The sequence below is a fragment of the Mesorhizobium sp. G2-6-1 genome, from assembly GCF_055809095.1.
Map to the genome: position 1 here is coordinate 173015 of NZ_CM147896.1, position 57671 is coordinate 230685.

Annotated in this window: 49 protein-coding genes, 1 tRNA gene, 10 pseudogenes and 1 riboswitch (2 of these 61 running past the window's edge); of the genes and pseudogenes, 28 read left to right on the forward strand and 32 right to left on the reverse strand. The window is 56.1% G+C overall.

Annotated features, from left to right (window positions below):
• Positions 1-1764 carry the 3' portion of a DNA topoisomerase IV subunit B gene (gene parE, locus AC0L7S_RS00750; RefSeq protein WP_473472645.1) on the forward strand. 291 nt of this gene lie to the left of the window's left edge, so the window shows 1764 of its 2055 coding nt (coding positions 292-2055); the start codon falls outside the window, past its left edge; its stop codon occupies positions 1762-1764.
• A gap of 48 nt (positions 1765-1812) precedes the next feature.
• On the opposite strand, the pseudogene AC0L7S_RS00755 reads toward parE, so the two are convergent.
• Positions 1813-2933, reverse strand: a pseudogene (locus AC0L7S_RS00755) (DUF2336 domain-containing protein).
• 196 nt (positions 2934-3129) lie between these two features.
• On the opposite strand from AC0L7S_RS00755, the gene AC0L7S_RS00760 reads away from it, so the two are divergent.
• Together AC0L7S_RS00760 and AC0L7S_RS00765 are read left to right on the forward strand one after the other, a co-directional pair.
• The gene (locus AC0L7S_RS00760) at positions 3130-3582 is read left to right on the forward strand and encodes a MaoC family dehydratase (RefSeq protein WP_473472646.1); all 453 of its coding nucleotides are present in this window, start codon (positions 3130-3132) and stop codon (positions 3580-3582) included.
• Positions 3583-3586: 4 nt separating this feature from the next.
• A complete protein-coding gene (locus AC0L7S_RS00765) occupies positions 3587-4474 on the forward strand; it encodes an HpcH/HpaI aldolase/citrate lyase family protein (RefSeq protein ID WP_473472647.1) in 888 nt (295 codons plus the stop codon).
• A gap of 29 nt (positions 4475-4503) precedes the next feature.
• Here AC0L7S_RS00765 and AC0L7S_RS00770 read toward each other — a convergent pair whose 3' ends face one another.
• Positions 4504-5088, reverse strand: a complete 585-nt coding sequence (locus tag AC0L7S_RS00770) for a nitroreductase family protein (protein ID WP_473472648.1) — start codon at positions 5086-5088, stop codon at positions 4504-4506.
• A gap of 170 nt (positions 5089-5258) precedes the next feature.
• Between AC0L7S_RS00770 and AC0L7S_RS00775 the strand changes: the two are divergent.
• Positions 5259-6224: pseudogene (locus AC0L7S_RS00775) on the forward strand (hypothetical protein).
• A 197-nt stretch (positions 6225-6421) separates the two neighbouring features.
• A riboswitch (FMN riboswitch) is annotated at positions 6422-6565 on the forward strand.
• Between the two features lie 83 nt (positions 6566-6648).
• Positions 6649-7083, forward strand: coding sequence for a 6,7-dimethyl-8-ribityllumazine synthase (locus AC0L7S_RS00780; protein ID WP_473472649.1), 435 nt, complete (start codon positions 6649-6651; stop codon positions 7081-7083).
• Between the two features lie 147 nt (positions 7084-7230).
• Here the strand turns inward: AC0L7S_RS00780 and thrS are convergent.
• The 3 genes and pseudogenes from thrS to AC0L7S_RS00795 all read right to left on the reverse strand — a co-directional run.
• A pseudogene (thrS, locus tag AC0L7S_RS00785) lies at positions 7231-9192 on the reverse strand (threonine--tRNA ligase); the annotation flags it as partial.
• Positions 9193-9372: 180 nt separating this feature from the next.
• Entirely contained in the window at positions 9373-9741 is a 369-nt protein-coding gene (yidD, locus tag AC0L7S_RS00790; RefSeq protein ID WP_473472650.1) for a membrane protein insertion efficiency factor YidD, read from the reverse strand.
• 9 nt (positions 9742-9750) lie between these two features.
• Complete coding sequence (locus AC0L7S_RS00795; RefSeq protein WP_473472651.1) at positions 9751-10197, reverse strand: iron-sulfur cluster assembly scaffold protein; 447 nt, start codon at positions 10195-10197, stop codon at positions 9751-9753.
• Positions 10198-10433: 236 nt separating this feature from the next.
• Between AC0L7S_RS00795 and folE the strand changes: the two genes are divergently transcribed.
• The 3 genes and pseudogenes from folE to AC0L7S_RS00810 all read left to right on the forward strand — a co-directional run bounded on the left by folE (position 10434) and on the right by AC0L7S_RS00810 (position 12637).
• Positions 10434-11072: a GTP cyclohydrolase I FolE gene (folE, locus tag AC0L7S_RS00800; protein ID WP_473472652.1), complete on the forward strand. Its 639-nt coding sequence runs from the start codon at positions 10434-10436 to the stop codon at positions 11070-11072.
• A 51-nt stretch (positions 11073-11123) separates the two neighbouring features.
• A pseudogene (hisI, locus tag AC0L7S_RS00805) lies at positions 11124-11581 on the forward strand (phosphoribosyl-AMP cyclohydrolase).
• An 84-nt stretch (positions 11582-11665) separates the two neighbouring features.
• Positions 11666-12637 (forward strand): patatin family protein, encoded by a 972-nt coding sequence (locus AC0L7S_RS00810; RefSeq protein ID WP_473472653.1) that lies wholly within the window; start codon positions 11666-11668, stop codon positions 12635-12637.
• 9 nt (positions 12638-12646) lie between these two features.
• Here AC0L7S_RS00810 and recJ read toward each other — a convergent pair.
• The 5 genes and pseudogenes from recJ to AC0L7S_RS00835 form a co-directional block, all read right to left on the reverse strand.
• Positions 12647-14430 (reverse strand): annotated as a pseudogene (gene recJ, locus AC0L7S_RS00815) (single-stranded-DNA-specific exonuclease RecJ).
• A 55-nt stretch (positions 14431-14485) separates the two neighbouring features.
• Positions 14486-15469 (reverse strand): class II fructose-bisphosphatase, encoded by a 984-nt coding sequence (glpX, locus tag AC0L7S_RS00820; RefSeq protein WP_473472654.1) that lies wholly within the window; start codon positions 15467-15469, stop codon positions 14486-14488.
• A 138-nt stretch (positions 15470-15607) separates the two neighbouring features.
• Positions 15608-16921, reverse strand: coding sequence for a homoserine dehydrogenase (locus AC0L7S_RS00825; RefSeq protein WP_473472655.1), 1314 nt, complete (start codon positions 16919-16921; stop codon positions 15608-15610).
• Between the two features lie 47 nt (positions 16922-16968).
• Complete coding sequence (locus AC0L7S_RS00830; RefSeq protein WP_473472656.1) at positions 16969-18186, reverse strand: LL-diaminopimelate aminotransferase; 1218 nt, start codon at positions 18184-18186, stop codon at positions 16969-16971.
• Between the two features lie 60 nt (positions 18187-18246).
• Complete coding sequence (locus tag AC0L7S_RS00835; RefSeq protein WP_473472657.1) at positions 18247-18663, reverse strand: hypothetical protein; 417 nt, start codon at positions 18661-18663, stop codon at positions 18247-18249.
• Between the two features lie 96 nt (positions 18664-18759).
• Here AC0L7S_RS00835 and AC0L7S_RS00840 point away from each other — a divergent pair, with 96 nt between their 5' ends.
• The 3 genes from AC0L7S_RS00840 (at position 18760) to AC0L7S_RS00850 (ending at position 22199) form a co-directional block, all read left to right on the forward strand.
• Positions 18760-20601, forward strand: coding sequence for a PHA/PHB synthase family protein (locus tag AC0L7S_RS00840; protein ID WP_473472658.1), 1842 nt, complete (start codon positions 18760-18762; stop codon positions 20599-20601).
• 220 nt (positions 20602-20821) lie between these two features.
• A complete protein-coding gene (locus AC0L7S_RS00845) occupies positions 20822-21979 on the forward strand; it encodes a YcbK family protein (RefSeq protein ID WP_473472659.1) in 1158 nt (385 codons plus the stop codon).
• A gap of 145 nt (positions 21980-22124) precedes the next feature.
• Positions 22125-22199, forward strand: a tRNA-Glu gene (locus AC0L7S_RS00850).
• Positions 22200-22311: 112 nt separating this feature from the next.
• Here the strand turns inward: AC0L7S_RS00850 and AC0L7S_RS00855 are convergent.
• Together AC0L7S_RS00855 and AC0L7S_RS00860 are read right to left on the reverse strand one after the other, a co-directional pair.
• Positions 22312-22803, reverse strand: a complete 492-nt coding sequence (locus AC0L7S_RS00855) for a universal stress protein (protein ID WP_473472660.1) — start codon at positions 22801-22803, stop codon at positions 22312-22314.
• Positions 22800-23354: a DUF6428 family protein gene (locus tag AC0L7S_RS00860; protein ID WP_473472661.1), complete on the reverse strand. Its 555-nt coding sequence runs from the start codon at positions 23352-23354 to the stop codon at positions 22800-22802. The genes AC0L7S_RS00855 and AC0L7S_RS00860 overlap by 4 nt, the downstream gene beginning before the upstream one ends.
• 42 nt (positions 23355-23396) lie before the next feature.
• Between AC0L7S_RS00860 and AC0L7S_RS00865 the strand changes: the two genes are divergently transcribed.
• From AC0L7S_RS00865 to AC0L7S_RS00875, 3 genes are all read left to right on the forward strand, one after another.
• Complete coding sequence (locus AC0L7S_RS00865; RefSeq protein WP_473472662.1) at positions 23397-23741, forward strand: ArsR/SmtB family transcription factor; 345 nt, start codon at positions 23397-23399, stop codon at positions 23739-23741.
• Positions 23731-25032 carry an MFS transporter gene (locus tag AC0L7S_RS00870; RefSeq protein WP_473472663.1) on the forward strand — a complete coding sequence of 434 codons (1302 nt, stop codon included), beginning with the start codon at positions 23731-23733 and terminating at the stop codon, positions 25030-25032. The genes AC0L7S_RS00865 and AC0L7S_RS00870 overlap by 11 nt, the downstream gene beginning before the upstream one ends.
• A gap of 443 nt (positions 25033-25475) precedes the next feature.
• Complete coding sequence (locus AC0L7S_RS00875) at positions 25476-25661, forward strand: hypothetical protein (RefSeq protein WP_473472664.1); 186 nt, start codon at positions 25476-25478, stop codon at positions 25659-25661.
• A 41-nt stretch (positions 25662-25702) separates the two neighbouring features.
• Here AC0L7S_RS00875 and AC0L7S_RS00880 read toward each other — a convergent pair whose 3' ends face one another.
• Positions 25703-25963 carry a DUF982 domain-containing protein gene (locus AC0L7S_RS00880; RefSeq protein ID WP_473474119.1) on the reverse strand — a complete coding sequence of 87 codons (261 nt, stop codon included), beginning with the start codon at positions 25961-25963 and terminating at the stop codon, positions 25703-25705.
• A gap of 312 nt (positions 25964-26275) precedes the next feature.
• On the opposite strand from AC0L7S_RS00880, the gene map reads away from it, so the two are divergent.
• Both map and radC read left to right on the forward strand, forming a co-directional pair.
• Positions 26276-27103 (forward strand): type I methionyl aminopeptidase, encoded by an 828-nt coding sequence (map, locus tag AC0L7S_RS00885; RefSeq protein WP_473474120.1) that lies wholly within the window; start codon positions 26276-26278, stop codon positions 27101-27103.
• Between the two features lie 169 nt (positions 27104-27272).
• Positions 27273-28025, forward strand: a complete 753-nt coding sequence (gene radC / locus AC0L7S_RS00890; protein WP_473472665.1) for a RadC family protein — start codon at positions 27273-27275, stop codon at positions 28023-28025.
• A 10-nt stretch (positions 28026-28035) separates the two neighbouring features.
• On the opposite strand, the gene AC0L7S_RS00895 is transcribed toward radC, so the two are convergent.
• The 3 genes from AC0L7S_RS00895 to AC0L7S_RS00905 all read right to left on the reverse strand — a co-directional run bounded on the left by AC0L7S_RS00895 (position 28036) and on the right by AC0L7S_RS00905 (position 30626).
• On the reverse strand, positions 28036-29592 hold the full coding sequence (locus tag AC0L7S_RS00895) for an ISL3 family transposase (protein ID WP_473472025.1): 1557 nt from the start codon (positions 29590-29592) through the stop codon (positions 28036-28038).
• 149 nt (positions 29593-29741) lie between these two features.
• Positions 29742-30185 (reverse strand): DUF2155 domain-containing protein, encoded by a 444-nt coding sequence (locus AC0L7S_RS00900; RefSeq protein WP_473472666.1) that lies wholly within the window; start codon positions 30183-30185, stop codon positions 29742-29744.
• Between the two features lie 111 nt (positions 30186-30296).
• Positions 30297-30626 (reverse strand): NADH:ubiquinone oxidoreductase subunit NDUFA12, encoded by a 330-nt coding sequence (locus tag AC0L7S_RS00905; protein ID WP_473472667.1) that lies wholly within the window; start codon positions 30624-30626, stop codon positions 30297-30299.
• 247 nt (positions 30627-30873) lie between these two features.
• On the opposite strand from AC0L7S_RS00905, the gene panB reads away from it, so the two are divergent.
• Both panB and panC read left to right on the forward strand, forming a co-directional pair.
• Positions 30874-31707, forward strand: coding sequence for a 3-methyl-2-oxobutanoate hydroxymethyltransferase (gene panB / locus AC0L7S_RS00910; protein WP_473472668.1), 834 nt, complete (start codon positions 30874-30876; stop codon positions 31705-31707).
• A 2-nt stretch (positions 31708-31709) separates the two neighbouring features.
• Complete coding sequence (gene panC / locus AC0L7S_RS00915) at positions 31710-32561, forward strand: pantoate--beta-alanine ligase (protein ID WP_473474121.1); 852 nt, start codon at positions 31710-31712, stop codon at positions 32559-32561.
• Between the two features lie 14 nt (positions 32562-32575).
• Here the strand turns inward: panC and AC0L7S_RS00920 are convergent, their stop codons facing one another.
• Positions 32576-33067: a GNAT family N-acetyltransferase gene (locus AC0L7S_RS00920; RefSeq protein ID WP_473472669.1), complete on the reverse strand. Its 492-nt coding sequence runs from the start codon at positions 33065-33067 to the stop codon at positions 32576-32578.
• A 4-nt stretch (positions 33068-33071) separates the two neighbouring features.
• Positions 33072-34570 (reverse strand): annotated as a pseudogene (gatB, locus tag AC0L7S_RS00925) (Asp-tRNA(Asn)/Glu-tRNA(Gln) amidotransferase subunit GatB).
• A gap of 317 nt (positions 34571-34887) precedes the next feature.
• On the opposite strand from gatB, the gene AC0L7S_RS00930 reads away from it, so the two are divergent.
• The gene (locus AC0L7S_RS00930; protein WP_473472670.1) at positions 34888-35307 is read left to right on the forward strand and encodes an ACT domain-containing protein; all 420 of its coding nucleotides are present in this window, start codon (positions 34888-34890) and stop codon (positions 35305-35307) included.
• Positions 35308-35339: 32 nt separating this feature from the next.
• Here the strand turns inward: AC0L7S_RS00930 and AC0L7S_RS00935 are convergent, their stop codons facing one another.
• Together AC0L7S_RS00935 and AC0L7S_RS00940 are read right to left on the reverse strand one after the other, a co-directional pair.
• Positions 35340-35771, reverse strand: a complete 432-nt coding sequence (locus AC0L7S_RS00935; protein ID WP_473472671.1) for a CBS domain-containing protein — start codon at positions 35769-35771, stop codon at positions 35340-35342.
• Between the two features lie 166 nt (positions 35772-35937).
• Positions 35938-36654, reverse strand: a complete 717-nt coding sequence (locus AC0L7S_RS00940) for a rhomboid family intramembrane serine protease (protein ID WP_473472672.1) — start codon at positions 36652-36654, stop codon at positions 35938-35940.
• 412 nt (positions 36655-37066) lie between these two features.
• On the opposite strand from AC0L7S_RS00940, the gene AC0L7S_RS00945 reads away from it, so the two are divergent.
• From AC0L7S_RS00945 to AC0L7S_RS00955, 3 genes are all read left to right on the forward strand, one after another.
• Positions 37067-37705 carry a PAS domain-containing protein gene (locus AC0L7S_RS00945; protein WP_473472673.1) on the forward strand — a complete coding sequence of 213 codons (639 nt, stop codon included), beginning with the start codon at positions 37067-37069 and terminating at the stop codon, positions 37703-37705.
• Positions 37706-37818: 113 nt separating this feature from the next.
• Positions 37819-38436, forward strand: a complete 618-nt coding sequence (locus AC0L7S_RS00950; RefSeq protein WP_473474122.1) for a PilZ domain-containing protein — start codon at positions 37819-37821, stop codon at positions 38434-38436.
• A 384-nt stretch (positions 38437-38820) separates the two neighbouring features.
• Positions 38821-39426, forward strand: coding sequence for a transglutaminase-like cysteine peptidase (locus AC0L7S_RS00955; RefSeq protein ID WP_473472674.1), 606 nt, complete (start codon positions 38821-38823; stop codon positions 39424-39426).
• 282 nt (positions 39427-39708) lie between these two features.
• On the opposite strand, the gene AC0L7S_RS00960 is transcribed toward AC0L7S_RS00955, so the two are convergent.
• Positions 39709-40236 carry a gamma carbonic anhydrase family protein gene (locus AC0L7S_RS00960; protein ID WP_473472675.1) on the reverse strand — a complete coding sequence of 176 codons (528 nt, stop codon included), beginning with the start codon at positions 40234-40236 and terminating at the stop codon, positions 39709-39711.
• 19 nt (positions 40237-40255) lie between these two features.
• Positions 40256-40603, reverse strand: coding sequence for a DUF6949 family protein (locus AC0L7S_RS00965; RefSeq protein ID WP_473472676.1), 348 nt, complete (start codon positions 40601-40603; stop codon positions 40256-40258).
• A gap of 113 nt (positions 40604-40716) precedes the next feature.
• Here AC0L7S_RS00965 and AC0L7S_RS00970 point away from each other — a divergent pair, with 113 nt between their 5' ends.
• Positions 40717-41508, forward strand: a complete 792-nt coding sequence (locus AC0L7S_RS00970) for a hypothetical protein (RefSeq protein WP_473472677.1) — start codon at positions 40717-40719, stop codon at positions 41506-41508.
• Between the two features lie 25 nt (positions 41509-41533).
• On the opposite strand, the gene AC0L7S_RS00975 is transcribed toward AC0L7S_RS00970, so the two are convergent.
• A complete protein-coding gene (locus tag AC0L7S_RS00975) occupies positions 41534-41737 on the reverse strand; it encodes a DUF3126 family protein (RefSeq protein WP_473472678.1) in 204 nt (67 codons plus the stop codon).
• A gap of 149 nt (positions 41738-41886) precedes the next feature.
• Complete coding sequence (cysE, locus tag AC0L7S_RS00980; RefSeq protein WP_473472679.1) at positions 41887-42729, reverse strand: serine O-acetyltransferase; 843 nt, start codon at positions 42727-42729, stop codon at positions 41887-41889.
• Between the two features lie 895 nt (positions 42730-43624).
• On the opposite strand from cysE, the pseudogene AC0L7S_RS00985 reads away from it, so the two are divergent.
• Both AC0L7S_RS00985 and AC0L7S_RS00990 read left to right on the forward strand, forming a co-directional pair.
• Positions 43625-47423: pseudogene (locus tag AC0L7S_RS00985) on the forward strand (vitamin B12-dependent ribonucleotide reductase).
• Between the two features lie 25 nt (positions 47424-47448).
• A complete protein-coding gene (locus AC0L7S_RS00990) occupies positions 47449-47826 on the forward strand; it encodes a hypothetical protein (RefSeq protein WP_473472680.1) in 378 nt (125 codons plus the stop codon).
• A gap of 698 nt (positions 47827-48524) precedes the next feature.
• Here the strand turns inward: AC0L7S_RS00990 and AC0L7S_RS00995 are convergent.
• From AC0L7S_RS00995 to AC0L7S_RS01010, 4 genes and pseudogenes are all read right to left on the reverse strand, one after another.
• Positions 48525-48897 (reverse strand): annotated as a pseudogene (locus tag AC0L7S_RS00995) (endonuclease domain-containing protein).
• An 8-nt stretch (positions 48898-48905) separates the two neighbouring features.
• A pseudogene (locus AC0L7S_RS01000) lies at positions 48906-49586 on the reverse strand (glycoside hydrolase family 25 protein); the annotation flags it as partial.
• 523 nt (positions 49587-50109) lie between these two features.
• Complete coding sequence (locus tag AC0L7S_RS01005) at positions 50110-50607, reverse strand: SRPBCC family protein (RefSeq protein WP_473472681.1); 498 nt, start codon at positions 50605-50607, stop codon at positions 50110-50112.
• A 99-nt stretch (positions 50608-50706) separates the two neighbouring features.
• Positions 50707-50955 carry a ParB N-terminal domain-containing protein gene (locus AC0L7S_RS01010; RefSeq protein ID WP_473472682.1) on the reverse strand — a complete coding sequence of 83 codons (249 nt, stop codon included), beginning with the start codon at positions 50953-50955 and terminating at the stop codon, positions 50707-50709.
• A 261-nt stretch (positions 50956-51216) separates the two neighbouring features.
• Here AC0L7S_RS01010 and AC0L7S_RS01015 point away from each other — a divergent pair, with 261 nt between their 5' ends.
• Together AC0L7S_RS01015 and AC0L7S_RS01020 are read left to right on the forward strand one after the other, a co-directional pair.
• On the forward strand, positions 51217-51729 hold the full coding sequence (locus AC0L7S_RS01015; protein ID WP_473472683.1) for a GNAT family N-acetyltransferase: 513 nt from the start codon (positions 51217-51219) through the stop codon (positions 51727-51729).
• A gap of 14 nt (positions 51730-51743) precedes the next feature.
• Positions 51744-51872, forward strand: a pseudogene (locus tag AC0L7S_RS01020) (histone deacetylase family protein); the annotation flags it as partial.
• Between the two features lie 3 nt (positions 51873-51875).
• Here AC0L7S_RS01020 and AC0L7S_RS01025 read toward each other — a convergent pair.
• Both AC0L7S_RS01025 and AC0L7S_RS01030 read right to left on the reverse strand, forming a co-directional pair.
• A complete protein-coding gene (locus AC0L7S_RS01025; protein WP_473472684.1) occupies positions 51876-53138 on the reverse strand; it encodes a cysteine desulfurase-like protein in 1263 nt (420 codons plus the stop codon).
• A gap of 210 nt (positions 53139-53348) precedes the next feature.
• A complete protein-coding gene (locus AC0L7S_RS01030; protein WP_473472685.1) occupies positions 53349-53810 on the reverse strand; it encodes a hypothetical protein in 462 nt (153 codons plus the stop codon).
• 512 nt (positions 53811-54322) lie between these two features.
• Here AC0L7S_RS01030 and AC0L7S_RS01035 point away from each other — a divergent pair.
• Positions 54323-55375, forward strand: coding sequence for a DUF1176 domain-containing protein (locus AC0L7S_RS01035; protein WP_473472686.1), 1053 nt, complete (start codon positions 54323-54325; stop codon positions 55373-55375).
• Positions 55376-55400: 25 nt separating this feature from the next.
• On the opposite strand, the gene AC0L7S_RS01040 is transcribed toward AC0L7S_RS01035, so the two are convergent.
• Both AC0L7S_RS01040 and AC0L7S_RS01045 read right to left on the reverse strand, forming a co-directional pair.
• Positions 55401-56291, reverse strand: a complete 891-nt coding sequence (locus tag AC0L7S_RS01040) for an alpha/beta hydrolase (protein ID WP_473474123.1) — start codon at positions 56289-56291, stop codon at positions 55401-55403.
• A gap of 357 nt (positions 56292-56648) precedes the next feature.
• On the reverse strand, positions 56649-57671 hold the 3' portion of the coding sequence (locus tag AC0L7S_RS01045) for an NTP transferase domain-containing protein (RefSeq protein WP_473472687.1). It continues 591 nt past the right edge of the window; 1023 of the gene's 1614 nt are visible here — the last part of the coding sequence; its start codon lies beyond the right edge, outside the window; the stop codon is at positions 56649-56651.

The following is a 57671-nucleotide window of genomic DNA, read 5'->3' on the forward strand; positions in this document are numbered from 1 at the left end:
ATCGAAGTCGAGTTGTCAGCCGACGGATTTTTATCGGTAACTGACAACGGACGCGGCATCCCTGTCGATCCGCATCCGAAATTCAAGAAGCCGGCTGTCGAAGTCATCATGACGACGCTGCATTCAGGCGGAAAATTCGACAGCAAGGTCTATGAAACGTCCGGCGGTTTGCATGGCGTCGGCGTTTCAGTCGTCAACGCCTTGTCCGACCATCTGGAAGTCGAGGTGGCGCGTGGCCGCCAACTCTATCGGCAACGGTTTTCGCGCGGCGTTCCCGTCGGTGAGCTCGAACGGCTTGGCGAAGTTCACAACCGGCGCGGAACAAAGATCCGTTTCCATCCCGACGAGCAAATTTTCGGCAAGGGCGCTGCCTTTGAACCGGCGCGGCTGTATAAAATGGCGCGCTCAAAAGCCTATCTGTTCGGCGGTGTGCAGATACGCTGGAGTTGCGACCCCGCGCTGATCAAGGAAAAAGACAGCACGCCCGCGAAAGCGGAATTCCACTATCCTGGTGGTCTCAAGGACTATCTGGGGGCATCGCTTGGCAGCGACTTCCAGGTAACGCGGGAAATATTCTGCGGGAAAAGCGATAAGACCGGCGGTCATGGTTCGCTCGAATGGGCCGTCACATGGTTCGGCGGCGACGGCTTCATCCATTCATACTGCAACACAATTCCCACTGGCGAAGGCGGCACGCATGAAGCGGGTTTTCGCAATGTCTTGACGCGTGGCCTGCGCGCTTATGCCGAACTGGTCGGCAACAAACGCGCCTCGATCATCAATTCGGAAGACGTAATGATCTCGGCAGCGGGCATGTTGTCGGTGTTCATCCGCGAGCCTGAGTTCGTTGGCCAGACCAAGGACCGGCTTGCGACGATGGAGGCGACACGCATTGTTGAAAGCGCCATCCGCGACCCATTCGACCATTGGTTGGCGTCCAATCCTCAGGAAGCCTCCAAACTGCTCGACTGGGTGATCGCGCGTGCCGACGAGCGTGTCCGGCGACGCCAGGAAAAGGAAGTGTCGCGTAAAAGTGCGGTACGCAAGTTGCGTCTGCCCGGAAAGTTGGCCGACTGCACGCAAAACGCTGCGGCGGGCGCTGAAATCTTCATCGTCGAAGGCGATTCGGCGGGCGGCTCGGCCAAGCAGGCACGCAACCGTGCGAGCCAGGCAGTGTTGCCGCTGCGTGGTAAAATCCTCAACGTTGCCAGTGCAGGTCACGACAAACTTAGCGCCAATCAGCAGATTTCAGACCTGATTCAAGCTTTGGGCTGCGGCACGCGCTCGAAATATCGCGATCAGGACTTGCGCTACGACCGGGTCATCATCATGACCGATGCCGATGTCGACGGCGCGCATATTGCCTCGTTGCTTATCACCTTCTTCTATCAGGAAATGCCAGAACTGGTGCGTGGCGGGCATCTTTTTCTAGCGGTTCCGCCTCTTTATTCGATCCGGCAGGGCGGCAAGATCGGCTATGCGCGCGATGATGCGCACAAGGACGAACTTTTGAAAAACGAGTTCACCGGGCGCGGCAAGATCGAAATCGGCCGCTTCAAGGGACTTGGCGAAATGATGGCCAGCCAGCTCAAGGAAACGACGATGGACCCGAAGAAGCGCACGCTGCTTCGGATCGATGTGATTGACGCTGAAGACGCGACAAAGAGTGCGATCGACGCGCTGATGGGGACAAAGCCGGAAGCGCGTTTTCGTTTCATTCAGGAACGTGCCGAGTTTGCCGAATCCGATACTCTGGATATTTGACGCCCGGAATCTGGCGCACACATTTTTCGGTCCGATGCTCAGCGGCCCTTAAGCCGCAGCAATAGCCAAAGCGTGCTCGCGCGCATTTTCTCTCAGTGTATCGAGATGGATCGACTTCACCAGGGCGGCCAGTTTCCCTTCCGCTCCTTGCCCACCCAATTCTTTCAGCATCAGCCAGGTGACTTCCTGAACACCGGCAACGCGCTTTCCGTTTGCGACATCGCGCCAGATTTTCAAGGCATGCAGGAGAACCGCATGGGTATCCAGCGCAAGTCCAGCACTGCGAAATAATGCCTGCAAAGCGACATCATGTCCGGTCGCAAGAAGCGCCCTGACGCGCTGCTCCGACTGTCTTGACAAAACGACAAGCGCGGACCCAAAAAATCTACCTTGCCATGTGCAACGGTGCGGACAAGAAAACCGGTCGTCAAATCGCCGCGCACCCGCAAATGCTCGATCAGGGCGGTGTGTTCGTCAGCCTGTGTCCCCTCTATCAAAGTCACGGATGCCTTGATGCAAGCATCGCTCATGAGACGCGCTGCCCGCGCTTCTCCCATCAGCGCCAGCACAAGCGGCGCTCCCTTGAGGGCTTCACCAAGTTTGACCAGCAGCATGTGACGGCAATCGGCAGGCAATCGTTCATTGGCAATCAGCGCCTCGCGTATGACCGCGACGTCTCCATAGCGTTCAGCCATCCGGCGGAACGAGAGAGAGGCGATATCGGCACTAGTATTTTCCAAGAGAGCAAGGCAGGCGTCTGGTTCGCCAATTTCCGCAATAACTGCGGAAAGCGCCATCGACACCGCGGGGCGCGAAGCAATCAGTATCTGTGTTGCCTTTTGGCCATTGGTAACGTGCTCGATCAAATCCGCATCAGTTATCAGTGGTGAGCGCGCCAACACCAGATTGGCGACTTCGGGCTGATCCGAGGCGAGCGCCGCAATGATCTGGAGCGGAGCGTGCCGGCTAACAGACAGAGCTTCAGCCATCGCCTGGCGAACTTTCGACGATGTGTCATCGAGAAGCAGCGTCAATGCGGCCTCAGCGGCGCAGCGGTCCTCAAAGGGAAGACTGGCATTGATATATGCCATGGCAAGTGCGCTGGCAGCCGCCGCGCGCTCTGTCACTCTTGCCGTATAAATCCATTTCAAAAAATGGGAAACCACCATGTCTGTTCGTCCACCCCGCAACAGTCGGCTTCTGCCGTATCGAGGACATTAGACGTCAACCAATTAATAAAACGTTCACCATGTTTGTTAGGGCTTCGGCGGGCATTCGTGTCGGCCGAAACGCCGAAGCACCGGCATTTGAGTGCCTTGCAGGCATGGTGCCCAGCGGCTATCACACGACAAGGGAGAATTTATCGTGGCAGGGTTTTATCTCGAAGAATTGAGCGTCGGGCAAGTATTCCGGCACCCGTTGCGCAAGACCGTGACAGAAAGTGACAATATGCTTTTTTCGGTGATGACGCTGAACCCGCAGCCGCTTCATATCGACTTCGACTTTGCCGCAAGGACCGAATGGGGCAAGCCTCTGGTCAACTCGCTGTTCACACTTGGCCTGATGATCGGAATTTCGGTCAACGACATTACCATTGGTACGACGATTGCCAATCTCGGCATGAAGGAAACTGTATTTCCTCATCCGGTATTTCATGGCGATACCATCCGGGTCGAAACAACCGTCATTTCAACACGCAGTTCGAAATCCAAGCCTGATCGCGGCATCGTCGAATTCGAGCACCGCGCCTACAATCAAGATGATGCACTTGTCGCAAAATGTACGCGCCACGCCATGATGCTCAAAAAGCCGACCTGACGCGATGCGCTCGCTACTGTTCGTACCCGCAGATTCGGAAAAGAAGCTCGAAAAAGGCTTTTCGTCGGACGCTGACGTCGTCATCGTCGATCTTGAGGATTCGGTCTCAACCGAAAACAAAGCCTCCGCTCGGTCTATCTCGGCGGAATATATCAAAGACCGGCGCGACACCATCGCATGCGCTCTTTATGTGCGCGTCAACGACCTTTCCAGTGGTCTGGTAGATGATGATCTGGCCATGCTGGTTCCGGCAAAGCCTGACGGTATCATGCTGCCAAAATCAAATAGCGGACGCGATATTCAGCAGCTTTCAGCAAAGCTCAGGGTACATGAAGCCGAGCATGGCCTCGCGGACGGCGCAATCAAAATCCTGCCCATCATCACCGAAACTGCCGCGGGCGTTCTGTCTGCATCCACCTATTCGGGGGCCAGCGCGCGCCTTTCGGGATTGACCTGGGGTGCGGAAGATTTGTCGGCGGCCATTGGCGCACGAACCACACGCACCACCAATGGCAATTACACCGACGTTTTCCGGCTGGCGCGCGCCCTGACCATACTTGCCGCCGCGAACGCCGATGTCGCAGCCATCGACACGGTCTTTCCCGATTTTCGCAATATGGACGCATTCGCGGCCGAATGCGCACAGGCCGAGCGAGACGGCTTTACCGGCAAGATGGCGATACATCCCGACCAGGTGCCCCTCATCAACGCCGCATTCACACCATCGCCAGAAGCGGTAGAGTTTTCAAAATCGGTTATTGCCGCCTTCAACCAAGCTGGCAATCCTGGTGTCGTCAGCATTGGCGGCAAAATGTATGATCGTCCGCACCTCAAGCTTGCCGAACGGCTTCTGGCGCGCGTTAAAGCCGGCGCCTCGGCCACGCACGATTGAATCGCGCCGCCTTGACAGGCTACCGGCACTTAACGCGCAAACGGCCCCGAATAATCGGCATGAAGACTGGCCGGGTCGGGACGAGGCCGATCAGGGCCTGCTTGTTCGCTGGTACCCATGTGAATGAAACCAATGACTTGTTCTTGCGGCGAAAGGCCCAGTATTGCCCTGCCCTCTGGCACGTCCGAATACCAGTTTGTAATCATGTTGGTTCCGTAGCCCAGAGCATTTGCTGCGATCATCAAATTCATCGCCGCCATTGCACCCGACAAAAACATCTCCCATTGCGGGATTTTGGGATGATCTTTCGGGGTTGAAACGACGCCAATAACCAAAGGAGCACGCGAAAACCGCGTCAATTCCTGATTGCGTCGCCCCTCAGGCAATGGCCCGTCGCGTCCCTCGGCCAATTTCGCCAATTGCTTGCCAATTTCGATACGTGATTCGCCGCGATAGACAATGAAACGCCACGGTGCCAGCCGGCCATGGTCGGGAACGCGCGATGCAACGGCGATCATCGTTGCAATTTCCTGGTCGCTTGGCGCTGGTTCGTGCATTTCGGTAATCTGGGTGGATTGCCTTGCCAGCATGAATTCAATTATCGGCGACGTCATTATTGCCCTTTCCACGAGTTATATTTGCTTGATTTTGAGCTGAAGCGCGCTCGTGAGATCGTACAGCTTTGGCAATCAGGCGTTTTCGCCATACATCCGAATGCTTGTCCAGACATGACAAACACTCTTGGGCCTTGAAATTGCCACCGCCTTGGGCTTCAAAGCAAGTCATGTCAGTTGTGGTTCGACTATTTTTTTCAGGCTTTCTCGGCGCGGCTTTTTTGGCAATGGCGGTTTCGCTGGCCGGCGCGCAGAATTCCGACGCTCTGGACGCCCTCAAACTGCCCGGCATGTCCAGCTATGCAGCGCCGCGAACAGATCAGCCACTTGCACAGGGTAGCGGTGGCAAAATCACCTTGAGCGCTCAACTGACGGACAAGGGAGCTGATATTTCGCGTGGGATCGTGTGGCGGATTTTCGGCCTGAACCGGGATCAGACGGAAAATTACAGATGGTCGCTTCGGCGCGCGGCGGCACATCGGCGTTTGAACTCGATCCCGGCAGCTATCTGGTGCACGCGTCCTATGGGCGCGCCGGTGCCACCAAGCGCATAACGGTTGGCAGAGACACCAAACGGGAGAGTTTCGTTCTCGACGCAGGTGGCCTTGAACTCGATGCAGTTTCTTCCGGCGGCGTGCGTATCACGCCCAAGAAGCTGCGGTTTTCGATCTATGAAGGTCGCACTGGAACCTGACGGAAACCGCGCCCTGATCATCCCGAATGTTCGCCCCGGCACTGTGGTGCGGCTCAAGGCGGGCATCTATCACATCGTCTCGACCTATGGCGCGGTCAACGCTGTTATCCGCTCCGACATTCGTGTCGAGGCAGGCAAACTTACTGAAGCAACCGTCGAGCATCACGCTGCCGAATTGACGCTCAAGCTCGTGCGAGATGCGGGAGGCGAAGCCATTGCCGATACTGCATGGTCGGTACTCAATGAAGCTGGCGAGCCCATCAAGGAAAGTGTCGGTGCTTTTGCGCCAATGGTGTTATCCGAAGGCGACTATACGGTGATCGCCAAGAACCGTGATCGCATCTACCAGAAGGATTTTACGGTCGAGGCCGGACACAACAAGGAAGTCGAGGTGTTGGCTACCGATGCCTCGGCAATCGACCCGAACGAAGGCGCGGACTAGATCGGTTCAGTTTTTGACAGAACCGTAAAACCGCTCCAACTATTTATTTTACGCAATCCCGGACGGAAAACCGCTACACACTTTTCCTGGAATTGCTCTAAGAAGCTCTGGCTGACCATCGCCATCGCCGTCCGCGAATGCCATCGCCTTGTCCCGCGAACCTGACTTGAAAACTCCAAAAAATCATGACACTTAGGAGCTGTTCTCAGGGCGGGGCGAAATTCCCCACCGGCGGTATGCGGCATGTGCCGCGAGCCCGCGAGCGCCTTCCCGTGGAAGGGTCAGCAGATCAGGTGCGATACCTGAGCCGACGGTCATAGTCCGGACGGAAGAGAACATGCCGACTCAACCTTGCATGGTGCAAGCGAGAAGCCGGGATGTGATCGCCTTGGGTGACGTGTCTGTTGCTGAAAGGAGATCACCGATGACACACACCCGCTATGCATTCGTGAAGGCAAACTGGCACAAGGAAATTGTCGACCGTTCTGTGGAAGGATTCACGCAGTTGATTCCCCCTGACGCCGTTGACGTTTTCGACGTTCCCGGCGCATTCGAGCTTCCGCTTGTCGCCCAAAAACTGGCCGCTACGGGCAATTATGCCGCTATTGTAGCGGCGGCGTTCGTCGTCGACGGCGGCATCTACCGGCATGATTTCGTTGCACAAGCGGTGGTCGATGGCCTGATGCGCGTTGGTCTCGACACCGGTATCCCGGTTCTTTCGGTTTCGCTTACCCCGCATCAATATCAGGAAACCGAACACCACCGGCGCATTTATCAAGATCATTTCGTTGAGAAAGGGCGCGAGGCGGCCCAGGCGGCACTGATGATTACGAAGACACGCGCGGCTTTGGCGGCCTGAAATCGTTCGATCAAAGCCGGGATTGGCTTCCATCGCGGCTCAAACATCGTCAACCGTGGACCGCTCTCCAAACAAATTGGCGATGAGTTGCACCCATCGCCATTTCGTCAGCTTTTGCCGTTCAATCCAGTTGTTCGCGCCTGAGGTCGGGGGCACCACCTCATCCTTCAACGCCACAATGGCATCGCCAAGGCTCATGGACTTCTGGTCACGGGAACCGAGGCGGCGAATATTGACAGTTTCTTCCTCCGCTTCGCGCTTGCCGCACACCAGCATGACCGGAACCTTGGCAAGGCTGTGTTCACGAACCTTGTAGTTGATTTTCTCATTGCGCAGATCGAGTTCTGCCGACAAACCTGCTGCCTTCAAACGCTTCACAACCTTCGTTGCGTAATCATCGGCGTCCGAGGTGATCGTCGCCACCACCACTTGCAGCGGCGCAAACCATAGCGGCATCTGGCCCGCATGGCTCTCGATGAGAATGCCAAGAAACCGCTCCAGCGAACCACAGATGGCCCGATGCACCATCACCGGCTGCTTTTTCTCCGAATCCGAGCCGATGTAGAAAGCGCCGAACCGCTCCGGCAGGTTGAAATCGACCTGCGTGGTGCCACATTGCCATTCCCGACCGATGGCATCCCTCAGCGTATACTCGAATTTCGGCCCGTAGAAGGTGCCCTCGCCCTCGTTGATATCGGTCTTGATGCGATTATCCTCGTGCGCAATGCGCGAAAGCGCGCGCTTGAGAATGTCTTCGGCGTGATCCCACATCGCATCGGTGCCGACGCGCTTTTCCGGGCGGGTGGCCAGTTTGACCACCACTTCGTCAAAGCCGAAATCCTTGTAAACCGACATCATCAGATCGTTGATCTTCATAATTTCGGCTTCGAGTTGATCTTCCGTGCAGAAGACGTGTGCATCATCCTGTGTGAAGGCGCGCACGCGCATCAATCCATGCAGTGCCCCAGAAGCCTCATAGCGATGCACATTGCCAAATTCGGCAAGCCGGATAGGCAGATCGCGGTAAGACTTCAACCCATGCTTGAAGATCTGCACATGGCCAGGACAGTTCATGGGCTTCAACGCGAAAATGCGTTGATCTGCTTCGGGATCGTCGGGATGAGTGAAGGCATGGGCCGACTTCACCGCAAACATATTCTCTTGATACCAGCCCCAGTGACCGGAAGTCTCCCACAAGCTTTTATCCAGCACCTGCGGGGCATTTACCTCCTGATAGTCGTCGCCGAGGCGGCGGCGCATATAGGAGATAAGATTCTGGAACATCTTCCAGCCCTTCGCATGCCAGAACACGACGCCCGGGCCCTCTTCCTGAAAGTGGAACAGGTCCATCTCGCGGCCAAGCTTGCGATGATCGCGTTTCTCCGCCTCTTCCAGCATCGTCTGATAGGCATCAAGTTCAGCCTGATTTGCCCATGCTGTGCCATAAATACGCGTCAGCATCGGATTGTTGGAATCGCCGCGCCAATAGGCACCTGCCACCTTCATCAGTTTGAAGGCGTTGCCGATCTGGCCGGTCGAGGCCATATGCGGGCCACGGCAGAGGTCGAACCAGTCGCCCTGCGCGTAAATCTTGAGTTCCTGATCCTTGGGGATCGCGTCGATCAGTTCGAGCTTGTAGGCTTCGCCCTTCTCGGCAAAAACGCCCCTGGCCTTTTCACGCGTCCACACCTGCTTGGTGAAGGGTTTGTTGCGCCCGATGATTTCGCGCATTTTCTTTTCAATTGCGGAAAAATCGTCAGGCGTGAATGGCTCATTTCGAGCGAAATCGTAGTAAAAGCCGTTCTCGATAACCGGGCCGATGGTGACTTGCGTGCCCGGCCACAGTTCCTGAACCGCTTCGGCCAACACGTGCGCTGCGTCGTGGCGGATAAGCTCCAGTGCGCGCGGGTCGTCGCGAGTAACGATTTCGACGTCCCCGGACTTGCCAATCGGGTCACACAAATCGCGTAGCGTACCGTCGATTGCGTAGGCTACGGCCTTCTTGGCCAACGATTTCGAGATCGATTCAGCCAGCGCCGTGCCGGTCATCGCCGCATCATAATCGCGGACAGAACCGTCTGGGAATTTCAGGGAAACGGAATTCAACATAGTCTTCTCCTATCCAGTCCCGCAAACGAACGCGGGTGGGTTGTCGCCAAGTGCGACGAGCGGTGTTCTAGAGCAATTTCAGGAAAAGTGGAACCCACATTTGCGTGTGGAATTGCATGGAATCAAAGACATAGAGCAGTGTGGGAATTCGAGTGACGAAACGTATAGCCTTGGTGGCGGTCAGATTTCGGCCTCACCGCGTCTTTCTCCGACTTGCCAATAGCGCCATGGCGTAAACCAGTGAAAGCGGCTCACCAAAGTTTCAGGAACGCGATCAATGCCCTTGGTGCCGCCCGGCCCGCAGCGCATGACACGAAAAAGCCCCATCCAGCCCCCTGCCCACAAGCCGTGGCGCGCAATTGCCTCATACGCATATTCAGAGCAGGTCGGCAGGTGACGGCAGCTATTGCCTACGAAACCCGACAGGGTGAGTTGATAGAAGCGGACAAGCGCCAAGCCAAAAATACGCCCCGGCGTCTTGCGCCAAGCCCCGCTCCAATTTCGGCTGTAGCGCGGGCGGTCATACTTGTGGATTTTTTCAGGCGTCACGGGCAAGCATCACGCGGCCTCATCGGCACGCTTCTTCTCGATCTGGCCTATTGCATCCACAACGGCGTCAAACGCCAGCATGGTCGAAGCATGGCGCGCCTTGTAATCGCGCACCGGTTCCAGATATTTCAGATCGGCAAACCGTCCCTCGGGCGGCGCACCATTTTCCTTCAGCATCTTGCGCATTGTTTCCTGAACGGAACGCAAATCTGCCGTTGTCGCGCCAATGATATTCTCGGCCATGATCGCGCATGATGCCTGACCAAGAGCGCAAGCCTTCACATCCTGGGCAAAGTCGGTGACAACACCATCGTCCATCTTGAGGTCGACGGTCACTGTCGAGCCGCACAATTTGGAATGTGCGGTGGCGGACGCATCCGGTTGTTCGAGCCGGCCGATATGGCCAATATTTCCAGCAAACGCCAGAATTTTCATATTATAGACGTCGTCGAGCATATTTTTCCGATCCATCGCCGCATGACAGACAGCGATTGCCGTTTGCATGTCTTTTAATTGCGATAACGATTTAATATATAATGCTGGTGTTTCGGGAACGGCAAGGCACGTCGTGCATCTAACTTCCTGGAACCACGTCACGCCGCTTTCGGGCCGTTTCGTTTGGCGAACCCGTGAAAGGCTGTGGTCCGTTCAACTCGTTCCTCCGAGTGAGAGGAACTACGGGAGACGCCTTTATGGATGCCGTTATCAAGAATCTCATGCCTCACATCGACAAAACGGAAAAATGGGTCGCAGATCGCCCCAGTGAAGCCGAAGCCGAAGCAGCGGTTCGCACCCTGCTGCGCTGGACTGGCGACAATCCTGAACGTGAGGGCCTTCTCGACACGCCAAAACGCGTGGCGAAAGCTTTCCGTGAAATGTTCGGTGGCTACGATATGGACCCGGCGGAAGAACTGGGGCGCACCTTTGAGGAAGTGGCCGGCTATGACGATCTCGTCATCGTCAAGGACATCGAGTTCCATTCGCATTGCGAACACCACATGGTGCCGATCATCGGCAAGGCGCATGTCGGCTATCTGCCCGATGGCAAGGTCGTTGGCCTTTCGGAAATCATCCGCGTCGTCGATATCTTCGCACATCGCCTGCAAACGCAGGAGGCGATGACCGCGCAGATCGCCAATGTCATCCAGGACGTACTCAATCCGCGTGGCGTCGCCGTTATGATCGAGGCGGAGCATATGTGCATCGCCATGCGCGGCATTCGCAAGCAGGGCTCGACAACGCTGACCTCGACCTTCACCGGTACGTTCCGCGACAACCCGGAAGAGCAAATCCGCTACATGACGATGATCCGCGGAAAAGCCTCCACCTGAGCGCTCATCTGTCGCGACAAGCCGCGCGTAGCATAAAGACGAGGACCAGCCATGTCGGCTCTCACCTTCCCGCCCGCATCCGCCGACAAGAAAACGCTGGAAGACGGGGCGGTCTTCACGCCACGTTTCGATGCAAACGGACTGGTCACAGCGGTGGTCACGGACGCTGAAGACGGCATGGTGCTGATGGTGGCGCACATGAATGCGAAGGCGCTGGCGCTTACGCTTGAAACCGGCATTGCGCATTATTGGTCACGTTCGCGCAACACCCTTTGGAAAAAGGGGAAACATCCGGCAATGTGCAACAGGTCACAGAAATCAGGACCGACTGCGATCAGGATGCCATCTGGCTCAAGGTAAAAGTGTTGGGCCACGATGCAACCTGCCACACCGGTCGGCGTTCCTGTTTTTATCGAATGGTGTGTCTGGTTGAAGGCAAAGGGACGCTTTCCACCGACGGAAGCGAACCATTATTCGATGCTGAAGCAGCCTATCGAGGGCGTGATTGAACTTATTGACATATTGCCAACACACGGATTCACCTCTTCGATACAAATCAGCGCTAGGCTAACCGTGGGACAAGGGAGAATGTGATGCTCGAGTGGGCGTCCTTGCGCAGCAGACCTGACGTTCGAGAAGCCAACGGCCTCTCGTCGGCGTCGGCCACAAGCGAGCCGAAAGCACCGGGCAACACGGGCATTTCGCTGGCGCTTGGCGGTGGCTGCGCACGCGGCTGGGCCCACATTGGCGTGTTGCGGGCGCTCGACGAAGCCGGCATCAAGATCTCGATGATTGCAGGAACGTCTATCGGTGCGCTTGTGGGTGGTTGCTATCTCGCCGGCAAGCTGGACGAACTGGAAGAATTCGCTTGTAGCCTGACCAGACGCCGCATCTTCGGCCTTCTCGACATTAATCTGCGCGGCAACGGTCTGTTCGGCGGCATGAAGCTCGATGCCCGGCTGCGCGAGCACTTGGCCGGTGTTCGCTTTGAGGATTTGCCAAAACCTTTCGTCAGTGTCGCTGCCGAAGTCCGCACCGGCCATGAAATCTGGCTGTCGAGCGGCTCTCTCATTTCCGCCATGCGCGCATCCTACGCGCTGCCCGGCGTGTTTGAACCTGTCAATTGCAATGGCCGCATCCTCATGGACGGCGCACTCGTCAACCCCGTTCCGGTTTCAGTGTGCCGCGCGATGGAACAGCCGCTCGTCGTCGCCGTCAATCTCAGCCATGATAATTTCGGGCGCGCGGCCGTCATCCGGCACAGTGCTGGCGAACTCTTGGTCGAACGTGACGCACCGGCGGAACCCCGGCCCGGTAATAATCTGCCATCCAAGGAGAGCCGTCTCGGCATCACCGGCGTGATGGTAGAAGCTTTCAACATCATCCAGGACCGGATTTCGCGGGCGCGCCTTGCTGGCGATCCGCCAGATTTGTCGGTGCAACCCAAGCTTGGTCACATCGGCATGGCCGAATTCCACCGCGCCGATGAGGCAATCAAACTCGGCTACGATGCGACCAAGGCACAAATCGGCGAACTCGTTCGGCTTCAGTCGGTTCTGGTCTGATGAGGAAAATCAGGTTGACGCGGCATCAATAATGCGAAATTGCGCCTTGCGGTTGCCGTTCCAGTAGTTGGAAGACAGGGAACCGGCGACGTGAATCGTCTTGCCCCGGTTTTTCATCAGAAAGTCGCCAAGCACCGTATCTACGGCGCGAAAGGCGATAGCCTGAATCCTGCCGCCGCTTTCGGATTGAAAATCGACACGAATATGATTGGTGCCAACAAGCCTTGCATCGGCCAAGCGATGGCGCGGCAAGGCGAAAACCGGCGCGACGTGGCCTGTCCCAAAGGGGCCAGCCTTCTCCAGTTTATCGAGCAGATCGAGCGTCGCACCCTCGGCTGCAAGCGCCCCGTCTATCAGCAGGCTCTCCTGATCCTGCAAGCGAAATACATCTGCGGAGGCACGCTCTTCGAAAAATGCACGTAACGGCCCCAGTTTATCGCGCTCAACCGTTATACCGGCAGCCATCGCATGGCCACCGCCCTTGACGATCAATCCGGCCTCCACGCCATCACGGACCAATCTGCCGAGATCAAAGCCGGCGACCGAGCGTCCCGATCCCGTGCCAACATCGTTTGCGTTGAAGGCAATGGCAAAAGCTGGCCGGCGTGCGTGGTCCTTGAGCCGCGAAGCGATCAGGCCAACAATGCCGGGATGCCATCTGGTGCTTGCAGTGACGAGAATTGCAGGCCCAGCGCCACCGGCAAGCTCTGCATCAGCCTCCGCGCGAGCTTCGGCGAGCATTGTCTGCTCCATCAATTGCCGCTCCTGGTTCAACTGATTGAGCTTTTCGGAAATCGTGCCGGCTTCGACCGGGTCGTCGGTTGCGAGCAAGCGACTGCCAAGGCCCGCATCACCGATGCGCCCTCCAGCATTGATGCGCGGGCCAATCAGAAACGCCAGATGGAATGTGTTGAGCGGCTCGCCCACTCGCGAAACGCGCGCCAATGCACTTAACCCGGCATTGGATTGCTGGCGCGCGATCTGAAGCCCCTTGACCACGAAAGCCCGGTTTACCCCGGTTAACGGCACGACATCGCAGACCGTTGCCAGCGCCACCAGATCAAGAAACTCCAGAAGATTTGGCTGTGGCGCGCCCGGCAAACGGCTGCGCAGAACTTTGCCGTCTGCACCAGAGCAAGGAACACCACGCCGCCAGCGCATAAATGGCCCTGCCCCGACAAATCATCTTCGCGGTTGGGATTGACGATGGCGACGGCTTCGGGCAACGCACCGCCCACCTGATGATGGTCAATCACGACGACGTCGGCGCCCGCCTGTTTGGCCGCTTCGATGGATGCTGAACTATTGGTGCCGCTGTCCACCGTCACAATCAGCGTAGCACCTCGTCCAACCAGTTCACGCATTGCGTCCGGGTTCGGTCCATAGCCCTCGAAAATGCGATCCGGGATATAGATTTCAGCGGCGATGCCGAAATAAGCCAGAAACCGCTTCATCAAAGCGGATGAGGCTGCGCCGTCGACGTCGTAATCGCCGAAAATCGCCACCTTCTCCTTGGCGACGACAGCTTCGGCAATCCGAACAGCGGCGCTGTCCATGTCGGTCAGCGACGCCGGGTCCGGCAACAAATCACGAATGGTCGGATCGAGGAAGCGTTCGGTATCTGCCGCGTTCACGCCGCGCCCGGCGAGTACGCGCGCCACAATATCGGGCACGCCATGTCCCTGCGCAATGGCAAGTGCAGCCATGTCCTGACGCTCGTTCAGCCTGTGTTCCCACGAAACACCGGTGACTGAGCGTCGAACGCCGAGAAATATCCGTTTCTCCGCCACTATGTGTGATGTCCACGCATTGTGGTGCGACTATAGGCCAACGCAGACTGCGGCAAAATCAGAATTTCTCGAGATCCTGATGGCGCGCCTTGATCTCACGCACGGTCCGCGACGACGAGCGCAACACGATCGTGTGCGTGGTGATGTAGTTACCACCGAACTTCACACCGGCCAGCATGTTGCCATCGGTCACACCGGTAGCGGCAAACAACACGTCACCGCGCGCCATTTCGTCCACGCGATAGACTTTTTTGGGATCGGAAATGCCCATTGTTGCCGCACGTTCCACCTTTTCGGCCGTATCGAGGATCAATCGGCCCTGCATCTGGCCACCAGTACAACGCAATGCCGCCGCCGCCAGAACACCTTCGGGTGCACCACCCGTGCCAAGGTAGATATCGATGCCGGTTTCTTCCGGATCGGTGGTGTGGATAACGCCCGCGACGTCGCCATCACCGATCAGGCGGATCGACGCGCCCGTGGCACGCACCGCTTCAATCAACTTGGCATGGCGTGGCCGGTCCAGAATACAGGTGGTGATTTCAGCCACCGACACCCCTTTGGCCTTGGCCAGCCGCGCGATGTTTTCGGCGGGCTCCGCGTCAATATCGATAATCCCATCGGGGTAGCCTGGACCAACCGCAATCTTGTCCATGTAAACGTCTGGCGCATAAAGCAGGCTGCCTTTTTCCGCCAGCGCGACAACGGCGAGCGCATTGGGCAGGTTCTTGGCGCAGATTGTAGTACCTTCAAGCGGGTCAAGCGCGATATCCACGGCTGGTCCCTTGCCGGTTCCAACCTCTTCGCCGATGTAAAGCATTGGCGCTTCGTCGCGCTCGCCTTCACCGATCACCACCGTGCCTGCGATGGCAAGCTGGTTGAGCTCCTTGCGCATGGCATCGACTGCGACCTGATCTGCGGCCTTTTCATCGCCACGCCCGCGCAGCCTTGCAGCGGCAACCGCCGCACGTTCGGTGACGCGAACCAGTTCCATGGTCAAAACCCGGTCGAGCCCTGCGCTGATCTTTTGTGCGGCATTCATGATGGCAATAAATCCTTTTTGGCACGCTCCATCCAGGGGAACGCAAATTTCTTTTGGCAAAGGCTCATGACAACGACAAGTCCCTCAGCGAGGCTTCTTGAAAAATCAACATTATCAATCGATTGAAACCAGAAAGCCCTATTCCGCCCGCTCGATGCGGATGACTTGCGGCTTTGTCGTCAAATGCCCGTCCCTGGTGATGCCGTCAACCGCCTTGCGCACGGCTGCCTCGGTTGTCTCATGCGTGACGAGGATGACAGTCTTTTGTGCGGCAGCTTCAAGTTTATCCGCATGCTGGACAATCGATTCCAGCGAGATGTCGTTATCGGACATGCGCCGCGCAATCGCCGCGAAAACACCAAGGCGGTCATGCACGGTGAGGCGAATGAAATATCCGCCCGCATGGGCGCGCATCCGGGCCTTCTTGTAGGGTTGCAATTCTTTCGCCGGACGCCCGAACACCGGGCCATGCTGGAAGCCGGGCCGGCTCTTGGCAATATCGGCAATGTCGCCAATGACCGCCGATGCCGTGGCATTGCCGCCGGCACCGGGACCGGACAAGAGGAGTTCGCCCAGAATATCGGTTTCAATCGCGACCGCATTGGTAACGCCGTTAACCTGGGCGATGACCGAAGCCGTCGGCACCATGGTCGGATGAACGCGCTGTTCGATGCCGCTTTCGGTGCGCTGGGCGACACCAAGCAGCTTGATGCGATAGCCGAGCGCGCCCGCGGCACGAATATCTGCCTGCGTGATATTGGAAATGCCTTCCATATAAATATCGCCAGCGGAGATGCGCGTACCAAATGCAAGGCTGGTCAAAATGGCGAGTTTGTGGGCCGTGTCGTTACCTTCAATGTCGAAGGTCGGATCGGCTTCGGCATAGCCCAGCCGCTGTGCATCCTTGAGGCAATCCTCAAATGACAAGCCTTCGGCCTCCATGCGCGTCAGGATGTAATTGCAGGTTCCATTCATGATGCCGAATACGCGCGACACCGAATTGCCGGCCATGGCTTCTCGCATGGTCTTGATGACCGGAATACCACCCGCAACCGCTGCCTCATAATTCAACAACACGCCGCGTTTTTCCGCCGCTTCGGCCAGTGCCACGCCATGTTTGGCCAGTAGTGCCTTGTTAGCTGTCACCACATGCCTGCCCGCTTCCAGTGCGGCTTTTACACAAGCTCGCGCCGGGCCTTCATCGCCTCCAATCAGTTCGACGAAAACGTCGATATCGGCTTTCCGAGCCAGTTCCACCGGGTCGTCGAACCATTTCGCGGCGCTGACATCGACACCGCGATCCTTAGCTGCATCGCGCGCAGAAACAGCCGTGACCACGATGTCGCGCCCGCATTGACGGGTCAATTCAGCCGCCTTTTCGCTCACGACACGGATGACGGACGCCCCGACAGTGCCTAGACCGGCAATTCCAACACGCAATACTTCAGCCATGTCTGGCGACGTCCCTCTTTCAATCTTTGTGGAATGTGGCGAAGCTTTCAGCGATGAGCCGTAAGTGGAACCACATTGTTGGGTTGTTTTGCACTCGATAGCAGGAAACGCTTGATATTGCGCGCCGCCTGACGAATGCGGTGCTCGTTTTCGACGAGCGCGATACGAACGAAGTCGTCACCATGCTCACCGAAGCCAATCCCCGGCGCAACGGCCACATCAGCGTGTTCGATAAGCAGTTTGGAAAATTCCAGCGAACCGAGATGCCGGAACGGTTCGGGAATGGGAGCCCAGGCAAACATAGTGGCTGCAGGTGCCGGAACCGACCAACCCGCACGGCCGAAAGCATCGACCATGACGTCGCGGCGCTTGCGATAAACGTCGCGCACTTCGGCAATATCGCCACCGTCGCCATTCAGCGCGGCGGAGGCCGCAACCTGTATCGGCGTAAAGGCACCATAATCGAGATAGGATTTCACCCGTGTCAGCGCCGAAATCAGCCGCTCGTTGCCAACCGCGAAGCCCATGCGCCAACCCGGCATGGAAAAAGTCTTCGACATGGAGGTGAATTCGACCGCAACGTCGACGGCACCGGGAACCTGCAACACCGATGGCGGCGGATTGCCGTCAAAATAAATCTCGGAATAGGCCAGATCTGAAAGAACAATGAGGTCGTGCTTTTTCGCGAAGGCAATAACGTCCTTGTAAAAATCGAGCGAGGCGACCAGTGCCGTCGGGTTCGACGGATAATTCAGGATCAGCGCCAAAGGTTTTGGGATCGAATGGCGGATGGCGCGTTCGAGCGCCGGAATGAACTCATTGTCCGGTTCGGCCTTTAGCGAACGGATAACACCGCCCGACATGATGAAACCGAAGGCATGTATCGGATAGGTCGGGTTCGGGCACAAAATTACGTCGCCGGGCGCGGTAATGGCCTGCGCCATATTGGCAAAGCCTTCCTTGGAGCCGAGCGTCGCGACAATCTGCGTCTCGGGGTCGAGTTTCACACCAAAACGGCGCGCATAATAGCCCGCCTGAGCACGGCGCAATCCGGGAATACCACGGGAAGAGGAGTAGCGATGGGTGCGTGGATCGCGCACCACTTCGCACAATTTATCAACAATCGCCTTGGGCGTGGGAAGGTCCGGATTGCCCATACCCAGATCGACAATATCGGCACCGCGCGAACGAGCACTGGCCTTGAGCCGATTGACCTGCTCGAAAACGTAGGGCGGAAGGCGGCGTACCTTGTGAAATTCTTCCATGTCAGTTCCCGCATCAATGGCGCGATTTTATCGGTGCGAATTAGGTTGGGCGATATAACCTTATTTGCAGGTCGGGTCGAGGGCGGGATCGCATTTGCCTTCGATCTGCTTGAGTGTATCCTCGGCATGATTTTTCGCCAGTGACCGCAGTTCGGCGCTGTCGTCAGGCGCTGGCGCACCGCTAGCGCCTGCAACGGCTGCGGCCTTGTCGGCATTCAGTTCCGCCAGCTTGGCATTTTTTTGCGCGTCGGTAAGTTGCGGCGCGGCCTGCCGGGGTACGATGTTGAGATTTGGAAAGCTTCCCGTATCCGTTGGCCCCTGGACATTCCCTTGAGCGGCCAAATCGACGCTGGTAGGTGCTACGTCCTCGAAATTGGCTGTGGTGCATGCGCCAAGAGCCAGAAGGGCGACCGCCGTCGCCATGCGACAAAGACGCCCAGCATCCAATAAAATGATCTGGCCAATGGGGTGTGTCATTATTCTTGCCTGATGCCGCGATAGAGCATGTTAGACCCTATCGGCTGTGTCATGGTAGTATGTCAATAAAGAGCCTTGGGAGGAACAGCGCCTAGAATGTCCGAAAAATCCGGCCAAGGCAAAGCCGACAGCGACGGTCCCTCGCCTGTCGAACAATATCTGGTGAAAGACCCAGAGCGTTTCGCGCTGAATCTGGCACGTATGGTGGAGCAGGCAGGCAAGGCTGCATCGGCCTGGGCCGAGCCACGCGAAAAGGGCGATGTGCGTGATCAGGTTTCAGAACCGATGGTCGACATGGTCAAGACCTTCTCGAAACTGACCGAATACTGGCTGTCCGACCCCAAGCGCGCGCTGGATGCGCAAACGCAGCTTTTCGCGGGCTATATGAGTGTGTGGGCAAGTGCCGTCAACCGAGCAAGCGCGCCCGAAAACGCCGACAACGATGAAGATGCCGTCAAGACCGAGCGTGGCGACAAACGTTTTCAGGATCCCGAATGGGGCAAGAATGCCTTCTTCGATTTTCTCAAGCAGGCTTATCTGATTACCTCTAATTGGGCGACAGATCTCGTGGAACGGGCAGACGGTCTCGACGAGCACACGCGCCACAAGGCCAGCTTCTACGTCAAACAGGTTTCCAACGCCATTTCGCCGTCGAATTTCATTCTTACAAATCCGGAACTGTTTCGCGAAACCATCGCCTCAAACGGCGAAAATCTTGTGCGCGGCATGAAGATGCTGGCCGAGGACATCACTGCCGGCAAAGGTGATTTGCGGGTACGCCAGGCCGATTATTCGAGTTTCGAGATTGGGCGCAATATCGCCGTCACACCGGGCAAGGTTGTGGGGCGCAGCGATATTGCCGAGATCATCCAGTATAAACCCGCCACCAAAAAGGTGCTGAAGCGGCCATTGCTGATCTGTCCGCCATGGATCAACAAATTCTACATACTCGACCTCAACCCCGAGAAATCATTCATCCGCTGGGCCGTTGAGCAAGGCCACACGGTCTTCGTCATTTCATGGGTCAACCCCGACGAGCGCCACGGCAACAAGAGTTGGGAAGCCTATATTCGCGAGGGTCTTCAATACGGCCTCGACACGATCGAAAAAGCGACAGGCGAACGCGAGGTGAATGCGATCGGCTACTGCGTCGGCGGCACGCTTTTGGCGGCGGCGCTTGCGCTTCTGGCTCAAGAAGGAGACGACCGCATCCAGTCGGTCACTTTCTTCACCACGCAGGTCGATTTCACCTATGCAGGCGACCTGAAGGTTTTTGTCGACGAAGATCAGGTTACGGCAGTCGAGCGCGCCATGAATGAGAAGGGCTATCTCGACGGCACCAAGATGGCGACCGCTTTCAACATGCTGCGTTCAGGCGACCTTATCTGGCCATATGTCGTTAACAATTACATGCGCGGCAAAGACCCTCTGCCTTTCGATCTGCTCTACTGGAATGCAGATTCGACTCGCATGGCGGCGGCCAATCATTCTTTCTATCTTCGCAACTGCTATCTTGAAAACAATCTGTCGCACGGCAAGACCGAAATCGCAGGCAAAACCCTTTCACTCTCGGACGTGACCATTCCGGTCTATAATCTCGCCGCTAAGGAGGATCATATCGCGCCGGCCCGATCGGTCTTTATGGGGTGCCAGTATTTTGGCGGCGAAGTAGAATATGTGATGGCCGGGTCAGGCCATATTGCCGGCGTCGTCAATCCGCCCCACAAGAACAAATACCAACACTGGACCGGCGGCAGACCGATTGGTGCGTTCGACGAATGGACCGAGAAGGCGAGCGAGCACCCCGGTTCATGGTGGCCACACTGGCAACGATGGATCGAATCAAAGGACGATAAACGCGTCGCCGCGCGCAAGCCGGGCAAAGGCTCGAAGAGCTTGGGCGATGCCCCCGGCTCCTATGTGAAGATACGCGTGTAACACAGTGTAATGTGCGGTGAGTTGACGGATAGCCAAAAGAAGGCGAAATGATCCCGTCAATCTTGCAACATGCGTATTCTGTAGATAGTTACCGAATCCATTAAGCAGTTGCTGATATGATACAGATCTCGTTTCCAATTCCGGGGACATGATCATTTCGACGTGAATGTCACGACACACGTCAATGACCTACCGGGTGGACACCGAGGGGGAAAGCAATTTGAATTCAAAGCGATCGCGCTTCGCTAAAAGTGAATATCGCGCAGTTGCGGCGGCGTTTTTATCCGTGCTTCTGGCGTCTTGCACTTCGACAACCGATCCAACGATGACTGGCGCAATGCCGGGATTCAATGCGACAGGTGCCGATCTGGCACTTGCATCCAGCGACCAGACTGCATTTTCAAGCGATTCGACCGGAGGAATTGGACAAGTTCCGTCAGCGGGTAATAGCGAGGCAGCGTTACCTGAACAGGTTGCATTTACACCCGTGACCAGGCCCGGTTCCGAACTCTCGATTGCGACCCCTGCGGCAGCCGAGGAAATCGCTGGCCAGACACCTCAGGAATTGGCAACCACGGGCGAACCTGAAACCCAGCAGGCTGCCGCTCAAGCTGTTCAAGCCGAAAGCGAGACCGCAGCCCTCACCCCTGCCGAGGCGGCAGAAAATGCCGAGTTTTATGTGACTGCAACCGAGCCAGCGACACAGGCACCGGCAGCACCCAAGAAGAAGGGCTTTCTCGCTGCTTTCTTCGGCTCATCTCCTGCTCAGGCTGCGCCAGCGGCCAAGCAACCGGCCAAACCGATCATCACACTTGCATCGGCCGAGACGACCAAACCGGTTATCGCCTCTGCCACTCCTGTTCATGCTTATTCAGAAGATTCACTGCCAGGCGTGCGCAAGACCGCGCTTTTCGAGATCACGCGCAAGTCTGGTATTGACGACGACAGCGACGTGGATCTCAACGAAGACGAAGGTTTCGGCAGCTATAAGGTCGCATCGGCGGCGGGCCTTGCACGGCTTGCGCCAAATGGCCTGCTCAAGCAGACCGAGCGTGTCGATGTTGCCTGTCTCAAGCCGTCTCTCGTGCGAGTACTCAAGCAGATCGAGCGACACTACGGCAAGAAGATGGTGGTAACGTCCGGCTACCGCGACCCAAACCGCAACAGGCGGGCGCGCGGTGCCAAGAATTCTTTGCATATGTATTGCGCCGCAGCCGACATTCAGGTGCCCGGCGTCGGCAAATGGGAACTGGCAAATTATGTCCGTTCCATGCCTGGGCGCGGTGGTGTCGGCACCTATTGCCATACCGCATCTATTCACGTCGACGTTGGCCCCGAGCGCGACTGGAACTGGCGGTGCCGCCGCCGGAAGAAATGAACCTTAGGCCTTACTTGAGGGTCGACAGCGGTTTCGATTGCCACGTCCAGCACTTCAGCAACACATGATGAAAAAAGTTGTCGCCGACCTCACCTGATGGGTTGCCCGTTTCGCGCAAGACAACTATAACCCGCCAAATCTGAGCGCGCCCATCGTCTAGCGGTCAGGACACCGCCCTTTCACGGCGGTAACAGGGGTTCGATTCCCCTTGGGCGTACCAGTTCTTTCAATGGCTTAGCCGTTGCGATCCTGAAATCATACTATTCATCTATTATGTGTGTTTTGGAATCGGGCAAACACACGAGTAGAAGAAGAGCTAGATCTTCCAGCATCTACTTCACGAGAAGCACGGGTAAATCTGTTTGATCGACGACTTTGCGCGTCACAGAGCCCATAAATAAATCCACGACAGGCCGATGACCATGCCTGCCCAGGATGAGGCAGTCGGCTGCAACGTTTGTCGCGGTCTTGATGATCCCCTTTTCCGGCTGATCAATAATAACCAGCCGTTCGACACGTTCCACACCGACCTCACGAGCGATACCGACCGCGATCGTTATGCAGGCTTCGGCATCGTTGGAGAGCCATGGCTGAGGCTGTCCTTTCAGACCTTCATCGGCGAGAAACGTCCTGACTTCGTCAGTGAGTGCAACCTCGCGGGCAACGGACACGAAAGTGAGGGCTGCGCCACATCTCAGGGCAAGGTTTGCAGCAACACGCGCCGCGCGACATGCGGGGTCGGAACCGTCGACTGCACAAAGCAGCTTGCGAAAACCCGGATGATTTGATGTCGCAGCGATATGACTGTCGGATAGCTCACTCATTGTGCTGCGCCCTGAACTTGCCGAGCACCGTCATTGGGATTTGAACAACACGACTCCCGCGTTCGCAACTGTTCATCCAACCATCTGTCTCGTGGTTTGCAACTCGCTGCACGTGGCGAAAGTTCAACATGAACGCTACCGTCGATCACCTCGGGCGTGGCCGCTTTGTGAAGTTGCATCGGTGCAATTCCGTCGCTGACTTCAAAAGTTAGTTTGGCCGAAGCGTCGAGTGACACATGATCGGTGACTTTGCCAATGATGGCCGTAAACCGACTGGACGGCATATGCACGCGCTCGCCCTCGTTCACATCCCACAACTGAACGAAGATTTCCAACCACGCTTCCGGGTTCGCGCCGCAATCGAGGGCCGAGAACTGTCCGGCCTTGACTTCGGTCACATGGTAGCCGGGCTTTACTGTGCGTCCGTCATAGTGAAACACCAGAGGCATATCAGGATGTTTGGCAAGAACCGCCAGAAGACCTCCGATTGTAATGTCGTTGGACGCCGTTTGCGGTGCGGGCTCGATTTCGGTGTTGTCAGGGAGGGACATCTGTTGTACTCCTTATTTTGATATTCATAGAGTTATTGAAATATGGAAGAACGTCAAGCTCTGATCGCATTCAGTGCCATATCGCAGGAAACACGCCTCAAGATCGTGCGCATGCTGGTGCGGGCTGGCCCGGACGGGATGGCAGCAGGAGCCATCGCCCAGGCGGTAGACGTTTCGGCCTCTAACGTCTCCTTCCACCTCAAGGAACTGGACCGCGCAGGATTGGTGGTGCCAAGGCGCGATTCCAGATCGGTCGTCTACAGTGCCGAATATGATGCACTAAGCGGCCTGATACGGTTTCTGATGGAAGATTGTTGCGCCGATCGATCTGAAATTTGCGCACCTGCAATTGAACGCTCCTTTGCGGGGGCAGAATTTGTGGCATGATCGTTTTCGGCTATCGCCCGATCTAGGACCCGAGACCCCGCGCAAATTCGCTCCCACCGGCAAGCGTATCCTTGGGGCGCTCGGCATCACGCAAATCTTTGCCTGGGGCACCTCCTACTATCTCCTAACGGTGCTTGCCGCGCCTATTGCAAATGATACAGGATGGCCGCTGACATTGATCGTCGGTGGCTTCTCGATCGGCCTGCTCATCTCAGGTTTGGCATCCCCTACGGTCGGTCGACGCATCTTGATGCACGGCGGCCGAAACGTCCTCGCGATGGGCGCCGTGATCATGGCGATCGGCCTCGCGCTACTGGCAATTGCGCCTAATCTTCCAGTGTTCATTGCCGGATGGGCGGTCATCGGCATCGCCATGAGTGCTTCGCTCTATGATCCCGCGTTTTCCACACTTGGCAGCATCTATGGAATGGCGGCACGTCGGCCGATCACGACACTGACATTGTTTGGCGGCTTTGCCAGCACGGTTTGCTGGCCTTTGTCCGCATGGCTTCAAGAGACAATCGGATGGCGTGGTACCTGCATGACCTACGCCGCGATTCAGATCGGCATTTCTCTACCGCTGCTGCTTACAGCACTGCCAGGAATGCGCGACGAATCACCTTCTTATGCCACTGATCCGGCTGCACCGCGCAAGCACATTTCTCTTTCGGCAGATGGTCGGCGTACGTTCCTGCTTCTCGCGTCCGCGCTCGTGCTTGCCGCTGTCATCCAGACCGTCCTTTCCGTGCATCTGATCGCGCTTTTGAAATCGCGGGGTATCGGACTTGCCGTCGCCGTGTCTTTCGGGATGTTTGTCGGGCCGGCACAGGTTGGTGGCCGCTTGTTCGAGATGGCGTTCGGTCGGCGTTATCACGCGATCTGGACATTGGCGCTGGCAAGCACACTGATCGCTGGTGGCGTAGCCCTGCTCTTCATTGGCTTCCCGATTCCGGCTTTGGCCCTGGTCGTTTACGGCGCGGGAAACGGCATCTGGACAATCGCACGCGGCGCATTGCCTCTCGCGCTTTTTGGACAACAGGACTACCCTGTGCTGATGGGGAAACTGGCCATGCCGAGCCTCATTGCCCAGGCAATCGCTCCCACGGCCGGAGCGCTTCTGTTGGATATTTGGGGCCCGGATTCGGTCTTTGCTCTCGTCGCTGTTCTGGCTGCCGTCAATGTCGGGGTTGTGATTGCGTTGCTCTGGAATAGGCCACCAGACGCTCAGTCGGCATTCGGTCTGACAGAACATGCGGCGCATGACGATGGCAATTTGCAGATTCGTCGGTGACTGCGACAGTCGTCCATTGAAAACCCGACAGCACGGGTCAATTCCTTATCCCAATCTGTCCATTCCAAGGGGGCACTCCATAATGTGGAGTATTATCACTCAGAACCACCCGATGTTTCAACCTGCCCCTTCTTGATCTCGGCGGGGAGCTATGGAGTGATCGGCATGGCATTGTCGAATGTTATTCGATGCGCGCGAGCAAGCTCAGGTTCGCCTGCAGTTTGTCGGCGTGGTTGAAGGCCGATTAGATCACCTGTTGCAAATTGTTGCTGCATGGTGCTTGAAAACGCAACCGCGACGGTTGTAAGAAATCGTGTAAACGCGCTCAACACTTTCATTAAAATGTTGATGCTATATCAACTGGTTTAGTTTATATGCTGGATATGTATTGTTTAGCTGGATTTGAGGCGTTCTGAAATTACCTATGATCGGTGAAAGATGAAATGAAGAAACTGGTACAAATTGCTGTTACACTGGTAATATCTGTTGCTGTTGATTCAGAATACAAACCTGCGGACCATGTTGCTGATATCATCGAGACGGCGGAGAAAGCATTTCCGGTCGCATCTGTAGGTGTGAAGGATGTGAATATTACTTCAGACGAATCTAATTTGTCTGAGACCGTTTAGCTGCGTCCACTCGATCAGCGTCCCAGCGGGCAGGAACTCGATCAATTCAGAGGTGGCATCGACGGTGTATCGCACTGACCGGGAGCGATATCCTTGGCCATCACACCGCTGACGCGGCAAAACGCGGCAAACGCCTTGCAAGCTTCATCAACGGGAACGACATCGACGCTGGCACCAAAGCAGGCATCGAATGCGAGCTGAAAAAGCGGCCCTTGCCGACCAGTCGGCCAGTTCTGCAAAAAATCCAATGCCTGTTCGACGCCATAGACTTCTTCAACCGGGTGGCCATGTGCGGCGGCTATGCGAACAGGCACCGCAAATTGCAGTTTGTCCATTCAATTTCTCTTCGATTCGATGACTTCGATGAACGCCAATGCTCGGCGAAGTCGAAATTGGCTGCAGCGGTCAAAACCTGCCCAAACCACATTATTGTTGCTGAATGTGGCACCAAATTGTGTCGCCAATAGGTTGCGCACTCTCCCTGGCAGCGAGGATTTGGTGCAGGCTCGCGCCGTGGCATTTTACCGGATGACCATTCGCGAGGTTGAAGATGGACGAAATCGGTGTCACATGAAGGAAATCTCGAACCGATCAACACAGCACGCTTGAAGCCAATGGTCACCTATCTCGATGCAGACACGGCACCGCTTAGAAATACGGGCCAGATTCGCCTTTACAGCGAGGAGAGCTTCGCGGGAATGCGCAAGGCATGCGACCTGACTGCACGCTGTCTCGATGAACTCGTCAACATTGTTCAGCCCGGTGTTACCACCAACGCCATCGACCGTTTCGTGTTTGAATTCGGCATGGATCACGGCGCGCTACCTGCGACGCTCAATTATCGCGGCTACACCAAGTCGTCCTGCACCTCGATCAACCATGTCGTTTGTCACGGAATTCCCGACGACAAACCACTGAAAAACGGCGATATCGTCAATATCGATGTTACCTATATTCTCGACGGCTGGCACGGCGATTCCAGCCGCATGTACCCCGTTGGCCAGATTAAGCGCGCCGCAGAGCGTTTGCTGGAAGTCACGCATGAGTGCCTCATGCGCGGCCTCGCGGCCATCAAACCCGGCGCGAAAACGGGGGCTATCGGTGCTGCAATCCAGACTTATGCAGAAGGCGAGCGCTGTTCGGTGGTACGAGACTTCTGCGGCCACGGCGTTGGCCTGCTGTTTCATGATGCGCCAAACATCCTGCACTATGGAAATTCAAATGAGGGCATCGAAATGCGCCCCGGCATGATCTTTACGGTTGAACCGATGATCAATCTCGGCCGCGCCCATGTGAAAGTTCTCTCGGACGGGTGGACCGCGGTCACTCGCGACCGCTCACTTTCCGCGCAATATGAACACAGCATCGGAGTTACCGATACTGGCTGCGAGATTTTCACGCTTTCACCCAAAGGGCTCGACCGTCCGGGTCTCTCAGCTTAGATCACGATGATTTAGAGTTGACGCGGGTGGACTTGAAACCGATTCACAAACCACGCCCATCCTTTTGTTTTTGCATTGGATTCAACCGAAAGTAGCTTCGCACACTCTAACCAGTGTTCTAATATTTGGCGATCGGGGCTTTGGTATTTGATGCTTGTTGCGGGGACGTATGGGCAAGAACAGTGATGGCGAGCACGGCTTTTTGAGCGAGCGCCCATTCCCGGCACCAACGCCGGGAAAGCGCGAAAGAGAAAAGCCGCACTATCTTGGCCATCGTGATCGATTGCGAGAGCGCTTTGTCAATTCCGGCCACGCGGCCCTGCCTGACTACGAACTGCTCGAACTCTTGCTGTTCAGGCTCATCCCGCGCGCCGATACCAAACCAATCGCCAAGGCGCTCCTTGCCCGCTTCACTACGCTTGCCGAAGTGCTCGGTGCGCCCATTTCCTTGTTGCAGGAGGTAAAGGGCATCGGCCCCGCCGTCGCACTCGATCTGAAGATCATCGCCGCATCGGCCCAACGCATGGTGCGAAGTGAATTGACCGGACGCGAAGCCCTGTCATCATGGACACAAGTGCTTGATTACTGCCGTGCTGCCATGGCTTTTGAGGAGCGTGAGCAGTTCCGTATTCTCTTTCTCGACAAGAAAAACGCCCTGATTTCCGACGAGGTGCAGCAGACCGGCACGGTCGATCACACGCCGGTCTATCCGCGTGAGGTGGTCAAGCGAGCACTGGAACTCTCGGCAACCGCAATTGTTCTTGTGCACAACCATCCATCGGGAGACCCCACGCCGTCGCGGGCGGATATCGACATGACCAAGGAAATTGTCGAAACAGGCAAGCGGCTTGGTATTGCAGTGCATGACCACATCATCATCGGCAAGAAGGGTCATGTTTCGGCTCTGACGCACATTTGCTGATCTTCAGATATTACATTGCGCCGATCAATCGCGCCTGGAGGAGATCGAGTTTTGCACGCCCGTACATCTGTCTTTTGATGAGTTTCAGTCGCGTTATCTGACCTTCAGTTTGCCCGTTCGACCAAGGAGAGATGATGGCATTGCGGACGGCGGCAATGTCTTTTTCGACACCGCTGGCAAACGATCCCACAAGGCTGTTCTTAGCTGCTACAAGCCATCCATCGAGCTTTCGAGCTGTCTTCGAGCGGATCATGGATTGGAAGTCGCCAATGGCAGTGCGGGCGGCTACCAGTTCCGGAACGTGCACTTCGATCGCCGCCACCAGGATCGCCTCAGGTTTCGCCAAGTCATCGCGTGCGGTTGTCATCAGCCGGGCGATCACCCGCGCTGATGGCGTTCGCGCAAGCCCACTCTGGTTGGCCTTCTCCGCAAGGCGTCGCCGCTGAGCCCATTGCGAGACGACCCCGCTCTGTCCCGGAAAGCCCTTTGCTTTCATCTCCCGCCAGAGCGCCAAGGCGTTCCGCACGCCTTCGTCCCAGCGGTCGTTGAGCCACGGCAGCCAGCTATCCAGTGAACTAGGCCGTGTTCTGAAGACATCAAGGCGCTGGCCCCTTAACACGTCGCGGACAATCTTGCGGCTATGGCCGGTTTGCCGAACAATCTGGCGAATTGACGTTCCATTCTTCGACAGTTCCCGGATCGCTTCATTCGTCTCCTGGCGGCGCAGATATCCCTCGTACTGCAGCTTTTCCGCGTAAGTCAGAAGCTTGGGATCAACGATGTTGCTGCCGACCGCCTGCCTGATCTGTCGCATCGACTTGCCGACGGCATCGAGAAACGCTCGGCTGGAATTTTCCATCAGGTGCCAGCGGTCGGCAACCTGCTCAGCATCGGGCAACGCCTTTGCGATGGCCTTACCATAGCCGCCGCCTCGATCGCGAGCGACAATCGATATCGACTGATGCTCGGAAAGCCATATCCGAGAAGTATCCAACGCACGATCCGGCAACAGGGTGACAGGCCTTCGCCGTTGCAGATCGCAAACGATCGTTCCATAGGTTTGGCCGCGCCTGAAGGCAAAATCATCAATGCCTATGACGGTGAGCTCATCGTTTTGATCAGCAATACGGCGACGAACCACCCGCAGCAGTGTGTCGTTGCTCACCGGCATCATGAGGCGATTGGCAAATGCCGCGGCCGGTCTGCCGCCGAGCGCCAAACCGAGGTGGTGGACGATCGTCTCAAGCCGCTGAGTACGGCGGCCATAGCGAGCCAATACGCCGTTATCGAACCGTTCGCAGAAGATACGCCGGCCGCACAGAACGGCATCGCACCAAAACCGACGCGCCACAATCACCAACTCTACTCGCCGGCCGCTGAGGGGCAGGTCAGCGGGCCGGCGCACATATCTACTTTGAACTCTCCGGCTTGGCCGTCCACAGCCCGGACACGCTCCTGAGAGGTGGCGCGATCGTAGCTGAATTTGAACGCTGTCTGCGACAAACCTCACTTCATCTACTACAAAGCCGGACGGCGCGAGGCTCGTGCGCTGAAATCGATGTTGCATAAACTGATCCTCCGGTGAATCAGCAAAAGCGTCGCCCGCAACAGCAGCAAATGTGAGTCAGAGCCATGTTTCGATGAAGGGACTTTTGCTCATTTAGCTTTCATCTGAATGAACTGCTTGAAAGCAAAATCCACGAAGCAGGACGCGTTTCAGTTGGTCTTTGCCGTATCCGGTGCCGGTACAGACGACTTTTGTTTGCAGTCCTTCAGCCAGACATCATAGACGGGATGCTCGACGGCATTAAGGCCGGGGCTTTGGGCAAACATCCATCCAGTGAAGATACGCCTTATCTTGCGATCAAGTGTGATCTCATCAACCTCGACGAAGGAATCCGTCTTCGGTGCCTCGGCCTCGGGTCGTGAATAACAGATGCGCGGCGTGACCTGGAGCGCGCCAAACTGGACCGTCTCGTTGATGTAGACATCGAAGGAGATGATACGCCCGGTGATCTTGTCGAGCCCTGCGAACTCGGCGACAGGGTTGGTAATGCGCCCCGTATCTTCAGCATCAGTGGCAAACGACGCCGTAGCCACAGCGAAAAGTGCTGCTGTTGCCATCACTGTGCCAAACGCTATTCGGCTGAAATTCCGCATACAAGGATACCGGTGGTTGTGCCTGCGATGATTCGCCACCGCCAAGGCTAATGACTGCAATCAGTTCATCAAGCGCCTAATGGGGAAATGTGGCGAGAAAAGACCGACGCTTCAACTGCCGGGTGTCCATGCGTCATAATCGCCAGTCACCTGTGGCCGTTGCTGGTTGCCAAGGACCGAACCTTTTGGCCGGTACGCTGCAGCACTACCCGTCAGATTTGGCAAATGGGGCTTTTCCCACTCATGCGCCTTGTAAGCCTCAGATGATGGGGCAACATCGACGCGATGGTGCATCCAGCCATGCCAACCTGAGGGAATCGCCGAAGCCTCGGAGTAATTCTTGTATATGACCCAGCGCCGCGTGCGTCCCTCCGAATCGGTTCCGCCCTCGTAATAGACGTTGCCAGTGTCGTCCTCCCCACGCGCTTGCCATGTCGCCATGTGTGAAAGCGCGTGTTGAGTGTTTGGCTGTTCCACCAAGTGAACAATTGCAGAAAGAACGTCTTCATCCAGGTCCTCGCAAAGGCGAAAGCTTGTTTCCTGCTTATGGCGTCAGGGCAAGGCAATGGCAAGGGTTTTGCTATCATTGACACACCTGCATGCGCCTTGTCATTCACATTGGTTCTTTCTAATTGTCTGCTGACCCGTTGGCGCAGGTAGAGATGCCGCCGGTCAAGGAGATGAATTCGTGTCAGCCGCCCCCGTTGCCAATACCCGGATTTCAACCGAAGATATTCGCCAACGCAAGGGCGGCAAACCTGTCGTTTGCCTGACTGCCTACACATTCCCCTTTGCCCGGCTTCTTGATCCGCATGTCGATCTTCTACTGGTGGGCGACAGTGTGGCAATGGTGCTTCATGGCCATCCAACCACGCTTGGTGCCACAATGGATATGATGATCCTGCACGGGCAGGCCGTCATGCGCGGTGCCCAAAACGCCTGTGTCGTGGTCGATATGCCGGCTGGCAGTTATGAAAACTCCGCCACACAGGCACTCACTTCTGCACGCCGCATCGTCGAAGAAACCGGCTGCCAAGCGGTCAAACTGGAAGGCGGAAGCGATGTTGCCGAGCAGATCGCCGCCATCGTTGCCGCGGGCATCCCGCTAATGGCCCATATCGGCCTTCAACCTCAGTCCGTTGAAAAAGACGGCGGCTACAAAATCAAGGGACGCACCAGCGAGAGCATTGAACGGCTGTTGCGTGATGCCGAGGCGGTGGAAAAGGCTGGCGCTTTTTCCATGGTTATCGAAGGCACGATGGAGCCGGTAGCCGCAGAAATCACCAACAGAGCCGCCATTCCAACCATCGGCATCGGTGCGAGTTCAGCCTGCGACGGACAGGTTCTGGTGATCGACGACGCCATTGGCCTGACCGTTGAGCGTGTGCCGAAATTCGTCAAGGAATATGCAGACCTGCGCAGTATCGTGTCGAAAGCCGCCTCAACCTATGCCGATGAGGTCACGTCGCGTACCTTCCCCGGTTCCCAGCATGTATTTCGCCCAGTAGGCGACGAGGCTTGACCATGAAACTCTTGCATCGCGTCGAAACCGTTGGCGATCTTCGTGCACGGGTACAATCGTGGCGGCGCGACGGCCTTAGCGTTGCAATGGTGCCAACGATGGGCGCGCTGCATGAGGGCCATGTTTCGCTGATGCAGGCGGCGCTGGCAAAGGCCGACCGTTGCATCGTTTCAATCTTCGTCAACCCAACACAGTTCGCTCCATCGGAAGATCTCGAAACCTATCCGCGCCAACTCGGAATGGATCTCGATCGCCTTGCAAATGCCGGAGTCCATCTTGCCTATATTCCCACGCCTGCTGAAATTTACCCATCCGGTTTTGCCACGAAAATTTCGGTCGGTGGCCCCGCCATTGGGTTGGAAACAGATTTCAGACCGACCTTCTTCGAAGGTGTGGCAACTGTTGTTGCCAAGCTTTTCCTGCAGGCAACGCCGGACTACGCGATTTTCGGCGAGAAAGACTATCAGCAGCTTTGCGTGGTCAGGCAGTTGTGCCGCGACCTTGATTTGCCGGTCGAGATTATCGGCGCTCCGACTGTGCGCGATGCCTATGGCCTCGCCTTGTCATCACGCAACGCCTATCTGAGCAGCATCGAACTTGCTGTTGCGCGGCAGTTGAACAATGTTCTGCGCAATTTTTCCGACGCAATCGTCCAAAGCGGCGACCCTGACGGTGAAACCATCAAAGCCCGTCTCGTCTTGCAAAAGGCGGGTTTCGATACCGTTGATTATATCGCTGCGCGCCAGAGCCTGACATTGAAAGAATGGCAAGCGGGTCATGTGGGGCGGCTTCTGGCAGCGGTATGGCTTGGTAAAACCCGTCTGATCGACAATGTCGAGATCGCCGCCGAATAGTAAATCCTACCAAGTCAACCCAGGATTTTCTCAAATACCAGTGCTGGAATGGCGGATTGGGCGGTGCCGCAATTCTCTGTCTCGCCAATCTTGGTAAAACCGTTGGCGACATAGAAAGCAACAGCCGCGCCGTTGGCCGCCTCCACTTCCAGCCTCAGCCGTTCGGCCTCGGGGAAGCATTCCTCGATCTCGGTCAGCAAAGCGCGCCCGACACCCGCTCCCTGATTTTCGGGTCGAACGTAGAGTTGGTGCAACAGCGCCACTTTCGGATCACTGCCCGCGGCGGCATATGCCATTCCACCAAGCCGCTTGCCATCATCGGCCACCAGAAATTCCGAATTGGGTCGTAATGATTGGGCTTTTAGTGTTTCAACCGAATGCCAATCCGCCGTGATCGCGTTGACCCGTTCAATGCCATAAACGTCGTCATAGGTGGCATGCCAGGTTTCGACCAGCAAATCCCGGATTGCTCCAAAGTCGCGCTCGCTGGCGGTGCGCACAAACATCGCTTCACTCGATCCCGAGCTTGGCCTTGACGAGATCGTTGACTGCCTTCGGGTTGGCTTTTCCGCCTGTCGCTTTCATCACCTGACCGACGAACCAGCCAGCCATGCTCGGCTTGGCCTTGGCTTGCTCAACCTTGTCGGGATTGGCACCAATCACCTCATCAACCGCTTTTTCGATAGCGCCGGTGTCCGTCACCTGTCTCATGCCGCGGCTTTCAACCAAATCGCGCGGATCGCCGCCTTCGGTCCAGACAATCTCGAACAGGTCCTTGGCGATCTTGCCGGAGATCGTACCTTCCTTGATCAGGTCGATCACCGCGCCAAGTTGATCGGGAGAAACAGGGTCTCGTCGATCTCCTTGCCGAATTTGTTCAACGCCCCAAGAAGATCGTTGATGACCCAGTTTGCTGCAAGTTTGCCTTCACGACCCATCGCCACCTTCTCGAAATAGTCGGCAATGGCCTTTTCCGAAACAAGGATCGACGCATCATAAGCCGATAGGCCAAGCTTTTCCACGAGCCGCGTCTTCTTGGCGTCAGGCAATTCCGGCAGGTCCGTTGCCAAAGCGTCGACATAGGCCTGATCGAATTCCAGCGGCAACAGATCCGGGTCAGGAAAATAGCGGTAGTCATGCGCCTCTTCCTTTGAACGCATGGAGCGCGTCTCGCCCTTGACCGCATCGAACAGGCGAGTCTCCTGATCAATCGTGCCGCCATCTTCCAGAATTGCGATCTGGCGACGCGCCTCATATTCGATGGCTTGGCCGATGAAACGGATGGAGTTCACATTCTTGATTTCGCAACGCGTGCCAAATTCACCGCCCGGCTTGCGCACCGAGACGTTGACGTCGGCGCGCATCGAGCCCTCGTCCATATTGCCGTCGCATGTGCCCAGATAGCGCACGATGGTGCGCAGCTTGGTCACATAGGCCTTGGCTTCATCGGCAGAGCGCATGTCGGGCTTGGAGACGATCTCCATCAACGCCACACCAGAACGGTTTAGATCGACATAGGACATGGTCGGATGCTGGTCGTGCATCGACTTGCCCGCGTCCTGTTCCAGATGCAGCCGCTCTACGCCAACCTCAATATCTTCAAACTCGCCCTTCTTGTCAGGCCCGACAGAAACGATAACAGTCCCCTCGCCAACGATCGGCTGCTTGAACTGCGAAATCTGGTAGCCCTGCGGCAAATCCGGGTAGAAATAATTTTTCCGATCAAATACCGATTTCTTATTGATCACAGCATTCAAACCCAAACCAGTACGGATCGCCTGCCTGACGCATTCCTCGTTGATAACTGGCAACATGCCCGGCATCGCCGCATCAACGAGGCTGACATTGGCGTTTGGGGCCGCGCCAAATGAGGTCGAGGCACCGGAGAACAATTTAGCTTCGGATGTCACCTGGGCATGGACTTCGAGACCGATGATGATCTCCCAGTCTCCGGTGGCTCCGGGAACGAAGCGTTTGGCATCTGGTGTGCGGGTATCGATAAGGGACATGGCGGCCTGTTCTTGTGTGGAATGTCGCGACCGTCGCAACAGGAAACATACCGACTTTCGCTAGTGCAAAGGGCCGTCATAGGCAAGTGTCGGCATAAAACCAGATCACCACGACCCCACATCTGATGAAAGCGCAGCCATATCAGAACGCGGCAACTTTGCTATCGTATATTGATACAACGCTGCGGCGTTAAGGCGCGTCGCGTCAAAAGGGATGCATGCAGGGTGCTTTTAGCCCTTGTTTTTGTGCATGTCGTTGTCCCAAAACCGCTGCACACTTTTGGGCGACATGCATTGGTCATGGAAGGATCACCCGAATGCCAAAAGTCTCGCGAACGGCCCGCGACATGATCTCCAGGATGACGCCGGAAGTGCGGCCGGGCACATTTGTCTTTGTCACTACCGATGACCCTGCCCTTGGTGCGTTGCTCTTTCCTGAAGCCATTTCGATTTTCAAGGAAGACGAGGGAATGTCGATGATCGTCCCTGTCGAACTGGCACAAAGAACCAAATTGAATGTCGACCACCCGATGTGCTGCATAATGCTCAACGTGTATTCTTCGTTGAAAGGGGTTGGACTCACTTCGGCTGTGTCAACCGCGCTTGGCAAGCACGCCATACCTTGCAATATGGTCGCTGCTTTCCACCACGATCACGTATTTGTGCCGTCGAACATGTGCGACCACGCACTGCAGGTACTGACATCTCTGCAAAACAAGGCAGCTAAAGACGCTTAGCCGAAAAGCAGGGAGCCTGAGTCCCCCTCCTCCTACGCCGTCGCTATATAAGCCCTGATTTCCTCGGCTTCGCGCTCGACGTCCTGAATACGGCGCTTGACCACATCGCCGATTGAAATAATCCCGTGCAGCCGCCCGTCCTTTTCGACCGGAATATGGCGAAAGCGGCCTGCGGTCATGATTTCCATCAGTTCGTTGACCGTGTGGTTTTCGTTGCAAATCTTTACCTTGGGCGTCATCGCCGCGCGCACGGCCAGGTCGAGAGCCGCAGCTCCCTCCTTGGCGACGATGCGCACAATGTCGCGCTCGGAAAGAATACCGACGATCTTGTTGTCGCCATTGGTAATGACCAATGCCCCGATCCGCTTGTCGGCAAGGACACGGATGGCGTCGGAAAGTCTCTCATTTGGCCCCAACGTCAATACATCGTGGCCTTTGTCTGCGAGAATTGCCTTAACAGTCATGGCGTCCTCCTCTGTTTTTCGATCAGCCCTGCCCGCCGTGGCTTTTCTGATTGAAACGTAATGGTGCGCTGACGAAGCCAGCTTTTCAAGCCATTACTCATGTAAAACAGATAGTTTGCCTGCATGAAATCCGGGTGGCGCAAACGAACAGAGATCGAAAAACATCTCAAATGTGGCGTGATGATCGTGGTTCAAACAATGCGAGGCCGAAGAATCCGACCAAAAATCCACCAATGTGGGCTTCCCAAGCGATCTGACTTTCTTCGCCGGGGACGAAACCGACAAAGCCCGTGACCAAATTGATGGCCATCCAGACGCCAAGGAAGGTTACCACGCTACGTGACTTGAAAGCGGCGCTCATTGGGAGTGGCGCACCGCCAAATGCAGCTTTTCCCGATGATCGGTCAATGCGAAAGCCAAAGCGCGCGGCAGCGCCCATCATCCCCGATATCGAGCCGGACGCACCAACCAGCGGCGATTGGCCAAGCGGATGAACGATCCAGAAAAGTGCCGCCGCAGCCAATCCCGTCACCGCGAAAAACACCGCGAACCGAAAGGCGCCAATGCGATTTGCCAGTGGCGAGCCAAATGCCGCCAGCCAAACCATGTTGACTGCAACATGGGCAAAACCACCATGCAGGAAGGTGTAGGTGAAGGGGCTGGAGAAGGCGTAAAAATCTATGTGATAGCGGCCGGAATAGCGGATCGGTATGAACGCTGCACGAAGCAAAACCGCGTAATCCTGCTCCGCAGTAAGGAAAAATTCGCGGATCACATGGACGCCAATGCACAATCCCATCACCACCAGCACCACCGCGGGCAAATTGAACATGGGTTCGCGGTGCTGGACGGGCGGCTCTTGGGAAAGATCGTGGTTGGTCATGTTTGCGATGCATCCGGGACGGGTAAAATAAAGTCGATAACCGGCCTGTAAAGCACCGGTCGCAGATTCACAAATGCCGAATCAGCACCCCTGATTCGCACTGCGAATCAGAAAAAGCCGTCCAAGGTCGCCCTTGAACGGCTTGTCGAGCCCCACGCTCCCCCAAAACTTTTGATTGAAAGCTGCTTGCCATTTGTCCCCGGCAGCCGACTTTCTGGAGTAATTTCAATGTCACATATGAAAGTTCACTTCGCAATGTAAACCAGTTGTTAACCTTAACGATCCCGACCCGTGAACAAGCAAGATCGATGCTGGCACGTCTCATGCTCCGCAACGCATGTAGGTCACCAGAAAGCGGCCTTCTGTATCCCGATGGGACATCTGAAGACAGAATGCGCGGAGTGGAATGAGCATGAACCTGAACGGATCGATCGCACTGTTCCAATATTGGAATCGCCTGCGCGACGGACGTCCCGCGCCAAAGCGCACTGAAGTCGAGCCTGCCGACATCAAGACCCTGCTTGCCGATACATTCATTCTGGAACTGGATACGCGCGGGAAAGCCGTGTTCCGCCTCGCAGGCACGCGGCTATGCGCCAGCTACGGCCGGGAACTGAAGGGCTTTTCCTTCCCCTCCCTGTGGCGCGACAAGGATCAACGCCTGATCACCAGACTCATTGATAGCGTTTTTCGCGATAAATCGGTGGTTCTCATCACTTATGTGGGATTTAGCCAAGGTGCTCGCGAGAACCGGTTCGAGCTATTGGTGCTGCCGCTGGAAGGCGGATCGGATCAGTTGCGCTGTCTTGGCGTCGCCTCTTCCGCCGAGAAACCATTCTGGCTTGGAATCGATCCGATTGTAGATTCGCTGATCGAGACGGTTCGTGTCATTGACCCGGACAAGGATCCGGTTTTCCTCGGCAATCGGCCTGCAATCAACGTCCCAGACCTCGCGCCTTCGGAACTCGGCAATATCGATACCATTTCCGAATATGGCGAGGCGCGGCGGGTTATGCATCTTGTCGTCCTCGATGGCGGACGCGACGAGTAAACATAATCGACGCAAGTGCCGTCCTTCTTTCACGTTTGTTAACCTCTTTTGTTTTATTTTAGCCATGAAAATCCACGCTCAACGCGCGGGTGGCCAACGGGGTGTAGGCAGTGATGAGAGCAGCGGCGGTCGAATACGCACCGTCCAAGGTCGAGCGGCGCAACTTTCAGCGCGTTCGCGTTAAGATCTATGGACGCTTCATGCTGGAAGACCGCAGCGAACACGCATGCCAGGTCGTTGAAATGTCGCCTGGCAATGTCGCCATCCGTAGCGAGACGATTGGCGAGCCCGGCGAAAAGATTATTGCCTATATTGATCACATCGGTCGCGTCGAAGGCGTGCTGACGCGCACTTTGCAAGACGGCTTTGCCATGACCATCATTGCGTCGGAACGCAAGCGCGAGAAACTGGCGGCCCAGCTGACCTGGCTGGCCAACAAGCACGAACTCGATTTGCCAGAAGATCGCCGCCATGAACGCGTCGCCCCTCGCAATCCGTTGAGTTCGCTTCACCTGATGGACGGACGACAATATCAATGCCGCATCATCGACCTGTCGCTGTCGGGTGCCGCAATCGAAATCGAAGTCAAACCGGCGATCGGCATCCAGGTCATGCTGGGAACCATGCGTGGGCAAGTCGTGCGCCATTTCGAAGATGGTGTCGCAATCGAGTTTGCCGTCATCCAACGTTCGGAAACGCTTGATTCAGAGTTTAACGCACCGCGCAATTAAGCGGTTCGCCGTCATTCCTCCATCGGCACGGTAATTGCCTCAACGTCGGACAGCCCGCCGGCGCGGCTACATCTGGCCGCCCTTCCCCCAAAAGTGTCCATGGTGATCCATCAATGATGCATCACGCAGGTTGCATCTTGTCTCCGCGGCGCGTCTGCGCGGCCATGACCGCATCCATTAACGCACGTCGTGTCTGAAAATCTCATCGTGCATTGAGATGCTATGAGAAATATACAATTTTATTCAATTTTTTGTCTATTTTTACTTGAATTATCTTCAATATTTATAACAATGCAATCTTCGTTTTACTTAAAATCTACTTCGCGCTTTTGCGTCAAATAAATCCATCCATGTCATTGTCTCTCCAAACGGGGAGATACTCAGATGAAGAGCAAGTGGGGACAACTGTTGCTCATAGCGACAGGTATTCAATTCGGCTGTTGGGGAACAGCCTATGCGGGCACATCGTTCATGCACATCGCGGGGCGCACAACACAGCCGGTCGGTCATTATCAATTCTGCCAGGCTTTGCCGCAGGAATGCAATGAGATCACGCCAAGGCAAGGTCCGATAGAACTCAGCCGCAAATTATGGGCGAAGATGATTTCCATCAACAGTTCCGTAAATACACGGATTCTCCCACGCACCGATATGGAGATGTGGTCGAAGGAAGAAGTCTGGTCCTACCCGGATAGCGGGTATGGCGATTGCGAGGACTATGTGTTGGAAAAGCGCCGCGAACTCATGCAGGCGGGCGTTCCAGCCGGTGATCTTCTGGTTACCGTTGTGCGTCAGGCGAACGGCGACGGACATGCGGTGCTGACAGTCACCACGACCATGGGCGACTTCATTCTCGACAATCTCGAGGCAAAGGTGCTCACCTGGAGTGACACCGGCTACACATATCTCAAACGCCAGTCGAGGCAGAATTCGGGCGTGTGGGTATCGATCAACAATGGTCGCGCCGATGCGGTGGCCAGCGTTCGCTAGAGCGGGGTGGCGAACAGTGGGCATCGATTTCCCGCCCGCATCCCGCTCTAAACCATTGGAATCGATCACGTTCATGAATTTGGATCGATTCGATCCTAAATCATCGTGATCCAGGCTCGCGTTCCAGTAACGCCAGGAGAAAACCCGGTCGAGTCCCCACTCTCCCCGTCCCCATGACCGGGTTTTAAGGAGCCGGCCCAGTCCCCGGGCCGGCTCCACCCATTTGTTTGCGGCTTCACAAAATTTCGTCTTTCAAAGCAAAGCCTTGCGCACTCCGTCGGGTCAAATTTCCTTTAACCCGGCTTTGAACCGCCTGGCGTTGGCGACGTAATGCGCTGCCGAGCCCTGCAGGCGCGCAATGGCGGCATCATCCAGGGTGCGCACCGCGCGGGCGGGCGATCCGACGATCAGCGAATTGTCGGGGAATTCCTTGCCTTCAGTCACGAGGGCACCAGCCCCCACCAGCGAATTCCGGCCTATTCGCGCACCGTTCAAGACGATGGCGCCCATACCGATCAGGCTGTTGTCGCCAATTGTGCAGCCATGCAACATGGCACGGTGACCAATCGTACAGCCCTTGCCTATCGACAGGGGAAAGCCCGGATCGCTGTGCATGAGCGTGTGTTCCTGCACATTGGTGTCGGCACCAATGCTGATTGGCTCGTTGTCACCACGTATAACCACGCCGAACCAGAAGCCGACATTCCTGCCGATTGCGATATTTCCCACCAGCACGGCATCTGGTGCGATCCAGTTGGATTGCTCGTCCTCGAACTGAGGTGCAATTGCGTCGATGGAGAAGATGGGCATGGTTGCTCCGCAAACCGTCTCAATATGGAACGTCGAGTGGCAAACCTAAAAGACGCACCATCAATGATGCAATGCCAATCGTCAGCACACCTGACGCCATCAGCCATATCACTGCGGTGGACATGCAAGATGCCAGACCCGGTGTCGACAGACGTTTTTCGCGATGTGCGTCAAGCGCGTCGTTGACCAGCATGAAAGGGCCGGCGGATGCAGTAATTGCCAGCGAGCGCACGACATGGGCTGGCGTCACATAAGGTGCCGCGAAAGCCAGGCGACGGCCCGATACGAGTTCCATCACCGATCCGGCGAGGCCGCAAATGGTCAGCCCAGTCAAAAATGCGTATGCGCATAGTTGCACGACGTCCATCTTTACTCTCCGTTTACCATAAAACCGCAATGCTGCGTTTCACAGTCACCGTGCAAGAGCCGTGCCGCGCCATTGTGTGCCGGTGGGGGACAGGTGCCCGACCAAGGATTGCCATGAAGCAGGCCGAAATCGTCGATTCACCCGAATTCAGGGTCGTCAACTCATCGTTGATGATGAAGGTCTTCTATGGATTTTCAGTCCTTGCTGCCATCTCGGTCGCCATCACATTTGCGGGAAAGTGGTTCGGCCATGAAATTGCGATGGGCGGGCATACGGACGACACGACCATTCAGGAAGTGGTGATCGGCAATAATGTCATCGCTGCGCCGGCAAATGTCATCCGGTTTGATCGGGCGCGTCGCAATGGCGTTGCCTCACGGCTCGATCTCTACCTGCGTTACCCGCAAATGGACGGCTATAATGATGCTACGGCAAACGATTTCAATGATGTCGGCCCGCGTCAGAACATCCTGTTCCTGTCGTTCGAAGAACAGATGATGTCACGCGGCATGAGCGAACGCTTCGATCCGATCTACAGCGCGCTTATCGTCCAGCCTGGAACACCGGGACCGAGCGGTATCACCTTCTATGATTTCACCAAAAAATCGGGCTATCTGAGCGAAATACTCGCGGTCGCGGAACGGCCCGGACAATCGCCGTTTGTAGCGCGGTGCCTGAGCGGACAAAGTGCAGCTGACTCGCTCGCGCCATGCGAGCGCGATTTCCTTGTTGGAGACAACCTTAGCCTTACCTACCGTTTTCCAAGAGCATTTCTTGGCAACTGGAAGGCGCTCGACGCCGCTGTTGCTGCCAAGGCATCAGATTATTTGAAGACCGGGAGTGTCAAAACTGGCCCCCTGCCTTCCCCCTTTGTGGGAGAAGGTGTCACCGCAGGTGACGGATGAGCGGTATTGAGAAAGCGCGGTCGCCTCAGGCCAGATCTATGTCAAGAATGGCCATTGAGAAATTGTAATCGCCATCTTCCTCGTCCTTGAAGACGATGCCGAGGAACTCGTCGCCAACATAGACTTCCGCAGAATCGTCCTTGCGTGGGCGTGCCCTCACCTGAAGCGTCGGATTTTGGAAGGTGCGCTTGAAATAAGTGTCGAGCTTCTTGATCTCATCGGGCTTCAAAGTTTTTCTCCGGACATGTGGCGGCTTTGTTTGCGAATGGCGCTTCTGGCACGTTGATCATGAGGCTGTAAAGGTTCTGCCGCCACATCGGCGGCCATCCATGCCAGTTGCGTGATTTCAAACTCACAACGTCGTGCTCTTTCGGGCAATCATATGTCGAAGCTGACGACGTGTTCCATGGATTGTGACGGCAGAAGCTGGTCCATCTGGCGTGAAGGGTGGTCGCAACCGCTTTCACCGACGATGCGGGCGGGTACGCCTGCAACCGTCTTGTTATGGGGTACTGGAGAAAGGACCACCGAACCGGCAGCGATCTTCGAGCAATGGCCAACCTCGATATTGCCGAGAATCTTGGCACCGGCACCAATCAGTACGCCGTGGCGTATCTTGGGGTGCCGGTCGCCGCCTGCCTTGCCGGTGCCACCAAGGGTAACGGCATGCAGGATTGAAACGTCGTCTTCGATGACCGCCGTCTGGCCAACGACAAGCCCGGTGGCATGATCGAGGAACACGCCCTTGCCAATACGCGCCGCCGGATTGATGTCGGTTTGAAACACGGAAGATGAGCGACTTTGAAGGTAAAGCGCGAAATCCTTGCGGCCGTGATTCCACAGCCAATGTGCCAGCCTATGAGTCTGGATGGCGTGAAATCCCTTGAAGTAAAGGATCGGCATCATGAACCGGTCGCAAGCGGGATCACGGTCGTAATAGGCCTGAATATCGACTCGAACGATGGACGACCAGTTCGGGTCATCAGTCAGCATTGCGTCGAAGGTCTGGCGAATGAGGTCGGAGCCAATGTCTTGATGCGCAAGGCGCTCCGCCAAGCGATGAATGACAGCGTCTTCGAGGCTCTTCTGGTTGAGAATAGTGGAATAAAGGAACGCGGCAAGAAGCGGATCGCGGTTGACCGCCTCCATCGCTTCGTCACGAATCGCGCGCCAGATCGGATCGACCGGCTGCACCATATTCTGGCGTGCAATGCTGTTCATCGAAATCTCCGTTACCGGAAAGCTGTTGTCTGATCGCTCATATAGGTCAGATCATAACATGGGTGAACTCAATTTTCCTTAGTGCTTGTTCAATTGAAGTTGCTTGCCCCAATTTCATACCACGATGGGAAACGAATTCTTGCGTGCGCGCCGGGTTCGTTGACGGAAATCCGGTCAGATGTCACCTCAGTGTGCCGGATTGAGAGGTGCTCGACCCTGACGCCGACGAGGTGGCAGCGTTGAACAAGACAGTGCGCCGCGTAACCGCGAATGCTCAAACATGCGCAATCGAGGGCTTTTGCGAATTGAAAGAGCAAATTCGCGCATATGCGTTCAAACGACATTTCTCCCCGCTATCCACATATGTGACACACAAGATGTTGGGGTCACAAAAGTAAAACAAACGAATCCTTGACTGGGTAAACCGAGTCGCTTTTTATAAACCATGCGCTCCTGTTGCGGGCGTGACCGGAAAGTTCTGTGCTCGGTCTTTTTCCCGGATTTCGTGTGTTTTCAACCGCAGTCCGCCCGTTTACGAGGCGAGCGGAGGCGTGGGAATTTTGGGTTTTGGGGTGGCAAAAGGGAGGATTGTCGAACTGGAATAAATTGTTTGTTAACACTATATTTAGTGTTTGCAGATATGTTCGACACCAGATAATGTGAGTTTACCCCATTGAGGGGTTTGCATAAAGTTTCAGTTTTGAGGGACCCACAAGGTTCGTCGGCATGCTGGTTTCCACTACACGATGCGTTTGGCCAGCGCGGTGACGGACGATGTGAAAAGGAGAGCCGTTCGTCTGTTGGCGAGCGGATGTGGCGGGCTGGCATTTTTCGAGTTGGGGTTGGGGAAATCTCCTTGGAAATGCACTACATATAGACAAAGGGACAGACAACGATGCGCATTGAACGGCGTTTCACCAAGAACGGACAGACTGGGCAGGAAGGTGCAGCCTATGCGGAGATCGAATTCCGCAAGGCGCTATCCGAGATCAAGAACCCGGATGGCTCTATCGTCTTCCGGCTCGACAATATCGACGTGCCTGCCCAGTTCTCACAGGTCGCCGCTGACATTCTGGCGCAGAAGTATTTCCGCAAGGCGGGTGTGCCTGCACGCCTCAAGAAGGTCGAGGAAAACGATGTTCCTTCCTTCCTGTGGCGTTCCGTTGCCGATGAAGCCGAACTTGCGAAACTGCCAGAAGATGAACGCTACGGTTCCGAGATCGATGCTCGTCAGGTTTTTGACCGGCTTTCCGGGACATGGACCTACTGGGGCTGGAAGGGCGGTTATTTCAAGGCCGAGGAAGATGCGCGCACTTTCCGCGACGAATTGGCCTATATGCTTGCCACCCAGCGCGTCGCGCCCAATTCACCGCAATGGTTCAACACCGGCCTGCATTGGGCCTATGGCATAGACGGTCCGGGCCAGGGTCATTTCTACGTCGATCCGTTCACCGGCAAGATGACCAAGTCGAAGTCGGCCTATGAGCATCCGCAGCCGCATGCCTGCTTCATCCAGGGCGTGCAGGACGATCTGGTCAATGAAGGCGGCATCATGGATTTGTGGGTGCGTGAAGCGCGCCTGTTCAAATACGGTTCCGGCACCGGCTCCAATTTCTCGTTCCTGCGCGGCGAGGGCGAAAAGCTTTCCGGCGGCGGGCGCTCATCAGGCCTGATGTCGTTCCTCAAGATCGGTGACCGGGCAGCCGGCGCTATCAAGTCGGGTGGCACCACGCGCCGCGCCGCCAAGATGGTGATCGTCGATGCCGACCATCCCGATGTCGAAGCCTTCATCGACTGGAAGGTCAAGGAAGAGCAGAAAGTCGCTGCCCTCGTCACCGGTTCCAAGATCGTTCGCAAGCATCTCGATGCGATCATGAAGGCCTGCGTCAACTGTGAAGGCCAGGACGACGATTGCTTCGATCCGTCGATCAACACCGCGCTGAAGCGCGAGATCAAGGCGGCCAAGAAGAACGCAGTGCCGGAGAATTACGTCAGCCGGGTCATCCAGTTTGCGCGCCAGGGCTACACCTCCATCGAGTTCAAGACCTATGACACCGACTGGGATTCGGAAGCCTACCTCACCGTTTCGGGTCAGAATTCCAACAATTCGATTTCGCTGAAGGACGATTTCCTGCGCGCTGTCGAGCAGGATGGCGACTGGGACCTCACCGCCCGCAAGGACGGGAGCGTCATGAAAACCATGAAGGCTCGCGATCTGTGGGAAAAGATCGGTTATGCCGCTTGGGCATCGGCCGATCCGGGCCTGCATTTCAACACCACGATGAATGATTGGCACACCTGCGCATCGGCCGGGGCGATCCGCGCGTCCAATCCGTGTTCGGAATATATGTTCCTCGACGATACGGCCTGCAATCTCGCTTCGATCAACCTGTTGCCCTACCGCAATTCCGACGGCACGATCGACATCGAAGCCTATGAGCACACTGTGCGGCTGTGGACCATCGTTTTGGAAATCTCGGTGATGATGGCGCAGTTCCCGTCCAAGGAAATCGCCAAGCTCTCCTATGAATACCGAACGCTCGGCCTCGGCTATGCCAATATTGGCGGCCTGCTGATGACAGCGGGCATCCCCTACGATTCTAACGAAGGCCGTGAACTGTGCGGCGCACTCACCGCGCTGATGACCGGCGTTGCCTATGCCACGTCGGCGGAAATGGCGTCCGAGCTTGGTGCCTTTGCGGATTACGACCGCAATGCCACCAATATGCTGCGCGTCATGCGCAATCACCGCCGCGCGGCCTATGGCGACAAGGACGGCTATGAGAAGCTGGCCGTCAATCCGGTGCCGATCAATGCCGAGCATATCTGGCAACAGGATCTCGTTACCCATGCCCGCGCCGCATGGGACCGCGCCATCGACCTTGGCGAAGAGCATGGTTATCGCAATGCGCAGGCTACCGTCATTGCGCCGACTGGCACCATCGGTCTGGTCATGGATTGCGACACCACCGGCATCGAACCGGACTTTGCGCTGGTCAAGTTCAGAAGCTTGCCGGTGGCGGTTATTTCAAGATCATCAACCGCGCCGTACCAGAAGCCTTGCGCACGCTCGGCTATGGCGAAAGCGAAATCGCCGAGATCGAAGCCTATGCCGTCGGGCATGGCAATTTGAATCAGGCAGAGGGCATAAACCCTTCCACGCTCAAGGCAAAAGGCTTTACCGATGAGAAGATTGCCGCGCTCAATGCGGCGTTGAAATCGGCTTTCGACATCAAGTTCGTGTTCAACCAGTGGACGCTGGGTGCCGACTGGGTGAAGGAGACATTCGGCTTCACCGATGAACAGCTTGGCGACTTCTCCTTCGAGATGCTGCCCGCACTTGGCTTCACCCGCAAGGAGATCGAGGCTGCCAACATCCACATCTGCGGTGCCATGACGCTTGAGGGTGCGCCATTCCTCAAGGATGAGCACCTGCCGGTGTTCGATTGCGCCTCGCCTTGCGGCAAGGTCGGCAAGCGTTCGCTTTCCATCGACAGCCATATCCGCATGATGGCGGCGGCCCAGCCGTTCATTTCAGGTGCCATTTCCAAGACCATCAACATGCCAAACGAGGCGACGGTCGAGGACGCCAAGGCCGCATACATGCTGTCATGGAAGCTGGCGCTGAAAGCCAACGCGCTTTACCGCGATGGCTCCAAGCTGTCGCAGCCGCTCAATGCCTCGCTGCTGGCCGATGAAGATGAGGACGAAGACGACGCAATCGAGCAGTTGATCGCCGCGCCCGCCGCCGAAAAGGCGGTGCAGGTCACGGAAAAGATCGTCGAGCGCGTGGTCGAACGCCTTTACCGCGACCGCGAGAAACTGCCGAACCGGCGCAAGGGTTACACCCAGAAGGCCGTGGTCGGTGGCCACAAGGTCTATCTGCGCACCGGCGAGTTCGACGATGGCCGCATCGGCGAAATCTTCATCGACATGCACAAGGAAGGTGCCGCCTTCCGCGCCATGATGAACAATTTCGCCATCGCCATCTCGCTTGGCCTGCAATATGGCGTGCCGCTGGAGGAATATGTCGAAGCTTTCACCTTCGTGAAGTTCGAGCCGGCCGGCATGGTGCAGGGCAATGACGCCATCAAGAGCGCCACCTCGATCATCGACTATGTGTTCCGCGAACTTGCTGTTTCCTATCTTGGTCGCAACGATCTTGCCCATGTCGACACGGAGTTTTCCAACACGTCGCTTGGCAAGGGCATTACCGAAGGCAAGGCGCTTGCCTTCTCCAAGGGGCTGACGCGCGGTGCTTCACCGGTCAAGCTGGTGGCTGGAACGAGTGACCCGAAAGGCTTTGCCGGGGTGCTGCGGGCGAGAAATCCTCCCCTCAGCGCGCGGCACCCACGGCCTTTTCCGGCTCCAACGTGCTGGCACTGGCATCGGCCACGGCAACGGCGCTGAAAGCGGAGGTCGCCAGCGACGAGGCGGTTGCCTTCAAGCGCGATTACGAGGAACGGGCAAAAGAAGAAGCCCGGACCGAGGAAGGCCAGGCCGAGGCGCTGTTTACCGATGCTGCCGCCCAGGAAGCAGCGGATGCAAAGAAACGCGCCGCCGACCGCCGCGCCAAGTCGCTCCTGCAAGGCTACACCGGCAATTCCTGCTCGGAATGCCAGAATTTTACGATGGTCCGCAACGGCACATGTGAGAAATGCGATACGTGCGGAAGCACAAGCGGGTGTAGCTGAGGAAAAACCTTAAACCGAACGCGAAATGAGTATTTTCGATGAAAGCGAAGTGGAGGCGAGCCATAGGCGACTCGCCTCCACTATTTATCTCTATACCGATGCGCTAAGCGCCTCGACTGATTTAATCCGCAAAACGCTACTTATGTCCCTCGACCCAAAAACCAACTCAGAGCATCTCGCCGACCACCTTGCCAGCTCTGTGCTGGGATCGCGGATCGTAAATAATGTTGGCGCAGCTAGCAAATTAATCGACTTCGGCTACTTCACCCAAGCAACTGCACTTTTTCGAGATATTGCCGAAGTTGGTATGCTCGCACTCTTATTTTCGGAAAATCCAGAAAACTACCTGAATGGCGAAACACATCAGAAAAGAGATACAAAAAATTTGGGCGCTCCACTTTAAAAAAAGACATAAATGATAACGAAACATTTCTTTATTTTGATAACTATTTCAATGTTTTTTCCGAATACGGGACCCATCCATCCGCTGTATCAATATATTTTCACTGCAATAACGATACTTTCTACATTGGTCCTCATTTCAACGAGAAATTATACTCACAATGCTATAAGGATCTCGCCCTACTGGTTTGTCGAGTGACTGATGTTTGCGGCCTTGCATATAAAACGGTGTTTAAGTTGGATGTGGGTGCAATGTTCCCATGCGAAAATAACCGATTTGTTGCCGCTTGGCGGCAGTTGAATTGACGGCTTAACAGCTTCATCAAATTCACCTCTTTCCGATAGCGGTGCCCTTTCTCCAATAACGAGGAAAGAATGCCGTTATGCATGGCGCGTCGACTATTATCCGACGTCGGAGCGGTTGTGTTTATTTCAACAACCCTCATCCGCCCCTTCGGGGCACCTTCTCCCACAAGGGGAGAAGGAAATGCCGTGGGAACCTCACGCCAATCGCCAACGTCTGAGATTTACAGAAGCGCACGGGCTGCACTTGCCTTCTCCCTTGTGGGAGAAGGTGGCTGAGCGAAGCGAAGTCGGTTGAGGGGTGTTCCAGCTTGGGATCGCCGTGCTTCGTCCAGCACCCTCATCCGTCATCTGCGATGACACCTTCTCCCACAAGGGGAGAAGGAACAGCATGCCTCAACGCCACGGCTGCAATGTCACATCTCGCACATAGGCGATGATGGTGTCGCAGACACCATTCAAATCTTTCAACACACCGTCATTCCAGAAACGAAGCACCCGAAAGCCCCTCGCCTTCAGTTCGGTATCGCGGATATGATCATGAACCGATTCCGCGTGCTGGCTGCCGTCGAGTTCAATTATCAGTTTGGCGTCAAGGCACACGAAATCGGCAATATACTTGCCAACTAGCACTTGACGGCGAAATTTGATCCCATCAAGCTCTCCGACCCCGCAGTTCCTGCCAGAGTTTGTCTTCCGCCTCGGTCATTTCGCGGCGAAGCGAACGAGCAAAACTCCGTTTATTAGAAAGAACAGGTTGGTGTGGCATTGGCTACGCTATCCCCGGCCATTAGCCCATGTGTGCCACTGGCTTTCGCTGCCGTGGAAAACATTGAGGTCGATGCGCCCGTCTACGCCTTGCGACAGGCCGGAACCGGAATATTGCCAGAACAGCCATTTGCGGCCCGGATAGACCTTTGACGGGTGTTCTGCCACCGCGCGCAGCCAGAACGGATAATCCTGAAATGCGCCTTTGAGGTTATCGGCATAGAAATCCGGTGCGGTGTAGATGATCGGGCGCTGGCCATAATGGCGCTCAATCCGGTCCATGAACACTTGCATCTTTTCCAGAACCTTGGCGCGCGATGGCCGTCGCTTGCAGCTCGATTCATGGTTCCACTCGACATCGATCACCGGCGGCAGCGCGTCCTTGGTCTTTGGCACATTGCGGATGAACCAGTCGGCCTGTGCGCTGGCGGTGCGGCACCAATAGAAGAAATGATAAGCGCCTCGGCGAATGCCGGCTGCATTTGCATCGCGCCAGTTCTTCATGAACATGGGATCGAGGTGATCGCCGCCATCGGTGGATTTGATATAAACGAAATTGGCACCCTGACTGCGCAGTTTCTTCCAATCGATATCGCCTTGCCAGCGCGAGACATCAACGCCGTGAACCGCCAGCTTCTTGGGTGAACGCTTGCCGAAATTGATCGGCTGGGCATCGCCGAAGCGGCGTTCGTGAATAATGCCGTCACCAAACACCTTGGCAGCCTTCGATGGTTTGTCCGGTGCCACCAGCGCGGCGACCTCGACGGAACCGTCGTCATCGGCATCATCAGAAACCGCATCAGCATCGACAAAGTCCGACATCGGCTCAAGCATGGAGCCGGGCTGGCTGGCTGCTGCCGTCTCAATGGGCGCGTCGGGACGGGCAACCGAATTGGTTATCTCCATCGAAGGGCGCGGCATCATATCCTCAAGCCCGGAGCTCGACGTGCAGCCGGTTATTCCAAGGCAAAGGATCAGCGACGTGAAATGGGCTGGCAAACGCATCCGGGACCTGTACTCAAAACAAAACAGCCGAACGGCAAACCCACGCCGCCGGAACACCAATGCCAATTATGAATGACGAATTACCAAGAAAGATTGAATCTAAAATTTACTTTAATGAGTGATCGCTGTTTCAACCGGCGGATTCTTCTTGCAGCCGGGCCATGCGCGTGGCCCGGCTGGCAAATAATGAAGCGGTGGCGTGTCGATTTCAAAGCGTGCGGGCAAGCGCCTCAAGCTGTTCGGCGCATTGCCCCCAACCTTCATGGAAGCCCATTTTCTCATGGGTCTTGCAGCCTTCCACGTCCCAGTGCTTGACGCGCGCGATGTAGCGGGTCTTGCCCGCACCTTCATCCTCGAAGGTCAAAACGCCGGTAAACAGCATCATGCCATCCGGCACCTCGGCAGGCTCCCATGCGCTGGTATAGGCGTTGGTGAAGACGAGTTTCCGGCCCGGCACCACTTCGAGGAAGACACCGGGATTGGGAAATTCATTGCCATCGGGGTCGGCCATGATAACGAGGCTGGAACCGCCGGGCCTCAAATCGAACTCGACGCGCGGCGTCGACCACGGCTTTGGCGCAAACCACTGCGTCACCAGATCTGGTTCGCTCCAGCAGCGATAAACATTGCCACGCGGCGCATCAATTATACGGGCAAGAACAAGCTCGCGGTTCGTTTGTGGCGCAATGTCGATTTTCGTGGCCATGAATGTCTCCTGTCGTCATGTCGGTTAATGCAACAATCGAAGGACGTGCGAAACAGACCGGTGACGACATGGTGCCTGAAAAATCTGCGTGAATTGGCGTCAGTGCCGTTTGGCCTGCACCAGATACGAATCAATCGTCTCTTCGCCTAGCCACTTCGCCGCCTCCAGACGATGCAACCCTTCAACGAGAATGAACCGCTTGCCATCATGGCGCACCTGGATCGGCATTTTCATGCCGTTTTCGAGGATATCCTCGGCCAGATGCCGGACTGTTTCGGGGTGAAGCGTCTTGCGGCGCGCGGTCGGCACGTAAATTTCGTCGATCTTGACCTGTTGAACTCTCAGCATGGCGTCTCCAGCGGCGGCAAGCATCTGTTAGCGTGGATAAAGCGTTTTGCTGCAATCGCCAAGATGCGAAGCGGCGAATGAACGGCGGGAGCCCTGCCTGCTTGATCGCTTGATTGATCGCTTGCCCGATCAGCCCCCACTCGGCACCATTGACGCGTGGCTGGCTGATGCCTCAAATGACAGCCTGTTTCATCAAACCTGAACGCCGTTCAATAATGGCTCGAAAGATTTCATATGCCGCAGGCAGAGAGATAACCCTGAATGGCTGACCGCCGGAAACAGGCCGGTGTCATCTCGATCCGTCCCGGCAAGATGGAGGACGCTGAGGTGATCCATGCGGCCTTGCTTGGCATCGCCGAAGCCGTTGGCGACACGGACAAGGTGGAAAGCACACCCGACGACATCAGGCGATTTGGCTTCGGCGAGACGCCGGCCTTTGCCATTCTCATTGCAGAAATTGATTCAGAATTCGCGGGCATGTGCCTGTATTTCCAGATTTATTCGAGCTGGCTTGGGCGCCCCGGTGTTTATGTCCAGGATTTGTTCGTTGACCAACGCTTTCGTGGCTTGAGAGTCGGCGAGCGGCTCTTGCGCCACGTAGCACGGCTATCAATGGAAGCTGGCGGCGTCTACCTTCGCCTGTCCGTTGATGCGGACAATGTAAAGGCGCAAGCATTCTATGAGCGACTTGGCATCAATTTTTCCCGTGACGACCTGGTACACAAGATCCAAGGCGAATCGTTTCTTCAACTCGCCCGCACTGAACGGTCTTGATAGCGGGTGTCATTATGAAAGCCTTCTACGCTGAAGGACAAAAGCTCCATGACCCGAAGGGATTCTTATCCAGCGGCGCACCACGTCCCAATCCGGAAAAGCTGGAACGAATTGAACGGCTGCTGATCGGTGCAAAGGCGGCAAATTCATCGCAGCTGACGCAGCATGGCGACGCAGCGGTGGACACTTTCCAGCGTTTCGTCAATCTCGCCAACAGTGTTGTAATGCGCCGCGCCGATGCGCACGACGCCCCGCTCGGCAGGAATGCCAAGCTGGTGGACGACTTCCCAGGCATAGTTGTGGCCCGACCACAAAAAGATGTTTTCCATATTCATCTGGCGGGCAATCGTTTCCGGCTCGATACCATCGACGGTGAACGATACGGTGGGCACCCGGTGTTCGAGGCGTGCCGGATCGGTAATGCCATGAATTTTCAGTCCCGCAATATCCGATAATCCGTCAACCAGCCTCTGTGCCAACGGATTTTCATAAGCAATCGATGCTTTGAAGGCGGCGGCAATCTTGCGCCTGCGCGAGCCGCCCTCGCCGGTTGAGGCACCCAATGTTTCAAAATGACCGATGGTGGCTGACAATCCGGCCAGCAGTTCGATCTGGGGCGTACCGGTTTCAAATCGCTCGGGCAATTGGTTGGACGAACACCTGCATTTGTAGGGTATTAGCGGGTCAATCACATCACGTCGTCCCCACAGAATGCCCAGATGCGGGCCAAAGAATTTGTAGGCCGAGCAGGCCAGGAAATCGCAGCCGATTTCCTGCACATCCACCAATCCGTGTGGTGCGAACTGCACAGCATCGACATAGACCAACGCACCGGCGGCCTTGGCCAAGCGGGTCAACGCCTTCACATTGTTGATTGAGCCGGTCAGGTTGCTGGCATAGTTCAGTGCGAGCAGGCGTGTCTTGTCATTGAGTAGTTCGGACAAAGCCGTTTCCTCGATCTGCCATGTCGTCTGGTCAAACGGCAACCAACGAACGACGAGCCCCATATCTTCGGCCAGTTGCAACCATGGCGAAACATTTCCCTCATGATCCATGCGGGTCAGGATGATCTCGTCGTCTTCCTTGAAAGTGCGGCCAAGCGTGCGCGAGATGTGATAGGTGAGCGTCGTCATATTGGGGCCGATGATGATTTCTTCTGGCGTCGACGCGCCAAGGAAATCTGCCATCGCAAGATGGGCTTCATCGACGACCTGTTGCGCGGCCATCGTTGTCTCGAAACAACCACCGAGATTGGCATTGGTTGTCAACAGGCAGCGCGCGACGGCATCGGCGACGGTTTGCGGCACCTGCGTGCCAGCCGGGTTATCAAGGTAGATGCGCCGACGACCGTGATCATTCAGCGCAAGTGCCGGAAACTGGCCGCGTACGGTTTCAATCGGAAATGTCATGTCCCGCCTCTCGTTAGTATCTGTCGAGTATGGGAATGACCCAAAATTCGTAGCTGTGTTCGCCCTGCTGCTCGAAATCACTTACTCGTCATGGTCCATCAATAGCCGCCTCACCTCGGCGGGCAAGAGCCAGCAAATCTGCATAGTCTGTCAGATAGTATGCCAAGAGATAGGTGATGTGCGCAGCATTGTCCGGCAGGAAAAGACGCTTCAGGTGGGCTTGGCACCTGCTTGCGCCTTGCGCTTGGCATCGTCGATCAGCATGTTGGCAATTTGCATACGGATCATGGCACGCTGACGCAGATGCGGCGAAACGCGGTCTGGGTGATTGGAAAATGCGAAATCGCGGCGTAACCGCCCCAGATCGGCAATTGCGTCAGGCTGATCAAGTCCAAGTTCTCTGGCAATTGATTGCGGGTCGATAGGCGGCAATTTCTCTTCAGCCACCGGCACCTCGCCAGCGAGCGCGATTTTGGCCTGATCCAGCAGCGCGGCAAATTCGCCTGACAGGTCCGCTCCGGCTTCGCGATATTGGGCTGCGAGTTCTTCGCCAGTGACCTTTATGCGGCCCGAATGCAGTTCATCGACGACGGCCAGATAATCAAACGGAATTGTGGGCCTGGCGACAGAATCTTCGTCGTCGCCGGTCTCAACAAAGAGATCGTCCAGCAACGAAGCAAAATCGCGCTTGGCCCCCGTGCCGATATCAACCTCCCCGTTCGTGACAAATTCACCTCGCTCGACTCATGAGCATAAAGGCGGGTCGTTAATAATGAATGCCGTTGTTTGGCGGCAATTTAGAAATTCCCCTCCACCGACACCGGCAGCGCGTACAAATGCTGCGCCGCACAATTGTCATGAATCACCTATATATTTAACGCGGGAGGACCAATAAGGAGAACCTGACATGGGGTTCTTGACCAGATTGTGTTCCCATCCTCGCCGGCGCGAACATATACACTACCGCACGGCTATGCTGATCCTTCACTCCATGTGCAATGCCGACCGCTCCGATATCGGCATCAAGCATGCTGATTTTCCGCAGGTTGCGCGCAAAACGGCAACACGGATAGTACCTGGATAGAAACTGTTTCTTCAGGTCGCCGAGAATTATTCAAGCGAAGCAGAGCGCCACGCATGTGCCGCAATCAATGATAAACTTGACGCGACCAGCGGAGAATCCGATGAAATCCCTTCTCGTTCGCGCAGCCTTCATTGTTGCCTCATCAAGCGCATTCAATCATGCCGCTTTCGCAGCCGACGCACCTTATGTCGACGACAGATCCACACCCGAAGCGGTTGTCCGCTCGCTCTACAGCGCCATCAATCGGCACGAATATGCCCGTGCATGGGACTATTTCGGTGAAACAAAACCCTCCGAGAATTTCGATGCGTTCGTCAATGGCTATGACGGGACAAATTCAGTCGAGATCGAAACCGGAAATGTCAGCGAGGAAGGTGCCGCAGGCAGTATCTTTTTCCAGGTTCCTGTCGCTATTCGCGCAATCGCGCCGGATGGCAGCGACGCAGTATTTGCCGGTTGCTATACGTTGCGACAGGTCAATGCGCAGGCTCAGGAGCCGCCATTCAACCCTATCCACATTGAAAAAGGCGCACTCAAGCCTGCAGGCGGGGCTTTGAAAGATGCCGTTCCCGAAAGCTGCGGCGATGGGCCATTGCAACCACAAAAAGACGAACTGCTCGAACAGGCGAAGAAGGTTTTCAGCACGACCTATGATGCAAGTTGCACCATCGTGAGACGCGAAGATGGGGAGGAAATGGAGCCTCGTACCTACACGATCCGCTATAAGGACAGCCAAGCGGACGCGGCTGCACCTGAACGTGAGGTAAGGCTGTTTCGTTTCTCCTGCGCACTGGCAGCCTACAATGAAATTTCGGTCTATTACATATCCGACGATTTCGACGGCGTGCGGCAACTGCAATTTGCCGAGCCTGAACTGGATATCCGTTATGTGAATGGCGACATCGACGGCAAGGTCGAGGAAATCAACACGATCGGCTTTCAAACGAACGACAGGCTCATCAATGCCGATTATGATGAGGCTACGCGCACCATCACGTCGTTCAATAAATGGCGTGGCCTTGGTGACGCATCATCGTCAGCGATATACCTGTTTCGCCAAGGCAAATTTTCGCTCGTGCAGTATGATGTGGATGCATCATATGACGGAAAAATCAATCCACAGACCGTGTTGGATTACAACACCGCACCATGACCGCTCGTGACTTCGAGTGGTTTGTTCACTTTGCCTGGGACAGCATCCAGTTGAGCGTTTCGCGCCAGTCCGTCATGCGGATCGGAGTGCCGTGGGATCCGCTTTCAAAACGCACGAAGCGGGCGGGATAAGCTTTGGATTTTGCCCTGATCGAGCGGAAAAATTCTTCCTGCTTTTCGACAGGAAATACCGGGTCCCTACTGCCCTGCCCGAAGAAAACCGGAATGCGCCGCTTGAAGGCCGGACTGGCAAGGAACTCCTCATCCCACAGCGAACCCAGAAGCAAGAGGCCATCTATGCGCAAGCCGGTATCCTTGCGTTCGGCTAGTTTCCAGCACAGCGCGCCCCCCATCGACCCACAGGCGACGAAGATTTTTGCGCCGGGTGATTGCGCTGCATAATGGTTGATCAACGCGGCAATTTGGGCTGCCCCACGATCACCAAAATCGGAAAAATCCGGCGACAGATATAGCCCGCCGTTCTCAGCCATCAGGTTCTTGATGCGGTTGAAGTTGCCGCCGAAGGTGAAGTCATCGACGCCTTGGCGGCGGGAGCCGCCCTGCCCATGCAGATAAAGCGTGATGATGCTTGCCCCTTGCGTGACGCCGACGGCAAAGTGGCGAACCGCGCCCTCATCCGTCTTCAACACAAGATCGCGCTGCACCTTGCGAACACTTGTCGATGTGTATTGGCTTTTGACGCGGCGCTCCGGCACTTCGTCGCGTCCATTGATGTCACGCATTTCGCGGTAGTCCACCACGCGATAGGTGTCGTTCTGTTCGGCAGAAAGGATCGCCGGATAGGCAAAGAGTTCGTCCTTGAACGGTTTGAGGGTAAGTGCCTGTGCGGAGCCGCATAACAGCAACGCACTGATGAAAACGAGAAGGCTAACTGTGAGTGGAATGCCTCGCGCCATCCCGCTCACAGACGAAGAACGGAAACCGTAACGCCGGTTCGCTTTCTGCAGTGTCGCCCAAAAGATACTGCCGCGCTCAATCAGTTCGTCCCTGAAAGGGAAGGCCATCGGAAAGCCCGCGACGGGTGTCAAAGCAAAATGCATCGGCAAGGCTTGCGTCATTCCGCAGGCACCTGTCAACGCCTACAGATGAATGCTGCCGCGCATTGATTTCATGCAGCACACTTTTGGGCGACATGCATCTTGCTTTCATGCATGTCGTCGTCCCAAAACCGCTGCACACTTTTGGGCGACATGCATCTCGCTTTCATGCATGTCATCGTCCCAAAACCGCTGCACACTTTTGGGCGACATGCATCAGCCCTGTAAAACTCCGCCAGCATTTTCCAGTGCTTCTGGCGTATCGACATCAAGTGCCGCGCCATTGCCTATTTCGATGTCGATTACGTCTGCGCCTTCAGCCTCGACCAGATGGCGCGCACCTGTATCGCCTTCCAGGTGCGCGACAGCGCCGAACAGCGAACGCGGCAATATGACAGGATTGCCGCGCCGGCCATCACAGGTCGCACGCACAATTGCCTTGCCACCGCTGGCGCGGAATGCGTCGATGAGCCTGTCGATATCTGCCGATGAAACACCGGGCATGTCACCCAGCAAAATCATCGCGCCGACCGCTGAATCGGGCACCATCGCGATACCAGTTTTCAACGACGAAGACAGACCCGAAGCAAAGTCCGGATTGTTGGCAAAGACGACTTCGATGCCGGACAGCGTTTCTTCCACACGCTCGCGCTGATGGCCGGTAACGACGATAGTCCCAGCGGCTTTAGATGCCAAAGCCCGTTGCGTGGTGCGCCGGACCAAAGGCTCACCGTTAAACAGCGCCAGCAATTTATTCGGGCCACCCATACGGCTGGAGCGTCCTGCCGCCAAAAGCACGATATAAACCTCAGGGCGCAACGGAACCGGCACCGGTTCACGCGGTTCTGGCCGCGATGGTATCTCCATCAACAGACCCCCCACGCCCATGCCTGCGATATCGTCGCCGGACACGTCTATGCCCGCGAAAATGCGATCCAGAACCCAGTCAAAGCCGTTTGGCTTGGGACTGCGGGCGCATCCGGGTGCGCCAAGCACAGGCTTGCCTTCACGTTCGCCGAGAACAAACAGATTGCCCGGATCAACGGGCATTCCCGAGCGAAACACCTTGCCGCCTGAGGCGCGAATGGCTGCGGGTATCACATCATCGTCCGGGTCGCTCATGGCAGATGCGCCAAACACCAGGACCATATCGTTTGTCGCGGCCAATTCTGTGATAGCTCTAGCCACATGCGACGGGTCATGCGCCGTGCGTTTTTCTTCGGAAACATGGCTTCCCGA

Coding starts and splice junctions, on each gene's coding strand:
- panC (WP_473474121.1), top strand. CDS start 31,710: ATGAAACTCTTGCATCGCGTCGAAACCGTTGGCGATCTTCGTGCACGG.
- AC0L7S_RS00930 (WP_473472670.1), top strand. CDS start 34,888: ATGCCAAAAGTCTCGCGAACGGCCCGCGACATGATCTCCAGGATGACG.
- AC0L7S_RS00780 (WP_473472649.1), top strand. CDS start 6,649: ATGACACACACCCGCTATGCATTCGTGAAGGCAAACTGGCACAAGGAA.
- AC0L7S_RS00810 (WP_473472653.1), top strand. CDS start 11,666: ATGCTCGAGTGGGCGTCCTTGCGCAGCAGACCTGACGTTCGAGAAGCC.
- AC0L7S_RS01025 (WP_473472684.1), bottom strand. CDS start 53,138: ATGACATTTCCGATTGAAACCGTACGCGGCCAGTTTCCGGCACTTGCG.
- AC0L7S_RS00900 (WP_473472666.1), bottom strand. CDS start 30,185: ATGCGGAATTTCAGCCGAATAGCGTTTGGCACAGTGATGGCAACAGCA.
- glpX (WP_473472654.1), bottom strand. CDS start 15,469: ATGAATGCCGCACAAAAGATCAGCGCAGGGCTCGACCGGGTTTTGACC.
- AC0L7S_RS00765 (WP_473472647.1), top strand. CDS start 3,587: ATGCGCTCGCTACTGTTCGTACCCGCAGATTCGGAAAAGAAGCTCGAA.
- AC0L7S_RS00955 (WP_473472674.1), top strand. CDS start 38,821: ATGAAGAGCAAGTGGGGACAACTGTTGCTCATAGCGACAGGTATTCAA.
- AC0L7S_RS00935 (WP_473472671.1), bottom strand. CDS start 35,771: ATGACTGTTAAGGCAATTCTCGCAGACAAAGGCCACGATGTATTGACG.
- AC0L7S_RS01040 (WP_473474123.1), bottom strand. CDS start 56,291: ATGGCGCGAGGCATTCCACTCACAGTTAGCCTTCTCGTTTTCATCAGT.
- radC (WP_473472665.1), top strand. CDS start 27,273: ATGGGCAAGAACAGTGATGGCGAGCACGGCTTTTTGAGCGAGCGCCCA.
- cysE (WP_473472679.1), bottom strand. CDS start 42,729: ATGAACAGCATTGCACGCCAGAATATGGTGCAGCCGGTCGATCCGATC.
- AC0L7S_RS01005 (WP_473472681.1), bottom strand. CDS start 50,607: ATGGCCACGAAAATCGACATTGCGCCACAAACGAACCGCGAGCTTGTT.
- AC0L7S_RS00990 (WP_473472680.1), top strand. CDS start 47,449: ATGAGTATTTTCGATGAAAGCGAAGTGGAGGCGAGCCATAGGCGACTC.
- AC0L7S_RS01015 (WP_473472683.1), top strand. CDS start 51,217: ATGGCTGACCGCCGGAAACAGGCCGGTGTCATCTCGATCCGTCCCGGC.
- AC0L7S_RS00920 (WP_473472669.1), bottom strand. CDS start 33,067: ATGTTTGTGCGCACCGCCAGCGAGCGCGACTTTGGAGCAATCCGGGAT.
- AC0L7S_RS00950 (WP_473474122.1), top strand. CDS start 37,819: ATGAGAGCAGCGGCGGTCGAATACGCACCGTCCAAGGTCGAGCGGCGC.
- AC0L7S_RS00855 (WP_473472660.1), bottom strand. CDS start 22,803: ATGAGTGAGCTATCCGACAGTCATATCGCTGCGACATCAAATCATCCG.
- AC0L7S_RS00830 (WP_473472656.1), bottom strand. CDS start 18,186: ATGGAAGAATTTCACAAGGTACGCCGCCTTCCGCCCTACGTTTTCGAG.
- AC0L7S_RS00895 (WP_473472025.1), bottom strand. CDS start 29,592: ATGCAACATCGATTTCAGCGCACGAGCCTCGCGCCGTCCGGCTTTGTA.
- AC0L7S_RS00795 (WP_473472651.1), bottom strand. CDS start 10,197: ATGCTCGACGACGTCTATAATATGAAAATTCTGGCGTTTGCTGGAAAT.
- AC0L7S_RS01010 (WP_473472682.1), bottom strand. CDS start 50,955: ATGCTGAGAGTTCAACAGGTCAAGATCGACGAAATTTACGTGCCGACC.
- AC0L7S_RS00875 (WP_473472664.1), top strand. CDS start 25,476: ATGAAGAAACTGGTACAAATTGCTGTTACACTGGTAATATCTGTTGCT.
- AC0L7S_RS00840 (WP_473472658.1), top strand. CDS start 18,760: ATGTCCGAAAAATCCGGCCAAGGCAAAGCCGACAGCGACGGTCCCTCG.
- AC0L7S_RS00960 (WP_473472675.1), bottom strand. CDS start 40,236: ATGCCCATCTTCTCCATCGACGCAATTGCACCTCAGTTCGAGGACGAG.
- AC0L7S_RS00945 (WP_473472673.1), top strand. CDS start 37,067: ATGAACCTGAACGGATCGATCGCACTGTTCCAATATTGGAATCGCCTG.
- folE (WP_473472652.1), top strand. CDS start 10,434: ATGGATGCCGTTATCAAGAATCTCATGCCTCACATCGACAAAACGGAA.
- AC0L7S_RS00905 (WP_473472667.1), bottom strand. CDS start 30,626: ATGGCGACATGGCAAGCGCGTGGGGAGGACGACACTGGCAACGTCTAT.
- AC0L7S_RS00940 (WP_473472672.1), bottom strand. CDS start 36,654: ATGACCAACCACGATCTTTCCCAAGAGCCGCCCGTCCAGCACCGCGAA.
- AC0L7S_RS00860 (WP_473472661.1), bottom strand. CDS start 23,354: ATGTCCCTCCCTGACAACACCGAAATCGAGCCCGCACCGCAAACGGCG.
- AC0L7S_RS00825 (WP_473472655.1), bottom strand. CDS start 16,921: ATGGCTGAAGTATTGCGTGTTGGAATTGCCGGTCTAGGCACTGTCGGG.
- AC0L7S_RS00770 (WP_473472648.1), bottom strand. CDS start 5,088: ATGACGTCGCCGATAATTGAATTCATGCTGGCAAGGCAATCCACCCAG.
- AC0L7S_RS01035 (WP_473472686.1), top strand. CDS start 54,323: ATGAAATCCCTTCTCGTTCGCGCAGCCTTCATTGTTGCCTCATCAAGC.
- AC0L7S_RS00835 (WP_473472657.1), bottom strand. CDS start 18,663: ATGACACACCCCATTGGCCAGATCATTTTATTGGATGCTGGGCGTCTT.
- AC0L7S_RS00970 (WP_473472677.1), top strand. CDS start 40,717: ATGAAGCAGGCCGAAATCGTCGATTCACCCGAATTCAGGGTCGTCAAC.
- AC0L7S_RS00965 (WP_473472676.1), bottom strand. CDS start 40,603: ATGGACGTCGTGCAACTATGCGCATACGCATTTTTGACTGGGCTGACC.
- AC0L7S_RS00865 (WP_473472662.1), top strand. CDS start 23,397: ATGGAAGAACGTCAAGCTCTGATCGCATTCAGTGCCATATCGCAGGAA.
- map (WP_473474120.1), top strand. CDS start 26,276: ATGGTCACCTATCTCGATGCAGACACGGCACCGCTTAGAAATACGGGC.